The sequence below is a fragment of the Halomonas sp. DP8Y7-3 genome (assembly GCF_019801675.1).
In the GTDB taxonomy this organism is placed as follows: Bacteria; Pseudomonadota; Gammaproteobacteria; order Pseudomonadales; family Halomonadaceae; genus Halomonas; species Halomonas litopenaei_A.
In genome coordinates this window covers 57,245-110,639 of record NZ_JAHVIO010000018.1, presented here as the reverse complement: position 1 = coordinate 110,639, position 53,395 = coordinate 57,245, and the positions used below count along the sequence as shown (strand labels likewise).

Below are 53,395 nucleotides of genomic sequence, written 5' to 3'. Positions count from 1 at the left end.
ACGGCAGCGAAGTCACCTTGTTCGACCCGGACCTGCAGCAAGCTACTATCCAGGCCCTGGACGAACGCGTTACGCACACGCCTGCCTTGCTGTTGTCGGGAAGTGCCAGCGAGCTGACCGACAGCTATAACGTGTCGAGCTCCCAGCAAGGCACCTCGGAGACCTTCACGCTGGAACCCAAGGCAGCCGACACCTTGTTTGAAAGCCTGCGCCTGACCTTCTACAGCGAGGAGTTGGCGGCACTGGAAATGACCGACAGCACCGGCCAACGCACGGCGATTGCCTTTGACAACGCCGAGCAGAATGGCCAGATCGATGACGGGCGCTACCAGTTCGATATTCCCGAGGGTACCGATGTCATTCGCCAGACACCCTGATCCACGGGTCCGGTAGGGTCGTCGCTCTGATGTCTTGGCCTGTCACGGCCGGTCAGGGCGTAACAGAGACCCGCGACCTGATGCCGCCGTCGCCCCTTCGGGCGGCGGCGCTGTCTTTTCTGGCCACTTTTTTTCTCTGACCCCCTTTGCCGCAGCCTCCGTTCTGATCACCGCCTTCATCGCTTCTCGCTTTTCTACTCTCCCTTATCCCTTATTCCTGGGGGCATGCCTCGTCACCTCTGTGTACGGCAGGATGTCTGCCGAGCACTGACAGGGCGTCGCCACGGGGCCTGGCCCTGGGCAGTTGCTGGCCCCATCTCAGTGCGTGCACCTTGCCGGTCTGAGCATGGACCTTGTCGAAGATCACCGTTTTACGGTTTTTCGACCTTGGCCCAATAGTTTGCGTCGACTAGGGAATCTACTATCGCGGGTATCGTTTTCATGAGGTGCCCCCATGTATCCCTACGCCGCTCCTTTGAAAGACATGGCCTTTGTGCTGAGTGAGTTGCTTGAGCACAAATCCCTGGACCTGCCGGTCTTCGGCGAGGTCAGTCCTGATCTGATAGATGCCGTGCTGGAAGAAGCCGGAAAGCTAGCCACCGATGTCTGGGGGCCCCTGAATGCCACAGGGGATCGCCAGGGCTGCCAACGACGCGACGACGGCGGGGTGACGCTGCCGGATGGGTTTGCTGAGGCTTACCAGGCCTACGCGGAAGGCGGCTGGAATGGCATTGGTGTATCCGAGTCGCTGGGCGGACAAGGGTTACCGGAGGTGGTGGCCAGTGCTGTCCAGGAAATGTTGCATGGCGCCAACATGGCGCTGGGCCTGTGCCCTATGCTGACAGCCGGTGCGATCGAAGCACTGGCGCACCATGGCGATGAAGCACTGCGCGAACGCTACCTGGAGCGTCTGGTCGAGGGTAGCTGGACAGGCACCATGAACCTGACCGAGCCCCAGGCAGGCTCTGACCTGTCACGCGTACGCACCCGAGCGGTGCCAGAGGGCGATCATTTCCGCGTGTTCGGTCAGAAGATCTTCATTACCTGGGGGGAGCACGATGCAGCCGACAATATTATCCACCTAGTGTTGGCACGCACCCCTGATGCGCCCGAAGGCAACAAGGGCATCTCGCTGTTTCTGGTACCCAAGTTTCTGGTTAATCAAGACGGTAGTCTGGGCGAGCGCAATGACGTCGTGTGCGCGTCCATAGAGCACAAGATGGGGATTCATGGCAGCCCCACCTGCACCCTTAGCTTTGGTGAAAAGGACGGGGCCATCGGCTATCTGGTCGGTGAACCCGGACGCGGCCTGAATCATATGTTCACCATGATGAACGAGGCACGTCACAAGGTAGGGATTCAGGGCATCGGTGTGGCAGAGCGTGCCTGCCAGCATGCCGTGGCCTACGCCAACGAGCGCTCCCAGGGAAGAACACCGCCAGCCCGAGGTGGCGAGGCCTGTGATATTGCCCAACACCTTGATGTGCGCCGCATGCTGCTGTCGATGCGGACCCGGACGGACGCCTTGCGCGCCCTGGCGTTGCTCTGTGCGCAGCAGCTGGATGTTGCACGGCATCACGATGATGCCAGCGTCAGACAGGCCGCCCAGGCCCGTGTGGATGTGCTGATTCCTGTGGTCAAGGGCTTTTCCACCGATCAGGCCGTGGAGATTGCCTCCATGGGGGTGCAGGTGCATGGCGGGATGGGCTTTATCGAGGAAACCGGTGCTGCCCAGCTGCTGCGAGATGTGCGCATCGCGCCTATCTACGAAGGTACCAATGGTATTCAGGCCCTGGATTTTGCCGGGCGCAAGCTGCAACGTGATGGTGGCGCGGCGATGTCGAGCCTGCTGGATGACGTCGATGGCACCGCCCAGGCGCTGGGGTCTCACCCGTCACTCGAAAAGCTGGGCCATGAGCTGGCGGCGGCGACCCAGGATCTCCGGGCCTGCCTTGCCAGGGTGCTGGAAGAGGGCAGCGACGAACACAGCGGACCGGATGCGGTGCAAGCCTACGCCACTCCCTTGTTGTCATTGGCAGGACACGTTCTGTGTGCATGGCAGATGGGGCGTGCGGCTCTGGTCGCACGAGCCGCTCTGGACGCCGGGCAGGATGACGAGTTCTATCGTCGCAAGCTGGTCTGTGCCGACTTTGCGATTCGTCACTGGCTGCCCGAAGGGCGCGCGCAACGGTCTGTGATCGAAGCCGGTTACCAGGACTGGCTGTCACTGTCACTCGCGTGATCTCGTGGCCGCCGAGCCTTCTCGGCGGCTATCTTTGTTTCAGGCCCATTCCACTTGCCATTTATCCTTCGCCAACGGAAGACGCAGGCCGTCACTGGGTCAACATGCGCCATAAAATAAGGAGTTACTAATGAGTAGTCTTTATGACCAGGGGATGCCACGCAACACAGCCAACCATGTGGCGATCTCTCCGTTGACCTTCATCGAACGTACGGCCAGCGTCTATCCCGATCTGCCTGCCATCGTGCACGGACAGGTGCGCCGCGACTGGGCCACCACCTGGCAGCGTTGCCGTCGCCTGGCCTCGGCGCTGGAGCAGCGCGGGCTTGGCAAGGGGGATACCGTATCGGTGATGTTGCCCAACGTGCCGGCCATGTTCGAGGCCCACTTCGGCGTGCCCCTGGCAGGCTGCGTGCTGAATACCTTGAACATTCGCCTGGATGCGGCGGCCATCGCCTACATGCTGGAGCATGCGGAGACCAAGGCCATCCTGGTAGACCCCGAGTTCGTCGAGGTGGTGGGCGAGGCGGTGAAAGGCCTCGAGCATCCCCCTTTGATCATTGATGTGCTGGACCCTGAGTTCGAGGGGAACGCCGAGCGTCTGGGGCAGCTTGAGTATGAAGCGCTGTTGGCGGAAGGTGACCCTGAGTATCCCTATCGGCTGCCAGAGGACGAGTGGGACGCGATCTCGCTGAACTACACCTCGGGTACGACCGGCAAGCCCAAGGGGGTGGTCTACCATCACCGAGGCGCCTACTTGAATGCGGTCAGCAATATTCTTGAATGGGCCATGCCACACCATCCCGTCTACCTGTGGACGTTGCCCATGTTCCACTGCAATGGCTGGTGTTTTCCCTGGACCATCGCCGCCAACGCCGGGGTCAACGTATGCCTTCGCAAGGTCGACCCCAAGCGCATCATGGAGTTGATCGCAGACGAGAAGGTCAGCCACTTCAGCGGGGCGCCGATCGTACTTAACGGCCTGGTAAACCTTGAGGCGGCAGACCGTCGATCCATCGATCATCCGGTCAAGGCGACGACGGCCGGAGCGGCACCGCCAGCGGCGGTGATCGCGGGCGTTGAAGCGATGGGAATCGACGTGACCCATGTCTATGGTCTGACCGAGGTCTACGGTCCGGTCACCGTGTGTGCCTGGCGCGAAGCCTGGGATGCGTTGCCGCTGCAGGAGCGCGCCCGCCTCAAGGCCCGACAGGGTGTGCGTGGTCACATGCTGGAAGCACTCTGTGTGGCCGATCCGGTGACGCTGGAGCCTGTGCCGAAGGATGGGGAGAGCATTGGCGAGATCATGATGCGCGGCAACAATGTCATGAAGGGGTATCTCAAGAATGAGGCCGCCACCCGAGAGGCGCTGGACGGCGGCTGGTACCACACCGGCGACCTGGCGGTCTGGCATGCCGATGGCTATATCGAGATCAAGGACCGCTCCAAGGACATCATTATTTCCGGGGGCGAGAATATCTCGACGATTGAGCTCGAGGATGTGCTGTATGCGCATCCTGGCGTCGAGGAAGCCGCCGTGGTGGCGCAGCCCGACGAAAAGTGGGGGGAGAGTCCCTGTGCATTTATCAAGCTCAAGGCGGCTCATTCTGAGGTGACCGAACAGGACATCATCGAACACTGTCGCGAGCGCTTGGCGCGGTTCAAGGTGCCCAAGCGCATCGTGTTTGCCGAGCTGCCGAAGACTTCCACAGGCAAGATCCAGAAATTCATGCTGCGTCAGCAAGCCAAGGAAAGCTGACGCTACTCGCCCAGGGTAAGTTACCTGCCGAGGAACGTTGCATGACGCCGCCGGTCATCTCCGGCGGCGTTGCTATATGATCCAGCGTGGTCGTGCACTCACACAGATATGTCGCAGATGTATCACCGATTAACCATTGAATGAAACCTAGAGGGACGATGCCATGAGCGAGACTCTGATCGGAGTCGTAGGAGGCGGTACCATGGGGCAGGGGATAGCCCAGGTGCTGATTCAGAGTGGTTTCCAGGTCACGCTGTGTGATGTCGCTGAGGAAGCCCTTGAGCGCGCGCAGACAGGAATCGCCAAGGGACTTGGCAGGCTGGTGGAGAAAGGTCGCCTCAGCGAGCAGGATCAGCAGGCTGCCAGTGCCCGCCTGGCGACGTCCACGTCGCTTGATGCACTGGCAGATCGGCAGGTGATTATTGAAGCCGCCCCTGAAGCCGCAGAGCTCAAGGAACGGTTGTTCAAGGAGCTGGACGCGCTCAATCACCAGGCCATTCTGGCCTCGAATACCTCCTCGCTGTCGCTCACTCGACTGGCCGGCGTGTGCCAACGTCCCGAACGGGTGGTGGGTATGCACTTCTTTAATCCGGTGCCGGTGCTCAAGCTGGTCGAGATCATTCGCGCTGAACAGACCAGTGACGCCACGGTGGCTCGTGTCGAGGCGCTGGCGGAGGCCATGGGCAAGACGTCTGTGGCGATTTCAGACTCGCCGGGCTTTGCGGTGAACCGACTGCTGGTGCCGATGATCAACGAGGCAGCGTTCCTGGTGCAGGAAGGCGTCGCCAGCGTAAACGATATCGATACGTCCATGCAGCTCGGCGCTGCCCACCCCATGGGGCCCTTGGCCTTGGCCGACCTTATCGGCCTGGATGTCTGCCTGGCGATCATGAATGTGCTGGCGGAAGGCTTCGGGGATCCGAAGTACCGTCCTTGCCCCTTGCTGAAGCGAATGGTCGATGCAGGTTATCTGGGCCGCAAGAGCGGGCGAGGATTCCACGACTACAGTGGTTGATGCGGCGTATATGCGCCAAAAGAATGGCTTGTGAGCCTACCAAGCGTTCGCTAGGGTGATGCGAACGCCTGGTCTTGAACCCCCGGTCTTGAAAGCCCGGTCTTGAGAGCCAGGCCTAACTATCACGGTTTCGAGCACAGCGTTGTGAAGCACGCGCTAGATCCCATGCTTGTTCGAGGCGTCTGGCCGTCACCCGTCCCGGGCGAGTGGCGGAGGGCGGCTGAAGCCTTCACAGCGGTGTCTGTCCCTTTACGTACAGGAGTCCCTGCATGAGTGAGCAACTGGTCGAGATGACCGATACAGGCGGCGTTGTTCGTCTGACCATCAACCGCCCCAAGGCGCTGAACGCTCTCAACAGTGGCGTCATCCAGGCGTTGGAAGACGTACTGGACCAGCTGGAAGGCCGCGAAGGGCTGCGTGCGGTGTTGATGACCGGCGCTGGCGAAAAGTCGTTCGTGGCAGGGGCCGACATCACCGAGATGCGTGAGATGTCACCTCAGCAGGCGCGCGACTTCGCGGCCCAGGCGTTGAAGACCGTCAAGCGACTTGAGACGCTGCCAGTGCCCGTGGTGGCCCTGGTCAACGGCTTTTGCCTCGGAGGCGGCTGCGAGCTGGCTTTGGCCTGTGACTGGGCGGTGGCCAGCGACAACGCCGTGTTTGGTCAGCCGGAGGTTCTGTTGGGCGTGATTCCTGGCTTCGGCGGCTCACAGCGCCTGCCGCGCCGGGTGGGGCCGGCCATGGCGCTGGACCTGTGCACCACCGGACGCAAGATTGATGCCGCCGAGGCGCTGCGTATCGGGCTGGTCAATCAGGTGATGTCCCAGGCGGAGCTGGAAGACTATGCCCAGACCTTGACCAAGCAGCTCGCTGGCAATGGTCCGGGAGCCGTGCGCAGTGCCAAGCAGGTCATCCACGATGGCTTGGATCAGGATCTGGACAGTGCGTTGGCGCTGGAGACCAGCCTGTTCGCGCTGTGCTTCGCATCCGACGAGCAGCGTGAAGGCATGAGCGCCTTCGTCGAGAAACGCAAACCCAACTTCTGACGGCGCGGGTTTGTCATAGCCTCGACAACACGGCCCTGGTGTTTACCAGGGCCGTGTTGTTGTAGGAAAGGTATGGGAAGGGGCATGGGGCATGGACGGCGATAGGGTGACGCTCGAGGGATGCGCAGAGGCAGACGCGGCAGAAACGCTAGTGCGTCATCAGATGGCAGATGACTACCTTCGCCACGGGCTGACCTGGGACAGTGAACGGTTTCACCAGCGTTTCCCCGAGAGGTGCTGGCGCTGGGCGGTCTGTGACCGTGGGCGAGTGGGGTTGCTGGCATGGGAGCAGAGTGCTGATGTTGTCGTGCTGCGGGAGCTGCATGTGGTGCCGGATGAACGCGGCAAGGGAATCGGTACGCAGTTGCTCGCACTGTGGGAAGACATGGCGCGCTTGTCAGGTGCTCAATGCCTTCGCCTGCGTGTGCTGTCGGGGAGTCGCGCCGTGTCATGGTATCAGCGACAGGGGTATCAGCAGGTGCGAGGCTGCCCGACTCCCCATGGCCAGGTGCTGGGCCTGGAGAAAGCGGTTGTTCATGATCGCGCAGCCCACTCAGGAGCAGCCAAGGGTTGAGCTGATGGATACTGTTCCTCTCAGCGGGTCCCTGTATGCTGTGGGTTAGACGATACTGACGTCAGGGATGATTCCGGGAGGGCGGGCATGAAGACCATCGGTTTGTTGGGTGGAATGAGCTGGGAATCCACGGTGAGCTACTACCAGTACCTAAATCGTGGTGTCAACGAGACCCTTGGGGGACACCACTCGGCCAAGATCGTCCTGGTCAGCGTCGATTTTGCCGAAGTCGAGGCATTCCAGCGGCAGGGGCGCTGGGAAGACGCTGCCGCCTTGCTGGCAGGCGCTGCCTGGCAGGTGCAGGAAGCCGGCGCCGACATGCTCGTATTGTGCACCAACACCATGCACAAGGTAGCACGTCAGATCGAGAAGGCCGTGGATATTCCCTTGCTCCACATCGCCGACGCCACTGCGGATGCACTGGTCATGGACGGGATCAAGCGTGTTGGGCTACTGGGTACGCGTTTCACCATGGAGCAGGGATTCTACAAGGATCGGCTCGAGGCCTTCGGAATTGACGTCAGGGTCCCTGACAAGCCCCAGCGCGAGCAAGTGCATCGCATCATTTACGATGAACTGTGCCATGGCCAGATCGTGCCAACGTCTCGCGATGAGATGCTGGCCATCATGGAGGAGCTTGTCGCTGATGGGGCCCAGGCCGTGATTCTGGGGTGCACCGAGATTGCGCTGCTGGTCAATCAGCAGGATACCGCGGTGGCGCTGTACGACACCACGGCGATCCACGCGAAAAGGGCGGTAGAACTGGCCATTGGCTGAGCTCAGCCAGCTTAACTGACACCTACCACATCGGCGTCATGGATCCTGTGGGCGCTGTCATGCTGGGGTGACACGATAGGGCGACACGAAAGCGTGTCACGATAGGGCGACACGATAGGGTGTCACGAAAGCGTGTCACGACAGCTCGCTGTGATAGATCGTCACGACAGTCTGTTACGACAGCGTGTCGGCATTGTCGGGTAAGATCGCATGGCTACCGCTCACCGCCACGTCGAGCGCACCCACCACTGACAAGGAACGTTGATGAAGCTGTCCTCTCTCGCCTGCTATCCGGTGAAGTCCCTGCAGGGAATCACCCTGTCCCATGCGGAACTTACCGAGCGCGGCCTGGCCCATGATCGTCGCTGGATGCTGGTCAATCCCACGGGCAAATTCGTCACCCAGCGCGAGCTACCAGCGCTGGCGACCATCGGTGTCGTCCTGACCGAAACAGCGCTACAACTGCGTCATGCGGATATGCCGCCCTTGGTGGTGCCATTGGCGGATACCAGTGGGGCCATGCTGGATGTGAGGGTCTGGGCAAGTGACTGCCAGGCGGAGGATGAGGGCCCTGAGGCGTCACAGTGGCTCGCCGCTGCGCTGGGCGCTCCTCAAGGATCCTTGCGCCTGGTGCGACTCCCCGATTCCGCCAGAAGGCTGGTCGAAACTGATTACCTGTCCCCCCAGGAACAGGGCGTGGTTCATACTGGCTTTGCCGACGGCTATCCACTGCTGATTGCGTGCGAGGCGTCTCTGGCGGCGCTCAACGAGCGACTGCTGGCCAAGGGAGAAGACCCCGTCCCGATGGAGCGCTTCCGTCCCAACCTGGTGGTGTCGGGCGCTGACGCCTTTGCTGAGCGTGACTGGAGCAGCCTGGCGGGCCCAGGCTATCGACTGGGGCTACGCAAGCCCTGCAAGCGTTGCAAGATCATTACCCTTGATCAGCGCAGTGGCGCTGCGCCTTCCCCCAAGGAGCCGCTCAAGACGCTGGTCGAAATGGACACACAGCCTGGCTGGAAAGGCGCCTACTTCGGTCAGAATGCCATCATCGAAGACGGTGTCGGTGCCGTGCTCAGGGTCGGCGACCACCTGGAAGCAAGCCAGCGTCCTGTCACCCTCTGAGGCGCTTCTCCTGGTGGTACCGGCGATGCAGTTCGCGAATCGTATCGCCGAACGCTGCGACTGGCCCGTCGACCTGAAGGCCCGGAACAATGGATCCAATCGGTAGCGGTGCCACCGGTGCCGGGGCGACCTCCCACTGCGCCAGCCATTGACCCAGTTGTTCAGACGAGCTGGCGTAGACAATCCTGCCAAGGCCGACCCAACCGTGGGCGGCGGCGCACATCGGGCAGTGTTCTCCCGATGTGTATACCGTGGCTGCCCTGCGCTCCTCTGCTGACAGGTGGGTGGCGGCCCAACGGGCGATGGCGAACTCTGGATGCTGAGTCGCGTCACCCGCCGCGACATGATTGTGGTCCTCAAAGCGTATCGTGCCGTGGCCATCGACCAGCAGCGAACCAAAGGGTTCGTCGCCCTTGTCCAGGGCCTGCTGTGCCAACTCGATGCAACGGCGCAGGTGATGGAGGTCGGTCTCATTCATCAGCATGTCCTCATAAGTGGCAGCACTGACAGCGTCGTCTGCTAGGCCTGGGATGCCTCGGAGGAGGGATGCCAGGGTGTTCCCATGGACTCTAGCATGCGGGTTGACCCCACGCTGCGCTCGGTGACGCCAGTCTTTTCTTTGCCGAAACAAGCCTGCTTTGTCGATGTTTTCCTACGGAGCGGTCGGAGAATCGACTATTGATGCAGACCATTAACCCTAGGAGTCTGTGATTAAGCGTGGCAGATCAGCGGATACGAGGTGCTCGGGATGACGATACGCAAAGGAGTGTTGGCCCAGCAGATGATCACGCTGCTGCAACAGGACCGGACGTTGCTGGAGGAACTCAGCGCTTCCGGGGAACTTCCCTCGATGGATTATCACCCGCGGGTTCGGGCGTTGTATCAGGACAATGCCGAGCGGCTGTCGGGGATCATCGATCGTCAGGGCTGGCCGGGCCGCGATGCCGCAGGTGAGGATGGTTGCGAGGCGGCGTGGCATATCGCCATGCATGCGGTGTTTGACGTCGACTTCATGCAGCGCTGCTGTGTTGCCCTGAAGCAGGCCGTTGGCGACGGTCAGGCTCCCGGGTGGCAGCTGGCCTACCTGGAGGATCGTATGCGCGTGCTGATGGGACAGCCACAGCGTTACGGCACCCAGTTCGAGATTGGTGAGGATGGCTGGCCGGTCCCTGGTGAGATCGAGAACCCTGCCGACGTGGACCGACGCCGACAGGCGCTGGGGCTGGAGCCGCTCTCTCAGCGCCTGGCCCGGTTGCGGGGTTCACCTCAGGGGCCTTCCTGGCATCAGGAGCGAAGCGCCGGCCCGGATCGATGGCGTGATTCGGCCTGAGGCGAGAAGGTGTGCGAGGTGGCGATACTTGCCAGGCGAGTGCGCGATGTTAGTGAGTGGCCGGAAGCGCATCGACCAGCTCCAGCGCAACGGCCATTCGAATCAGTTCAGCCAGATTGGCGGCACCCAGCGTCTTCATGATGCGCTGACGGTAAACCTCAATGGTCTTGGCGCTGAGGGATAGCTGTTCAGCGATTTCACGGCTGGTCAGACCCCGCGCCACCTCCCGCAGGATGGCTTGCTCATTGGCTCTCAGCGTGTCGTAGCGACGCTTCAGCTCCTGCTGTCGCGACCAGTGGTTCATCTGGCAGTGATGGAGATCCAGCGCCTGTTGAATCGTGTCGATCAGCTGCTGCTGGTTGAAGGGCTTTTCGATGAAATCGAAGGCGCCTGCCTTCAAGGCTGCCACCGCCATGGGGACATCACCGTGTCCCGTCATCATGATCAACGGCAGGTGCTGGTCGCGCTGGGCTAGCCGCTGCTGGACCTGAAGCCCACTGAGTCCGGGCATGCGCACATCCAGCAATAGCACCTGATGCGAATGGGTCGAGGCAAGAAAGTCATCACCGCTGGAGTAGCCTCTAGCGCCGAGTCCTACCGACTGCAGCAGCCAGGCCAGCGACTCCCTCAGATCTTCGTCATCATCGACGATGGCGACGGTGGCAGGCGGAACATCATGGGACATGGCAGTTACCGAGGTGGTCTGGCGAGCCTGGACATGTGGTGAGCACATGCTGACCGCCGATAACAGAAAACAAGCAACGTCGTTATCCTATCCGATTGGGGCCCTGCCGGGGACTGTTCATCGCGCTGGTGCTGGTGCCTAGACGCGCGCGAGGCTGATGCGAAAGCGTGCACCGGTAAAGGGGGAAGACACCTGGAAGCGCTGAGAATTCTCTGGCACTGGAGCTCGGTACGTTGCGCCGTCACGACCAGTGTCCTCAAGCGTCAGCCCTCCGCCCATGGCCTCCAGCAATGACAGACTGATCGATAGCCCCATGCCAAGGCCCTCCGGGCGACTACTGACAAAAGGCGTGAAGAGCTGTGGACGCTGATCTTCAGGGACGCCTGGCCCGTCATCCAAAATGTCGATGCATACCGTATCTGCGCCGGTGGGATAGGCATCGACGAGGATACGGGGAGGCGAGGTAGTGGCCACCGTGTCGCGGCAGGCGTCTAGCGCGTTACGAATTAGGTTTACCAGTACCTGCTCCAGCCCCTCGGCGTCGGCAGTAACGTACAGGCCAGGAGGCGTCATGCACCAGATGAGCTGAACCCCTTCGTGGCGGCACTGTGGCTCCCACAGGTCGACCGCCGCAGAGATGATGGCGGAGAGGTCCTGGGGGGCAAGGTGCAGGCTGCCACGGCGAACAAACCGGCGAATATGCTTGAGACGGTCCGATAGCCGCTGAATCTGATGGCTGATTCGGGTGAGTGGAACGGTGAGCTCACTGGCAGGCTGTTGGGGATTGCGTTCAAGCTGCATCAGCGCGCCACTGGCATAGTTGCTGAGGGTCGCCAATGGCTGGTTGCACTCGTGGGCAATCGTGGTGGCCAACTCGCCGAGGGAGGCCAGCCGATTGGCATGAGTAATCTGTTCCTGGTGGCGCCGCGCTTGCGCTTCTGCTTCCAGACGCAGGCTGAGGTCTCGATTGACCAGGGATAGCTGGGCATGGCCTGCCTGTTCACGGTGTTGCTGGACCACACTGAGCACCGGAATGTCACCGCCAGGGCTGGCCAGGGCCAACTCTCCGCTCCAGCGTCCATGCTGGTGAATGGCTGGCAGTACCTGCTGGCACCAGGTCTGGGTGGCCTGGGTGGTCAGCAGCTGGCGAATGGCCAGCGAGGGGCTGTCCTTGGCAAGGCCCAGCAGCTCGCGAGCCGCCTGGTTCGAGTAGACCAGCGTCTCGTCTTCATCACAGAACAGCACGTAGTCCGTGGTCGATTCGACCACCCGTGCCAGGCGTTGACGTCTCGCTTCTTCCTCGACCCGCCGGCTGACATCGCGGGATACGCAGAGTATGTCGATCAAGTCGCCGGTGGCGGGGTCTCGGCGAGTTCGGCTCGTGGTCTCGAACCAGATGTAGTGGCCTTCACGGGTGCGGAAACGGTAGGTCTGCTCGTAGAAGCCTTCGTGGTAGTAAATGCTGGGTGACTTGCTCAGCAGGGCGGCCAGGTCGTCGGGGTGAAACATGTCATAGGCGCAGATGCCCACCAGCTCTTCCGGCGCAAAGCCGAGCAGCGACTGCGAGGCCTGGGACGCATAGAGAAAGACGCCGTCCTGGTCGTGCCGCGAGATTAGATCGGTGGTGCTTTCCGCCAGCCACTGATAGTGACGTTTTTCTTCTTCCAGCCGCGCGATGGTTTGCTCGAGCTCACGCAGCCGGGTGTCGGTAGTGGTGGACATGGGCACACTCGATAGCGATATGGCTTGTCTGGCAAGCGCAGGTCACACAGGGCGGCTGACTCAGCGCGCGGGGTCGATCATGCCCCCGAGTGAGGCGTTGCGTCGGAACCAGCCCGCGATGCTGGCCCGGGGGTGTCGCGTTGGCAACACTTCATGGGGTACTTGCTCTGACAGGAAGCACACCAGGGTCCCAGCCTGTGGCGCCACACGCGCCACTTCCCGATCCTGGTCATCGCTTGCGTAGATCACCATCTCACCGCCGCCGTCCTCAGGCCAGTCCGGATTGAGGTAGCCGACCGTGGAGACCACACGGTTGGCGCGGCCGCGAAAGCTGTCGAGGTGGCGACGATAGAAGGCGCCGCTGGGGTAGCGTGCCAGGTGCGCTTCATACTCGAAGAGGCCGAGAAACAGGCTGGCATTGAGGGCCTGCTGCAATTCCCCCATGGTGTCCAGGTAGCGACGCTGGGCCAGGGTTTCCCGGTCGAGCCAATGGATGGCATCTCCGCGAATGTCATCGCGGGTTTCGTGCTCGTTGCCGCGTCCTATACCTGCCCTGGTCAGGGCCTCTAGACGAGCGCGGTCCTCGATTTCGCTGTGCAGGGCCTGGCAAAGCGCAGGATCCAGCAGTTCCTTGCCGATATAAAAGCCTTGCTCCACCAGCGCCTCGATCAACTCGTCGAGGCGGCCAGGGGGTAGAGGGCAAGCGTCTGGATAGCTCATGGTGCCGAAGTCGTCTCTTGCCAGGTGATGTCATGTGCCCTTGCGAGCCAGTGGTGGCTGTCTGCGTCAGGCATGTGGGGCCCGTCGCGGAGGCAGGTGGCGCAGTGTACCCTCAGGGCGGCGCGAGAGGCTCATTTCCTGGCCGAATCCCTCCGCCAGAAGCTCCACCAGCATCATCGCCGATAGCCCCCAGATCACGTAGTCCTCGCCTTGGTCGGCAGGGATCAGGTAGCTGGGCACGTAGAGGTTATTGCCGTCGACCGGGATGACATCGGTATGGGTGCGATGATCGTCAAGGAAGTGAGCCAGCGGCACCTCGAAGATGGCGTCCAGCTCGCCCTGATCCGGCGCCAGCGGGAGCCCCGGCGGTATGATGCCGACAAAGGGCGTGACCTTGAGCCCGTGCAGGGAAAGCACATCGGACAGCTGACCGATCACCTCGACGTGATGGGCCTGCAGGCCGATTTCTTCTTCCGACTCACGCAAGGCCGTGGCCAGCAGGTGGTCATCTTGATCCTCGCGCTTGCCGCCAGGGAAGGCCACTTGGCCGCTGTGGGTCGACAGATGGCTGGCGCGACGCGTGAACAACAGGCCCGGCTCTGGTCGGTCGATCACTGGGATCAGCACCGCTGCCTCTGGCAGCTTGACCTTTAGCTGCCGCGGGGAATGCGCTTGCAGGCGTTTGCGTAGTTTCTCTAACATGGGGTGTCCGCTGGGTTTCGTTCGTTGTACCCAGCCCTACGTAGCGGCGTCAAGCCTGTCTCCCACTCCCTGCCAGGGAACGACAAGAACGATTGCAGCCCATGAATTTTTGCAGCCACTGTGGTGAGCCGGTCAGCTTTGCCATCCCTGAGGGGGATGACCGCCCGCGTTTCCTGTGCCATGCCTGCGGCACGATTCACTACCAGAATCCCAGGATCGTGGCGGGGACCTTGCCGGTGTGCGGCTCTCGCGTATTGCTGTGTCGGCGGGCCATAGCTCCCCGAGAAGGGTACTGGACGCTGCCGGCAGGTTTTATGGAGAACGGAGAGACGACACCGGATGCGGCCCGGCGGGAGACCCGCGAGGAAGCCTGCGCCGATGTGGCGCTGGCGGGGCTGTACACCATGATCAATCTGCCCCACATCGACCAGGTCTTCATGATCTTTCTGGCGGAGCTGAACGGCAGCTATGCGGCGGGGCCGGAGAGCCTGGACGTGCAACTCTTTGAAGAACACGAGATACCCTGGGATGAGCTTGCCTTTCCCACCATCGAGCGCACCTTGCGGCACTTTTTCGAAGACCGGGGCACTGATCACTTCCCGTTGCACGTCAGTGACATCACCCCAGAGCAGCGCTCCGCCTTCTTCGGCAGTGCCTGAGCAGGGCCCATTCAATGCTGCTCGCCGTGGGCCTGTGATGGCGAGGCCGATCTGAGCGTGAGCCGAGCGTGAGCCGAAGCTTGAGCCGAGCTGGAGCAGGAGGTCGCCGCTCGGCCAGGCGCAAGACGTCACAGTTCGGCCAGGCGCCAGACGTCATAGGCCACTTCTTCATAAGGGTGTGCCAGTTTCAGTGCCGACACTGCCGCTTCAATCAACTCATCTGCACACACCATTTCGACCTTGAACTCCTGTACTCGCTCGAGCTCACCGACTCGGCCGATATGCGGATCCGCGCCGTTCAAGGGCCTGAACTGACCTTCCCCGGCGGTCTGAAAGCAGCAGGCTTCATAGTCGCCGATACGGCCAGCACCGGTGGCGAAGACCGCTTCCTTGACCGCCTCCGCATGGTCGTGTGGTACGAAAAAGGCGAGCTTGTACATAACGTCTCCCTGGAGCAACAGTGCATGAGGGCCTGCGACTGCCTGCCCACCGGGCAGGCTAGACCCGTCAAGAGCTGCCCAGTGTAGCCGGGGTGTGTCAGTGCCCGATACCCAGCCAGCGCTTCCACCATGGCAAGGCGTTGGCGTCCACGGCCTCCTGCTGGGCGCTGGTGGTGGATTCCAGAAAGGCCTTGATGGGGTCGACTTGCTGGGGGCGATCGAGCATGGGAGCGTGTCCACAGCCAGGTACGCTCAATGTCTCGAGTGTTGGCTGTGCTTCGCCCATGCGCTGGACAATGTCTTCGCTGATCAGCGTGGAATCTTCGCCACGAATGACCATCAAAGGGCAACGTATGGCCCTCCAGTCGGACCAGGTATCCCGCGGCGTGTCATGGACAAATTGCTCGCCTATCCGGGGGTCGTAGTGATAGGTCCAGCTGCCGTCCGGCAGGCGCCGAGCGCTCTCCAGTGTCAGCTGGCGCCAACCGTCCTCGGTGTCGATGCCAAAGCCGGCGTAGTGGCGACGTAGCTCTGCTTCAAGCTGCCCCAGCCGCGTGAATCGATGGGGGACCGTAAAGTAGCTGGCAAGCTCGGTCAGCCCCGAGGGGTCGAGCTCGGGGCCGACATCGTTAAGCACCAGGCGTTCGATGCGGGATGCGCTGGCAGGATCTGCCGCCAGCAACATGCCGAGCAGGCCTCCCATGGAGGTACCAATCCAGGGGACGCTGTCCAACGAAAAGTGGTCGAGTACAGCTAACGCGACTGTCATGTAATGGGCGTATACATAGTCATTGGCCGGATACATGGACCAGCTGGAGAGCCCTCGCCCGGGGGTGTCAGGAGCAAGAACGCGCCATTCTGGACCCAGCTCTCTTGCCAGGGCTGCGAAGTCGCCACCATGGCGCGCCAGCCCATGCCAGGCCACTACCGTTTTCGGTGCTTCGGGGTGGAAAACGCGCACGGCGATCTCCAGTTCGCGATGTGTGACCAGGCTCAGATGATCCATGGCAGCTCCTGACGGGTGGTCTGACGGCGAGGATGCAAATGCTGCATTGCATCATTCTAGTCGAGCTAGAGGGTGCGTGCGAAATTGCGAAATTTTCACCATCCTTGCACGAAGGGCGGTAGAATAGTCCATCAAACATGCGACAATGTATGTATATCGATTGCTACTATTGGCGTATGCTGCAAGTGAAAGATCGTTGACCCGATGCAAGATCGAATCTCGCGGATGGCGCGGGAGTCGACCACGCTGTGTCAATGACGCGCCCCGCTGCTGTACCGGTCCTGATTGCCTGGAAGGAGCCCTCCGGGCCGGTGTGATGGGACTTGTGGACAACGCCAAGCAACATACCGAGGATGCTTTTAATGACGCCTTCCCATCCAGTTTCTGATTCCCGGAGTACGCCGGTACGCGTGCGCCGCCACCTGCTGTGTGCCGTTGTAGCTGCCTTGATGGTGGGACAGGCCCAGGGTGCTGACCTGCTGACCATTACCCGCGACGCCCTGGAAAACAATTCCGAGCTGGCATCGGCACGCGCTGCAACCAGTGGCGTGGAAGAGGGCATCAACGTCGAGCAGGCGGACCTCAATCCGCAGGTATCCGCTTCAGGTGAAGCGGCCTATAACCACATCTTCGAGACGCAATCCCAGTCCGGTTTCAGCGGCACCGGTATGGATGATGACTACATCAGCTACGGAATCAACTTGCAGGCCACTCAGAAGCTGTACGACGCGCTGAACAGCCGTGAGGTCGACGTGGCCAAGGCGCAGCTCGAGCAGCAGACCTTCAGCCTGGCCGCGACCGAGCAGCAGGTGCTGATCGACACATCCTCGGCGTATTTCGACATTCTCCGTGCGTATGAAATTCTGGAAGCACGCCGTGCCCAGGAGCGTGCTATCGGGCGTCAGCTCGAGCAAGCCCAGGAGCAGTTCGATGTGGGCCTGATCGCCATCACTGATGTGGAAGAAGCTCGTGCCAGCTTCGACCAGTCTCGGGCGGACCGCATTACCGCTGAAAGCAACCTGCAGGTCGCCTTCGAGGCCCTCGAGCGACTGACCGGCAAGCGTTACGACAGCATCGAGATGCTCCAGGACGACCTGCCCATTGCGCTGCCTGAGCCGGCCAGCCGCGATGCCTGGATCGAGCTGGCGATTGAGCGCAATCCCGAACTGCTGGCGCAGCAGGCCGGTGTCGATGTGGCTCGCGAGCAGATCGATGTGGCTCGCGCGGCGGATCTACCGGTCTTCGAGGCCTTTGCCAACTACGCCTACAGCGATGATGAGCGGGACGGCTACGAGGACTACAACTCGAACAGCCAGGTGGGCGTGAGTGCGAGCATGCCGCTTTACACCGGCGGACGCACCAGTGCCTCCGTGCGCCAGACGACCTACCAGCTGGAGTCGAGTCAGTACGACTTCGAGTCCCAGCGCCGCGAGACCGTGCTGCAGATTCGCTCGCTGTACACCCAGGTCAGCAATGACGTGTCCACCGTGGCGGCGCGCAAGCAGGCCATCGTCTCCAACCAGAGCGCTCTGGACGCCACTCGTGCGGGCTATGAGGTCGGCACACGTAACATTGTTGACGTGCTCAATGCCGAACAGAGCCTGTATAACGCCATCGCCGACTACGCCGATGCTCGATACAACTACGTGGTCGACCTGCTGAGCCTGCATCGCCAGGCCGGCGTGCTCGACGCTGACGATATCGCTGAACTGAACGCCTTCCTGGTAGAAGAAGGGCAGGTCAACTTTACGCTTCCCGAGCAGAGCGAAGCCGACGGCTACGACGCAGTGCTGGACATTGGCGCGCCTCCGCGTCAGGACTCGTAGTTCCCGCCAGCGCCGGTCCGGCCACCACCGCGGTGGCCGGATGTCTTTCAGCCTTACGACATCACGAACCCCAAGGAATGACGGGATGAAAACCACCATGACGCGCGGTCGCCCCTGGGCCGCACTGGCGGCGGCGTTGCTGCTGGCTGGCTGTAGCCAGGATGAAGGACAGTCTGACGCCCAGGCGGGCGGCCAGCCGCCGGCAAAGCCTATTGAAGTGGCAGAGCTGGCCTATCAGGACATTCCGCTGGATAAGTCGTACCCCTCCAAGTTGATGAGCGAGCAGGAGGTCACGCTCGTGGCGCGCGTCACTGGTGTGCTGGAAGAGCGCAAGTTCGAGCCCGGCGATCAGGTGGAGAAGGGCGATAGCCTGTATACGATCGAGCCTGACCTGTATGAGGCAACGGTAGCGCAGCGTGAGGCAGATCTGGCCAGCGCCCAGGCCGAGGTGGCTCGGGCGGACCGTGATGCCAACCGTTTCCAGCAGCTGGCCGCGCAGAACTCTGTCAGCCGCCAGCAGGTGGATCAGGCATTGGCGGACGCGCGGGTAGCACGTGCCAGCGTGGCCCAGGCCGAAGCGGCCCTGAAGAGTGCCCAGCTTGATCTGAACTATGCGGATGTCAGAGCCCCGGTGTCCGGCGTGATTGGCTTGAGCGAAGTCAACGTCGGCAACCTGGTGTCGCCGAATACCGAGCTGGCCACCATTACCCCTCTGGACCCGCTCGAGGTGCGCTTCCAGATGCCCCAGAACGATGCCTTCGAGCTGCGTCGTCAGCTTGAAGACATGAGCATCGAAGACATTGTTGCCTCGTTGGAAGCGTACTCTTCTCGCGGGGAGGCACCCACTGTATTGAGCGGTCACCTGGACTTTCTCGGTTCCCGCGTCGACCCCGACACCAGCACCGTCCAGGCCGAGGCCACCTTCGCCAATCCTGACGGCGCGGTGCTGCCCGGGCAATACGTGCGCGTGAAGATCGAGGGACTTGCGCGCTTCGGTGTGCTGGCGGTTCCCGAGCTGGCGTTGACTCAGGGGCTGATGGGACCGCAGGTATACGTGCTGGATGACGACAACGTCGCCCGCGCGCGCCCGGTGCAGCTGGGTGAACTGGCCGGTCCGTGGCAGATCATCCTGGATGGCGTCGAGCCTGGCGAGCGTGTGGTAGTCGGCGATCCGGGCAGCTTGAAGCCAGGCACCCCGATTGACCCGCAACCCTTTGACGGTGATGCCGAGGCGCTGATGCAGGCGGCCCAGTACGACGAGCAGCAGGCACAGCAAGGTGGCCAGGGTGGCGCAGGACAGGCTCCCGGCGAGCAGGCTGAGGCCGCTGCGGGAGAGGGCGCCGACCAGGCGTCAATGGAGGCACCGCAGGGCAACCAGGAGGCCGAGGAGGCTGAAGGAGAGGGCAACGAATGAATTTCGCCAACTTCTTCATCAAACGGCCGATCTTTGCCTCGGTCCTGGCGATCATCCTGACCATCATCGGTGCGATGAGCATGCGGGTACTGCCGATCGAGCAGTATCCCAGCGTGGTGCCTCCGACGGTGTCGGTGAGCGCGACCTTCCCCGGGGCTGACGCCGAGACCGTGGCGCAAACCGTCGCGGCTCCCCTGGCGGAAGCCATCAACGGCGTCGAGAACATGCTCTACATGAACTCGACCAGCTCCGATAACGGCTCCATGAGCCTGAGTGTCGCCTTCGACATCGGCACTGACGGTGATATCAATACCATCAACGTCAACAACCGGGTGCAAGGGGCGCTGTCCCAGTTGCCCGAAGCGGTGCAGGAGCAAGGGGTTCAGGTCGAGTTGCGTTCTAGCTCGATCCTGATGCTGGTGTCGTTGATCTCTCCCCAGGGAGACTACGACAACATCTACATGCAGAACTACGCCACCCTCAACATTCTCGATGAGCTGCGCCAGATTCCCGGCGTCGGTGAGGCCGAGGTGCTGGGCGGCGGCGAGTTTGCCATGCGCATCTGGATGGACCCGAACAAGCTGGCCGAGTACGACCTGACGCCGACTGAAGTGGCGGCGGCGATCCGCGCCCAGAACACGGAAGTGCCTGCGGGCAGCCTGGCGTCGACACCCATCGACAGCCCGCGAGCCTTTACCTACACCATCACCGCCGGCGGACGTCTGTCCAGTGCCGACGACTTCCGCAACATCCTGCTGCGTACCAACGAAGACGGGTCTGCACTGCGTCTGGATGATGTGGCTCGCATCGAGCTGGGCGCCTCCTTCTATGGTGTCGAAGCGCGTCTTAACGGCGCCATCATGACGCCGATCATGATTCAGCAGCAGCCTGGCGCCAATGCGCTGCATACCGCGGATCTGGTGAAGGAGAAAATGACGGAGCTGGAAGGGCGCTTCCCGCCGGGGCTGGAATTCGTGGTGCCCTATGACACCACGCTGTTCATCGATGCGTCGGTGGAAACCGTCTTCCACACCTTTATCGAAGCCTTCCTGATTGTTGGCGTCATTCTGTTCATCTTCCTGCAGAACTGGCGTTTCACCGTGATCGCCATGTCGGTGGTGCCGGTGTCTGTGCTGGCGACCTTTGCAGGCTTCTATGCGTTCGGCTTCTCGATCAACCTGCTGACCCTGTTTGCCCTGGTGCTGTCGATAGGCATCGTGGTGGATGACGCCATCCTGGTGGTAGAGAACGTCGAGCGAGTGCTCTCCGAAGATGAAGACATCAGCGTTCGTCAGGCGACGGTTCAGGCCATGAAGGAAGTGGGCGGTCCGGTCATTGCGACGTCATTGATCATGGCGGCGGTGTTCGTACCGGTGGCGTTCCTTGGTGGCTTCACCGGGCAGATCTATCAGCAGTTCGCGTTGACCATCGCCATATCGGTGGCCTTCTCGGCGCTGATGGCGTTGACCTTCACTCCGGCCCTGTCCGCGATCTTCATCAAGCATGACCTGCACAAGAAAGAATCCGGTTTCATGCGTGCGGTGCGCACCCCGCTGAGGCTGTTCGATCGCTTCTTCGACGGGGTCACCAAGCTGTTCATGCTGGCGGTGAAGGGGCTGGTCAAGGCCTGGATACTGACCCTGGCGCTGGTGGCCCTGGTGGGCGTTGGTTCGTTCTGGCTGTACGAGAACACGCCGTCGACTCTGGTGCCCGAGACCGATCAGGGCATTGCCTTGGCGGCCGTCAGTCTGCCGGACTCGGCGTCGCTGAGTCGTACCAAGGCCTACATGGCGGAAGTCAGCAAGCGTATCGAGGAGGTGCCCGGTGTGAGGTACTCATCGGCCATCGCTGGCTACGACATGCTGACCAGCTCGGTCAATACGGCCCGCGGCATCATCTTCATCAACATGGATAACTGGGACGAGCGGGAGACCACCGTTGATGACTTGATCGGACGGATCTTCCAGATCGGTGCCGAGGTGGATGGCGGCACGGTCATGGCCTTCAATATGCCGCCGATCATTGGTCTCTCCACCACTGGCGGGTTCACCGGTTATCTGCAGTCGTTCTCCGGTGCCACACCCGAGGAGATCTACCAGGCCTCGCTCAAGGTCATGCAGGCAGCCAATCAGGATCCTGCGCTGAATCAGGTGTTCTCGACGTTCAGTGTCAACGTGCCGTCATTCCGGGCTGATATCGACCAGCAGAAGGCGCTGAGCTACGGCGTGTCGCTGACCGACCTGAACGCGACCTTGTCGAATACCTTCGGTAACGGCTTCGTCAACTTCTTCAGCTACCAGAACCGTAACTTCCAGGTGTACCTGCAGAACGAGGCGGAGTACCGCGACACCCCGGACGACATCAACAATGTCTACGTGCGTGGTGGCAATGGCGAGCGGATTCCGCTGTCCGAGTTCGTGACTCTCGAGCGCAAGGCGGCGCCTGCCGTGGTGACCCGCTTTGGGGTTTACTCGGCGGCGCAGTTCCAGGGCGGTCCTGCTGAGGGCTATTCCTCCACCCAGGCGATCCAGGCCATGGAGAGGATTGTCGAGGACACCCTGGGCAGTGACTGGGGGATGGGCTGGACCGGTACTGCCTATCAGGAAAGCGAGGCAGGCAACGCCGGTACCATCGCCATTATCTTCGGCATGGTTATGGTATTCCTGATTCTGGCGGCCCAGTACGAAAGCTGGTCCTTGCCGCTGGCGGTGCTGACGGCAACGCCCTTTGCCTTCCTGGGTGGCATCGCGGGTATTGCCATGCGTGGACTGGACACCAGCGTGTACGTCCAGATCGGGGTACTGGTGGTGATCGGCCTTGCGGCCAAGAACGCTATCCTGATCGTCGAGTTTGCCGAGCTGCAACGCAAGGAAATGGGCAAGAGCATACGTGAGGCGGCCATCACCGCGGCTGAACTGCGTTTCCGCCCCATCGTCATGACCTCCATGGCCTTCATCTTCGGCACCTTACCGCTGGCCATGGCAACCGGTGCCAGTGACACCAGTAGTCACCACATCGGTACCACGGTGGCTATGGGCATGGCGTCGGTGGCGGTACTGGGCAGCTGCTTCGTGCCATCCTTCTACGCCATGATCGCCACGCTGTCGCACAAGCTATTCGGCAGCAACTCGTCCCACGACGAGAGCGAAGATATAAGCGGCGACAGGGGTGATGACAGGGGGGATGACAGAGGTGATCAAGAGCAACGTCCGACGACCCCCTGATAGCGTCACTCGCTTTATCTGCACGTGGTGCTGACCAAGGCGCCGTCCCATTGGGACGGCGCCTTTTTTCTTCCCGCTGGGCCGTCTTTCGGGGCAGGCCGACGCACGCAGAGAGCGGATATCCAGGCCTTGGTGCATCGCTTGCTGCAGCGCAACACGTTGTCCGGTAACGAAAAAATCCACACCGCCCGGTCGAGGTTTGACGTAGAGAGCGCTATGCTTTTATCAGACACTAAACGAGTGGCATCGGCTGCTGGGCAGGTGGAAGGCCCACCCTTCGCCACGGGAGAGACGTATGAATATCGCGATCATCCAGGAAACGGCATTCAGCTTTCCGCTTATTCTGTTCACGCTGCTACTGCCCGTGGTCCTGATCTACTGGTTGCTGGTCGCCGTCAGGGTGGCACCGTTGCAGCTGTTTGAGCGCGATAGCCTGAGAGACGACCACCTGGCCAGCACCATGGTGTCGCTTGGGTTTGCTGGCGTGCCCGTCACCATGGCGCTTTCTGTGTTGTTCGTGTACGCGGCGATCATCACGCTGGTTGCCGAGCTACTGGTGTTGCGCTGGTTTAATCTGGCGCTGGTGATCGTGCCTTTGGGTATTGCGGTATTGTGGGGAGCCTTTGCTCTTGCGTCACCACTTGCGGCCAAGAGTTGCCGCGCGTTGTTGCGTCATTACCGTGACCGGCCTTCTTTCAACCAGCGGTGCCTGCTAGGTGAGCGAGTGCAAGTGGTGGGCTTTGTCGATCAGCAGGGATGTTGTCGAGCGGTGCTGTGTTCCGATGGCACGCGGGAGGTTTGCCTCAGGGGCAAGCCCGGCTCAATGCCCAAGGAAGGAGAGGTGCGGGTGCTGGTCAAGTACCTGGATGAACAAGATGGATTTCGTTCAGTCGCCGAGCGCGAGTTTCTCGATGCGCGCACGCGCCTGGTGCGACTCAAGCTGATCGAGCGCCATGAGCCGGTGCCACCCCAGGACAATGCCGAGAGCAGGCAACATCGTCATTACCACGGACATCACCAGCACTGACCGGTGCTGCGCTGCTATGACGTCTCACTGCTGCCGATCAGGGTGATAAGGTCATCCACCAGCGCCGGGCCGCGCTGGCTGAGCGAGAACGCATCGGGTACTCGCAGCCATTCCCAGAACAGCCCGCTGAGGGCGTAGTGGAACAAGTCAGTGGCGCGCTCCGGGCTCAGCCCTGGACGCAGCTGATGGCGCTCTTCTGCCTGTTGAAACTGCCTAAGCAAGGCCTGACAGGTTTCTCTGGCTATCTCTGCCTTTGCCTGCAGCGGGTCGAAGTCATCGGTACGTTCGCAATGGTGCAGCAAGATGCCGTGCACGCGTCGGTGTCTCGGGGTATCGCACTGCTTCAGGCCGGTGTGGCAGCCCAAGCGCACCGCTTCCAGTGGCCGATGGCCCACCTCTGCGTGATCAAGGTTGTTCAGTAGGTCCTCAAAGGGAAGGTGAACACGCTCCAGCATGGCGCGGAACAGATCGCCCTTGTTGCGGAAATGCCAATACAGCGCGCCGCGGGTCACTCCCGCCCGTCGGGAAATCTGGTCCAACGAGGCACGTGCCACGCCGCGTTCGAGAAACACCTCCTCGGCGGCATCGAGCAGGGCGGCTCGGGTAGCGGCAGCTTCTTCCTTGGTACGGCGGGCCATGTGGGCGGGCAACTCCAGCGGTATCGTCAAGTAACGTATTCTACCGGACTCACCGAATGAGTTCAGTGACGTCGATGAGTGATGCGAGGTAAATTGGACTCGTTTTGGAGACGGCGTGGGCGTATAAGAACGAACATGCCGTCCGCCTGTAGACGGACCGATAAGGTGACCAAGGAGCCTGTATGGCGAGAGCCCCTTTTGAACTGGCCGGAGTCACGGTCAAGCCCGGCAGTCGCGCACAGATCGATGTGCCCGTGGCCAAGCTTTATACCCACGCCCCTTTGGATATCCCCGTAGAAGTGGTCCACGGACGGCAGGCAGGTCCTACCCTGTTGGTATGTGGCGCCATTCACGGCGATGAGATCAACGGCGTTGAAATTGTCCGTCGGCTGCTGCGCTCCCGCCAGATCAATCGCTTGAGGGGCACCCTGATCGCGGTGCCTATCGTCAATATTTTTGGCTTCGTGCAACACAGCCGGTACCTGCCTGACCGACGCGATCTTAATCGCTGTTTTCCCGGGAGTGAGTCGGGGTCTTTGGGCGGGCGTATTGCGGCGCTGTTTCGTGAACAGATTGTCGATCACGCGACTCACATCATCGATCTGCACACGGGCGCGATTCATCGCACTAACCTGCCACAGATTCGCGCGCAGCTTGGCGATGCCGGCGAAGAAACGCGACGCATGGCGGATGCCTTCGGGGCTCCGGTCATCCTCAATGCGGAACTGCGCGAGGGAAGCCTTCGCCACTATGCCCAGAGTCGCGGTACGCCGGTGTTGACCTATGAAGCGGGTGAAGCACTGCGCTTTGACGAATGGGCGATCACCGCAGGGGTTCGCGGCGTTCAACGGGTCATGCGCAGGCTTGGAATGCTCACCGGCGAGCAGCGCCGTCGCGCACCGCCTGCCGCTGAAGTCGCCAATGGATCGAGCTGGGCGAGGGCGCCTATAGACGGCATTCTGCGTCCCAAGGTGCGACTTGGCGCACGGGTAGCCAAGGGCCAGGTACTGGGGAAGGTAGCAGACCCCTTCGGCGAGACCGAAGGCGAGGTCTTGGCCATGGCTGACGGTATCGTGATCGGCATGAGTCGACTGCCTCTGGCCAACGAGGGGGAGGCGCTATTTCACGTCGCTCGGTTTGATGCCATCGAAGAGGCCGAGAGTGCCATCGAGACGTTTCAGTCCAGCCTGGAACCACCGCCGGACGCCCTGTATTGACGTTCCTGGGGAACCTGATGCCAGCCAGCGGCCGAGCCTCGTACTCGGCCGCTGGCGTTTAATGCCTTCAATACGGCAGCAAGGCTCAGGACTCGACGGTGTCGGGTACCAGTCCCAGCGCATCATCGAACACGGCTAGACCGGCACCTTCCTTGTGGGCGTTTTCGGAGAGGTGACGACGGAACTTCCGGCCGCCAGGGCAACCCTGGAAGAGGCCCAGCAGGTGGCGTGTCATATGGTTGAGCTTGGCTCCTTCCTCCAGGCGACGCTGGATGTAGGGGCGAAGCGTCATCGCTGCCGCATGGCGGCTCTGAGCCGGTCCAGGCACCCCGTAGAGGGCCTCATCGACCTGGGCCAAGAGCCACGGATTTTGATATGCCTCGCGTCCCACCATGACGCTGTCGACGTGCTCAAGCTGCGCTGCGCACTCCGTCAGGCTTTTGATGCCGCCGTTGATCCCGATATGCAGGTCGGGCCGGTTCGCCTTAAGGCGATGGACACGTGGATAGTTGAGCGGCGGCACATCGCGGTTTTCCTTGGGCGACAGCCCCTGCAGCCACGCCTTGCGCGCATGCACGATGAACACTTCACAGCCCGCGTCGGCGACCTTGGTGATGAAGTGCTCCAGGTCTGCGTCCTCGTCCTGATCGTCGATACCAATACGACACTTCACCGTCACCGGGATCGACACCGCCTCACGCATGGCGGCCACAGCTACCGCCACCTTGTCGGGATGGCCCATCAGGCAGGCGCCGATCAGGTTATTCTGCACGCGGTCACTCGGGCAGCCGACGTTCAGGTTGACCTCATCGTAGCCCCACTCTTGAGCGATGGCCGCGCACTCCGCGAGCTCGCCCGGATCGCTGCCCCCCAGCTGCAACGCCAGAGGGTGTTCCACCTTGTCATAGCCAAGAAACCGTTCACGAGGGCGACCATGCAAGATGGCACCGGTAGTCACCATCTCGGTGTACAGCAGCGCCTGGCGCGTCAGCGCACGCGCGAACACCCTGTAGTCGCGGGTAGTCCAATCCATCATCGGTGCAACTGAAAACCGACGGGCCTGTGAAATTGGGGTCTGTTTCGTCATATCAACCACTTAGTAGCGGCAGCATACTGTATAAATATACTGTTTGGTACCGTTGATTCCTTGCCGCAACCGGGCTTACTGTACCATCGTTGCACCAGATTTCGGGCGTAACCCTTTATCGGCGGAATGGTGGTACACCATGGCGACATTTCAGAAGAGAGGGACTCGATGGCGGGCCATTGTACGCAAGAAAGGCCACCCGGCCCAGAGTAGGACATTCAGTACGAAGGCGCGCGCGCAGGCGTGGGCCCGGCAGGTCGAGGATGACATCGAGGCGGGGCTGGTTGGTCAGGGCCCGGTGCCTACCGTCGGCGACCTCGTCGATGGGCACCTGGTACACCTGGAACAGACGTCTGGGCGTGGGCGAAAGAACCTGACCTCGGCCAGAAACCTGAAAGCGGGCCTTGGGGCTGAGCTACTTGCCTCGGAGCTGTCCTTTCAGAAGCTGCAGGAGTTCTGCCAGACGCGTATCGCTGTGGATGGTGTGAAGCCGGCCACGACCAAGCACGACATCATGTTTCTTTCCGGCTCGTTGACCACGGCGACGGTGAGCAGCCTGCTACCCGCCGGGTATCGAGACAAGATGGCGAGTTGGCGGGTGGGGTTGCAGCGCGCGGGCTTGATCGGCGCCCCTCAGAGCCGCGACAGGCGGCCGACGGCTGAAGAGCTCGAGGCACTGCTGGTACACACGAAGCATAATCGGGCGTTGCGGCGTATCCGCTATCACGATTTGATCCGCTTCGCCGTCGAGTCCTCCATGCGTCTCGATGAGATCTGCAGTTTGAGGTGGGAGGATGTCGACCTCGAGTCGGGCACGGTGATCATCCGGCTGCGCAAGCACCCGACACAGAAGCGCGACCAGGAGGTGCCTTTGATGGGGGAGAGCCAGAGCATCATCGAGGCGCAGCCGCGAGTCGATGATCGCGTGTTCCCCTATGGCTCCGAGTCGGTGGGGAACGGGTTCAGGCGAATCTGCCGTCATCTCGAGATCGAGGACCTGCACTTTCACGACTTGAGGCACGAAGGTATCAGCCGGCTCTTCGAGCGAGGCTACCAGATCCAGGAGGTGGCCATGGTGTCTGGCCATCGTGACTGGGGTAGCCTACGCCGGTACGTGAACCTGAAAGCCGGCGATCTCGCCAGGCGTGATCGAGAGCGCTAGGCCGCGCCCTCTCGCTGCTGGTCGATGTACTTGGCGGCATCGGTGATGTGCACCATCGGTTGCCGGCCTGTGCGGGTCAGCGGTACCGGGAAGGTACCGGCGGCGATTCGGTTGCGCGCCGTCTGGAGCTCGACGCCCATGATGTCCTTGGCAAAGACCTCCAAGGGAATCAGCACCTTCTCGTACTGAGCCATCAGCAGAAATTCAGTCTTCATGGGCCTTCGTTCCCTGTTCTCTGGTGGGTGACGCGGTCCCTGGTTCGCCAGTGGCTGAACCTGGAGCGAATCTGACGGAAGGTGCGCTCTGCCTCGGGGCTGTGATCCAGCTCGGCGCGGCTGTTGACGCCGCAGGCGGCACATAGCCAGTCACGAGCGTCCTGTTCGTTGTGGGTGCCATCGGGTAGCTGCTTGGCGGTCAGGCCAAACTTGTGGCGCCGGCGCCGGTCCAGGTAGAGCCGAAAGCCTCTGTCCTTGCAAAGCAGGGCGGCAGCCCTGGCCAGGGCGCCTCCTTTTCGTTTGTTCATGGCTCGTCCTCGTCTCCATGGGCATCGTTCCGCTCAGGATCGAACAGGTCTAAGGTCTCGCGGCTGAGTTTCCATGCTTCCCAGGCCAGCAGCAGGGTCATCAGGATGGCCACTGCCGCAATGATGATCAAAATGGTCTCAGCGGACATGGCGCCCCTTCCTTTCGTAGATCTGCTGGCACTCGATGCAGGTGGTGGCCCAGGGCGCGGCCTGGCGGCGTGCCGCTGGGATCTCGTCGCCGCATTCTTCGCACTCGGCGCTTCCGGCCCAGTCGATGCCGATCCAGGAGGGGCGGTTGGCCAGGGCGCCCTCGAGGTGGCGCTCCTGGATCTCGGCGGCGATATCGGCGTTATCAGCCATGGCTCAGCCCTCCCCGCCGGTTTCGATGAGCCAGAAGCGCTGCATCAGGCGGTCTCCATCGTCCAGGTACTCGTGCAGCTCCCGGCCGGTATAGGTGGCCCACTCGATGACGACCAGGGCGGCGTCCTGGAGGTCGCGGTCGATCACTCGCAGCCGGGTGAGCTCGAGGGGCCATTCGGGGCCGTTGTAGATGGCGAGCAGGATCCGGCGGCAGTGGTGGCTCTGACCGCTGTCGCCCTGGGCGACGGCGACGAGCCGCAGCAATGCCGCTGGGCCGCGCTTCTCGACCCTGGCCAAGCGCTGCTCGGCGTCGGCCTCGGCGGCGTGCATGGCTTCCAGAGCCTGGCGGTTTCGCTCGCTCAGCCGTTCGGTAAGCTTGGGCATGCGGGTTTCGTGATTCATGAGACGCTCCTTGCGTGGTGCGGTTGTTGTGCTGCCCGGTGGGCGGGATGCGCCGGCAGGTGATCGATGGCGATGCCGAGCCTGTCCGCCACGTGGTCGAGTCCGGCGTCGGTGAATTCGGTGCGGCCGTAGTGGGTCCAGCCGCAGATGGGGTGCCAGTAGGTGCCGGTGGCCACCAGCACCAGGCGAGTGTTGCCGCGGTAGCGTCCGGCGGGCAGGTTGTCGGCGCCCAGCACGCCGGCCTCGCGTAGGCGACGGGCCAGGGTATTGCGGCCGATGTTCAGCAGGCCGGCGGCCTGGTCGAGTGAGTAGGTACGCTGCATATGGGCCTCCTTTCTCTACCTGCTATGCCTGGAACACCCAGCACTTCACGCTCGCGCCGTTGAGGCGGATGCGGGAGCGCACGGTGCGGTTGGCGTCGACGAACTTGCGGGTCTTGCTGGCCTTGAGGTAACGCTTGAGCTCGCGCAGTTCGGGTACCCGGAGCTTGTATTCACCGCAGGCCCGCTCGAAGTCCTTGAGGTTGATGGCGATCAGATCGCCCTCGCCGCCGTAGTGATCGAGCATTGGCTCGGCCCTGAGTCCCTCGAGGTAGTCGACGGCTTCCCAGAACTCCGCCACGAGCGGGTGATCGGCGTTGATCGCTTGCTGGCGTTCCCGGGCCATCTGCCAGACATGGCCGGCGGCCACATCGATCGTCTGGGTGTTGAACAGGCCCAGGCCATCGGGGCCCAGGCACTCGACCAGGGCGGCGAGCTGGCCGTGGCACTTGGCGATGCGCAGCACCTTGACGTCCGGGTCCTCGGCGAGGCGCTCGGCGTAGTTTCTGGCGCGCTCGTTGATCAGCGTGAGCAGCTCGGCCTCGCGTTGTGCCACGTCCAGGGCGAACTGGCTGACGTGCTCGAGCTCGGCCTTCTCCAGGGCCTCGGCGAGCTCCTTTGTCTGGCGGTTCTGCCCCTCGCGAGTGAAATGCAGGTGGCAGATGCGGGTCTGGATCGCCTCGCCGGCCTGCACGGCGGCGTTTTGGCTGATCACGATCGAGGCACGAAAGGGGGGCTCGTAGGTGTCGTTGCCGCTGTTCTTTACGCCCCGGGCGCGGATCGAGCGGCCGTTGAAGGCGGTCTTGAGCTCGTCCCAGTCGAACTGCTTCTGCTTGGCGCCGCCCTCTTGCTCGCGGTCCGACTCGATCAGCACCACCGGCAGGTTCGAGACCTGGGCGAAGTTCCGGCTGCGTGCCGGCATGGTCGCCTTGGACGGGTCGAAGCCCTCGTAGTCCCGGCGACCGACCAGCTTCCATAGGAACTCGATCAGCGTGGACTTGCCGGCACCGGCCTCGCCGACGATCTCGAGGAAGGGGAACGAGCCCATCTCGGCGCGTATCTGCTCGGCGAGCAGGCTGCCCAGCCAGTAGGCCAGGGCCACCACGCCCTTGCTGCCGAAGGCGCCGAGCAGCTGGTTCGTCCAGCCGGTCTGATAGGCCTCGCGGTCCGGATTGAGGTGTAAGGTCACCGACTGGCTCAGGGTCTTGAGCTGCTTGCGCGGGCCGAGCTCGAAATAATCCTCGCTGTTGATGCGCACCAGCTTGCCGCCGGCCACGGCCAGGTCACCGAACACGTAGGCGCCGTGCTCCTTGCTGTAGCCGATGTAGTCGATGGTCTCGACGGTCTTGATGTTGCCGATCTGGTCCTGGAGCAGGGTGTCGAGCTGCTGGCTCGTGCCGGTCCACACCGCGCCCGGTGCCACGCCGAGCAGGCGCTTCTTGTACTCGGAGGCACTGGCCAGCTGGCCGCCGCTGAAGGTGTTCTTCACCGGGGCGCGGCCGTCGGGAAACTCGACGCGGTAGTAGTACCAGCTCTCGTCGGTGATGGCGTTGGCCTGGTAATACAGCGCCGTGGGGAAGCAGGTGCAGATGCGCTTGACGTTTCCGGCCTGCTCGAGGGCCGCGTCGCGGATCGCCGGGTTGAGGCTCTGCTGGTCGCCGCCGTCCTCGCCCTCGGCTCGCACCGCGCGATCGAAGGCATCGACGTCGAGCTTCCACCACCACACCTGGCGCTTGTACTCGAACCAGAACTCTCGGCGCTCGGTGCGCTTGTAGATGATCAGCGCTTTGGCCATGGCCGAGGGAGCCAGCAGCAGGGCACCGTGGTAGCGGTAGGTCTCGCGGTGCTGCTCGGTGAGCTCGTCGCGCTGGTGGCAGTCGTTCCAGTCGTGGCGGCCGCCGCCGGGGATCTGTGCGGCGCGGCACTCCCAGCCTGCCGCCCGGGCCCGCTGGACGTGCTTGAGGGTGGCGTTCTGACCAGCACGGTTGCCGTCCAGCGCCCACACCAGGGTGGGGGGCGCGGTACCGGCGGCATGGGCGGCATCGGCTAGGGCCTTGAGTGCAGAATCCGGGTAGTTGGTGCAGCTCATCGCCGAGACCGCGGCGATCCCATGGTGGTAGAGGGCGATGGCGTCGAAGATGCCCTCGACGATCCACACCTCGCCGGCCTCGACCAGGTCGGCGGCCGTCAGGGTCGGCGGCTGCCACCAGTCGCCCTTGTACCGGCCGACGAAGTTGGCCTTCTGCTTGCCGAAGCGCTCGGGATTGTCGAGCAGCCGCTCCCAGTAGGCACCGCCGGGCAGAGTGAAGCGCACCGTGGCGCTACCGCCCACCTTGGGCTTCCAGTAGCTCTCCTGGCTGTACCAGCCTTGGATGCGCTCGAGCTCGAAGCCGCGGCCGTCGCGCAGGTAGCCATCCGCCACCGGGGTGGCGCTGGCCGGCGTCTCGTGGGGCGGTTGATCGGGGCGGGGCGCGTAGCGCTCAGACCAGGAGGCGAAGAACTCGGGAAACAGCTCCTTGACGTGGAGCTGGCTGCCGCAGTTGTTCTCACGCCCGCACTTCAGCATCCACGGCGCCTCGGTGGCGATATAGGCCTCCCGCTTTCCGCAGTCGGGGCATTGCACCTTCTGCAGGTACGGGCCGCGCTCTTCGGCACGGTAGTCGCGCTTCAAACGCGCGAGGATGTCCTGGCGCAGCGATGGATTCACGCTGTGCCTCCTTTATGTCGTGGTGGAGAACGTGGTGAAGGGGCGGCGGGTACCTGGTTCAGTACTCGAGCACCACGGGGCGGCGCCGGTCGCGATCGACGACCACGGCGCGCTCCTCCTCGCGGGCCTGGGCGAGGATGCGCATCAGGTCGGTGACGGTGAACATCACCGGGCGACCACCTTCGGTGCGCAGCACCACCACGTGGGAGGTGCTGGCATCGATGTCGACGCGAGCCAGCTGGTTGGTGGCCTCGAGGTCGGCATAGGCCTGGATGGCCGTAAGCTCGGCGGCCTCCTCGGTCATCTCATGGTCGACGACCAGGTGTTCGATGCAGTTGCCCAGGGCGGTGACGCGGTTCTCCCAGCGGTCTCGGAACAGCCGCGCGGCGGCGAGGTTATGGGCGTCCAGGTGCGAGCGATGCAGAGCGGTAACGGAAGTCATGAGCGGTCTCCTGTAGATCGTGGGTCGACGAGCGGGCGTCAGGCGTTGACGACGGCCGGCTGGGCCAGGGCGAGTTCCCGCAGGCGGGGCACCAGGGGCAGGCGCACCGTGGGGTTCGGAATGTCGCTCGGCGCGATGGTGTGGGTGATCTCGATCGACAGCTTGCCGCGCCAACCACAGTCCTCGTTGCGGCACTCGATGACCGCCTCGCGATAGACCGGCGTGAGGCCCTGGCTCTTGCGGATGCGAGCCGTATTGCCGCAGTGGGGGCACGGAATGCGGTGCTTGTTCTGATGTTGGATGCTCATGGTTATCGTCTCCCTGCGAGGTAGAGGGCGCGCCCGCGCCCGGTCAGTCCCTGGGTTCCCTTGCGCAAGCGGCGGCGCACCAGCCATTCAGCGGTTTCTTCCAGGGTTGCCAGGTGTTGCTGGACTCGAACCTGTTCCAGCACGGCTTCGAGCTCGTCATCCATCGGAAGGCGCAGTTCGTCATGGAGTGAGGCGTCAGCCATAAATCCAGTGCTCCTTGAGGTCCTTAAAAAGGCCTGCCTTCACAACGCCCGCGGTTGCAAAGTGCGGGTATCGAGGTCGGCAACGCCCAGCGTCTCCAGCGCTTCTTTCAACACCAGCTGACGGAGCAGGGCGGCCTTGTCGAGGCCGGTGTAGTCCACCAGGGCGTCGATAAGACGGGCTTCGTACTGGTCGAGGTTGATAGCTCCATAGCGGGAGCGAACGCGTTTTGGGTCCTGGTACATGGCGGATGTCCTTATGCAGCAGGTCAGGAATGGAATGGGTTACTCACTAGGGGCCGAGGGCGGGAAGTCTTCGACGTCGTCGATGACGCCGTCCTTGATGCCGAGGAGAACGGCGGCACGGTGGGCTTCGCCCCGCAGGCCTTTCTTTCGGCCGTTCAGCAAGTCGCTGACCAAATTGGGGTTGAGGTCATGTGAGCGGCTGAACTCGGCGATGCTGATGCCGCGTCGGTTCAGCTCTGCTCGTGCTTGCTCACGAGTAAGCGGGGCGGGCATAGTGGTGTCCTGTGTTTGTGCGTGTTGTGCTAATGATGGAATCAAACGATTCCATTGTCAAAGGGAAGAATGAATCTTATGGATTCCATTGGAATGCGTTTGCGTGAAGAGCGAAGCCGATTGCAGCTCTCGCAGACCGAGCTTGGTGACCTGGCGGGCATCACGAAGAACACGCAAATGCTCTATGAGAACGATAAGCGCAGCCCAAAGGCTGACTACCTCTCGGCCGTCGCCTCCGCAGGCGTGGATGTCAGGTATGTGATTGAAGGCATCCGTTCGGATTCTTTTTCCGTAGCGTCAACTGACGCCTTGCACGTTGCTAGCGGCGCTCAGATTGAAGCGGCTGCAGCACCTGCTCCCGGGCTCGCCGAGGTCAAGCTCTATGATGTCGAGGGCGCTGCTGGCGACGGCCGCTCACTCGAAGAAGAGCGTGTCGAAGGGGCCCTGTACTTTCCCGAGGCCCAGCTATCAGCGTTGGGGCTCTGTGCCGCCCAGGTGGCGGGGGTCAAGGTGCGCGGCGATTCGATGGAGGGCACGCTCTCGGACGGCGACTGGGTGCTGGTGGACCGCGCCAACCAGGACGTGCGCCAGGAAGGGGTATTCCTGCTGCTGGTCAGCGGTGAGCGTCGCATCAAGCGGGTTCAGCGCCTGGCCGGCGGGGCCCTCTACCTGATCAGCGACAACACCCACTACCAGCCGGAAATGATCCGACCCGAACAACTCCGCGACGTGGAAATTCTGGGGCGGTGTGAGATCCGCATCGGCAGGATCGCGTAGGCGTCAATTCACATTGGCGCCGAGTAGCTTCGGCGCATGCGCGCAAAAACGGGCCCCGTGAAGAGGGCGAATACGCAGGGAGAACAAGGATGAAGCGTGTACTACAAGCCACAGTGCTAGCGGGTTGCCTACCCATGGCAGCCCTCGCTGACGAGATCCCTCGCTTCGATGTCGAGACACAGTGCGAGATGGTTGCCAGCATCGGCGGCGAGTTCAGCAACGTCACCTACAACGGCTGCATCCAGATGGAGCAAGCCGCCTACAACCGCCTCAAGACTGAGTGGGCTTCGATCCCCGGCGGGGTCCGGCGTCAGTGTGAAGAAGTCGCAACCATAACCGGTTCCGGCAGCTACAGCACTCTGGGCGGGTGTATCGATATGGAGACCCAGGCCGCAGACAACCGCCAGTCGTTCAGCTTCGATTGAGGTTGCCATGCGAGTGCACTACCTAGGCCCGGCCCTGCCGGAGTTCCTGCCGCAATCCATCGAGCTCGATGCCAACTTGCTCTCGCCTATGCGCTACCTCGTCGAGGTGCATGATGAAGCCGGCGTGGAGGGTGATGTCATCGAGGGCGATCTTCTAGTCGTAGACGAGTCTCGTCCCATACAGCACGACGACCTGGTCATCGTTCAGTCCGAGGATGCGCTCCGTGTGTTCCGGTGTCATCGCATGGGTGGACGACTGCTGCTGATTCCGACCGTGCGACCCAGTGAGTCGGTGTTTGCTTATCGCTCGGATTGCCGTGGGGTGGTGATTCACAGGGCTAGGGTTGGCGCAGTATCGCCGGCGGGTTAGGTAAATAAAATGGCTAAGGAAATAGTGGCCGATTTTCATACTTTGATTAGTGTCAGAGTGTTTTAGCTTGGAGGCAATGTGACTATAAAAAGGCTTTTTATCCGCTTGCGGGGGTGGGACCATGAGTTCTATTAGGAGAAGATTTAGAGATGTTTGGAGATGGATGTGCTCAGCCTTTGCTGAGTTTTCTATTATCTCAGTCTATGCTCTGTCGTCAATTGCGATAGGGATACTCCTTCTTCGCTACACTGCGGACAACACATGGTTTGATGCAGTTTCACTCAATGCTATGCAGGGTGAGCTAATGATTGCCTCAATTGCTATGATGGGACCACTTGCATACTCAGTCGTGGCAGAGCCGCCAATAAAGTATAGGCGGTTTTTTCAATTTTTTGTGGCTGTCTATACACTGATGGCAGTTACAGCATATGTTGCTAACAAGCTTGTGAATGACATGGATGAGAGTTTTATGGTTAACTCATCTGTTGTGGCTTTATTTGTTTCGTTGTTGATTAATTATTTTGCGACATATATTAATCATAGTGTTAAAAGGCCCGATGACAAAATGCGTGACTCCACGATTAGCAAAGCACAAGCATATGCAGCGCATGCTAGAGGGAGGGGATGAGTATGAGTGCTCAAGCAGAGATTTTTCATCGGTATAGCGACAAAAATAGCTTTGATGTTTCATGTGTTCCCGTGAAGCAAAAAATTGGTACGTTTTTCATGGGAGTTATTGATTATCGCGATTTGATTGATATCACACATACAGATGTGAGAAGAATAGACGGCGAGAGAGGCTTTGAGTCTTATCTCGGAATTCAGCGTCCTTTGAGCAAGAAGCGTGTTGCTGAGATTGCAGAATACGTGAATAGCTTTGATGCTTGTTTTCCTACAGCGGTAATTCTTTCTGTAGATGGCAAATGTGCAGAATATGACGAGCAGTCTGGAACTTTAAGCTTAGCGCCGTACGTAAGGGAAAGCGATGATGAGGATGATGAAGATATTCCTCTAGAGAAAATCGCTAAAGTTATAGACGGTCAGCACAGGATAGAAGGCCTGAAAGGCTATAATGGAGACGAAGATTTCCAAGTAAATGTGTCTATATTTGTTGATATAGACGTGGCATCTGAGGCATATATATTTTCGACTGTGAATATTGCACAGACTAAGATAAATAAAAGCCTCCTTTATGATTTATACGATCTGGCGGAGTCAAGAAGTCCGCAAAAGTTATGTCATGATATAGCGGTCTCGCTTAATGAGACTGAAGGAAGCCCGCTGTATAAAAGAATAAAACGCCTTGGCGTTGCCAGCCCTCATAGCCTGCCAGGGGCGATAACTCAAGCTGCCTTTGTTCAGTCTCTAATGAAATACTTGAGCAGGAAGCCTCAACAAGATAGAGACCTTTATATAAGGAAGAAAAAAATACCTAGGGCTGATGAAAAGGATAAAAGCAAGCTTATATTTAGAGATTTCATGATAGACGAAAAAGATTTTGAGCTTACTGATATTCTTTGGTTCTATTTTTCCGCCATATCTAAAAAGTGGCCGATAGCGTGGAACTCCGAAGATAAGGGGGTCATGTTACGTCGGACAAATGGGTTCATGGCGTTAATGAGGTACTTGAAACATTGTTATCTGTATATCGGGAAATTTGTTCCATCTGAAGAGGATTTCTTGGAGATTTTTGAAGCCATCGACTTAGATGACAACCATTTCACAACTGATAACTACAAGCCAGGGTCGAGTGGTGAGTCTGGCTTGTACAAAAAGTTAGTAGAGGTTTCGCCATTTGAAATTTGATGGTTGCTAAATCCAGCACTTAATAGTGAGTTCCGAGAATTCTCCTCGGAACTCACTCTTTCCAGATAGCACACTGTTTCTGGACAGCGTGTTTCGGCTGATATAGTTATCATACAAGCTAAGTATGGATTCATGGTCTGCATTTGTTAGGAGAACTTTCGCGCCCCGGGCAGTAGCTCGGTCGATGGCTAGCTTTAATCTTACTTGGTCATCCCAAGAGAAAAGCTTTTCATTGTATTTAACAAATCCATTAAGGTTGTGTTTTACCGTGTAAGGGGGGTCCACAAAAACAAAGTCATTTTCTTGTGCTGAATCAATAATTTTTTCAAAATCTGAGTGGACGATTTTCGAGCGGCGCAACAGCCTAGCCGTTTCTTTGAAATTGTCGGTGTCAAGTATAACGTTTTTCTTTGTGCCCTTGGGCACATTGAACCTTCCCGATAAGTTGACTCTGTACAAACCATTCCAGCAGGTCCTATTCAGATAAATCATGCGTGCTGCAATCTCTTCCTGTTTCTTAGGCTCTTGGCCACGCATAAAGTAGTAAAACTCTTCAGAATGGCACGCATGATATCTTTTCAGTAATGACTCTACTTTCCTGTTTCTATTGCGCAATGCTTGATAGGTAATGATGAGCTCTTTATTTGCATCGGAAAGAAGAGCTTTTTTGGGTTGCATGTGAAAAAACACCGAACCGCTTCCTAAGAAGGGCTCAATGTAAGTGTTGAAGTCCGCCGGAAAAATGTCAGGATGGTCTCGAACCAACCACCGTTTTCCTCCGGCCCACTTCAGAAAGGGCAGTACGATCTGCTCTGACATCTCATCATCCTGACACGAAAATCTGGGCACAATGATACTTGGCAAGCAGATCCGGCGCCATGGCTAGCTGGCTGAGACACAAGGTAATTTTGACAGCGACTTTAAGCCGACGGAGTGGGCGCCGTACGCGAAAAGTAGCACTCTCGACGGGGTCAACCCCCGTCGTTTTCGTTTTGGGGCGCCTGATTCCCCGCCCGTTCCAGGGCAGCGCCACTCACCTCGCAGCGAATCCGCGTCCCGAAGCCGCTATCGCCGAGTGTGTGCTCCACCTCAGTGACCAACCAGGGCGTCGCGTCGATCTCCGGCTTGAACCCGTGCACCGCCAGCGGTGACTCGGGTAGCACGTCCGCTCTCCCTTGGGCCAGCGTCAGCTCGAACTCGGCCAGCCCGCGCTGTAGGCGCCGCCACTCGGCCCGGGCGGCGGTCAGCGCATCGGCCTTGCTTGCATAGGTCGGGCGTAGCTGCTTGGCATTGTCATCGCTTCCCACCATAACGATCTGGCGTTCGGCGCCCTGGGTGTCGTTCCAATAGGCCTTCACGCCGCTGTAGCTGTCGCGATCGGTGATGCTGTAGCGGTGCTGGTCGCCGTCGCTCCGGGTCAGGCTGATCGCCGGCATTGTCAGTCCGCTGGCGGTGAGTGCCTCACCGGCGAGGGTGAACAGCATGCGCCCGGCCTTCACCGCGGCGATGGCGTCAAAGCGCTCACCGAGGCGCGTCAGGAAGTTGAGGTCGGACTCCTCGGTCTGGTCGATGTGCTCCAGGCGAATGCCGCCCAGGGTCTGGCCGACCACCGGATCCAGGCCATGGCGCTTGGCGATGGTCTCGACGATCTCTTCCAGCGTCAGGTCGTGCCAGCTGAAGGTTCGCTTGCCGGGCAGGTCGCCACGCATGTCGGCTGACCGCGCGCGCAGGGTGAGCTGATCGGGCGAACCACTGTGCTGAACCTCGTCCACCGCGAACAGGCCCTTGTCGATCAGCCCTTCGTCCTGCCAGCCGAAGGCCAGGCGCAGCGTGGCGCCACGCCGGGGCAGCGCCAGGGCGCCATCGTGGTCGGCCAGGGTGATGTCCAGCTGGTCCGCCTCGAGGCCGCGTTGCTCGCGCAGGCGCAGATCGATCAGGCGGCCATTCAGGCGCGGGGTGATGTCTTCGCCGGCGAGGGTGAGGCGATAGCTCGGGCGCCGGTAGCGGTAGGGCGTGGCGTTGTCGCGAGATGCTCTCATACGAAGGCCCCCGCGAATCGGGCGATGCCGTAGGTGGTGAGGTTGCCGATCAGGTCGGTGCGCTGGTCGTCGACGTGCTCGAGGGTGATGGTGAACTCGATCTTCTGGGCCGCGCCATCGCGGAAGAAGGTGCTTGAGGTCTCGTTGACGCCGGTGATGACCCACAGGCCATACTGCCGGCCGGTTCCCTCGACCAGAGGCCATGCCTTGCCCTCGTCGGCCATGTCGCGGATCTCGTCCAGGTCGAGCCGGCCGCCGGTGAATTCCGGAAGCAGGGTGCCGGACAGGGTGATGGTGTCGGCCCCGGGCCCCACGAACTGGTAGGCCGGGCGATCGCCGACCCGCGACTGACTGGCGTGGCGCCACTGAGTCGCGCGTTGCAGTTGCTGGTAGGGCACGGAGCGCGTCTGGAAGACGAACATGCCAAGGGCCATCAGCATCGGGTGTGCTCCTGGTGGTGGAATCAGTCGATATCGCGCAGCGACGAGCGACGGCGCGCGGCTTTCTCGCGGTCGCGTTGCTCGAGGATCCGGTGGACTTCTTGGGCCAGAGTCGTGGCGTCCTGTCCCGGGGCGCCGTGCACGTGGATGGTGATGCTGTCACCGGCCGCCTGAGCGCTGGGTGCCGGGGCGGCCAGTGCAGGGCGACGGTCGATGGGAATATCCGCCGCGGCGGGCATCGCCAGGCTGCCGATGGCCAGGCCGGCTCCGGCCCGGGCGACCCGCTGGGCGATGTCGCGTACCCGCTTGGCGGGCTCGTCGCGTCGCCGATCGAGGCCCACGTTCAGGCCGTCGACGGTGTGCACGCCCAGCTCGGCGAACACCCGCGAGGGTGAGTTGATCCCGAGCTTGTCCTTGAACCAGCCGACCACCGCATCGGCGGTATTGCCGATGGCGTCCTTGAGCGTCTGCCAGCTGGCATCGATGCCGTTGACCAAGCCCTCGAGGAGGTTGGAGCCGAAGCCAGCAAACACCCGTGAGGGCGAGTTGATGCCCAGGGCGTCCTTGAACCAGTTCTTGATGCTCTCGCCCATCCCCATGATGGCGTCGCCGAGCCGGCTGAGGCCGCCGGTGATGCCGCCTACCAGGCCGTCGATGATGGCGCCGCCCAGGCTGGTGAACTTGGCCGGCACCTCGATGCCCATCGCCTCGAGGCCGGCGGTGACGCCGCGGTAGATCAGGCCGATCGGTGACCAGTTAGCGAGCAGCCGCATGATCTCGCTGATGCCGCCGGAGAACGCCGCCTTCACGTCGTCCCAGCGCTGGCCGAACCAGGCGCTGATCTTGTCCCAGTTCCGGTAGACCAGGTAGGCACCGGCGGCGAGGGCGGCCGCCGCGGCGACGATGCCCATGATGGTCAGTGCCGCCGGATTGAGGGAGAGCAGGGTAAGGGCGTAGCGCACGGCTGCAATGGGCCCGAGGATGGAGCCGAGCACCACCATCAGCGTCCCGCCCACGGCCACCAGCGCCGCGACGGCAGCGGCGGCCTTGGCGAGGGTGCTGGCCAGCTCGGGATTTTCCTCGATCCAGCCGGTCACGGCGTCGCTCACCGCGATGATCTCGTCCTGCGCGTCGCTCAGTACCCCCATGAAGGCGCCCGACAAGGCGCGCTGGATGCGCTTGAGGGCATCGCCGGCGTTGTTGTCCAGGGTCTCGCCCATCTCGCGGGTCGCGCCGACGACTCGGCCCAGCCGGTCCTCGGTGCCGGAAAGTGCCTGCAGGAACTGCGGGATCTGATCGACGGAGAGATCCTCGATCGGTGTGCCGAACAGCGCGATGGCGGTATTGGCACGCCTGGCGGGATCCTCGATGTCGAGCAGGCTGCGAGCCGTGGTCAGCAGGGCCTGGTGGGCTCGGTCGCCGCCGCTGGCGATGGCGTTGGCCATTTGCTCGGCGTTCAGCCCGATCGTCTCATAGGCCTCAAGGGTAGAGTCGCTCATGTCCGAGCCGCGGATGGTGAACTCCTTGAGGGCGTCGCCGGTCTTGTCGAGGGCGAACTTGCCCTGGTCGGCGGCGGCCACCAGCAGGTTCATGGCCTGCTGGCCGTCGAGCCCCAGGGCGCGGAAGTTGGTCGAGTACTCGTGGAGGATCTCTGGCAGCTCGTCACGCATGCCGACCGAGACTTCCTGGAAGCCTCGCGTGATCAGGTCGAAGGCGGCGGTGGCGTCCTTGGCCAGGCCGTTCTGGACCATGATGCCGGCCGTCTGCGCGGCCTCGGTCACGTCGATACCGAAGGCGTCCGAGAGCGTTAGGGCGCGCTCGGTGATCGCCTGTAGCTGGGCACTGGATTGGGTCTCCAATGACCCGAAGGCCGCGCCCAGGGCGCCCACGGCATTGGTCACCTCCTCCAGTCCGCCGCCGCGACCGGTGCGGTACACGCCGGTGATCACCTCGCGATAGCGCTCGGCGGCCTCGATGCCCTCGCCGAATTGCGCGGCCAGGCGCGCGCCGCCTCGTTGGTTGCTGAGTGCCTGAGCGCTCATGGCGGTCAGCGCAACGCCGCCGGTGGCCGCGCCGGCGGCCCCGGCCCCGGCGATGCTGCCGCTGCGGGCCGTGGCCCGCTGGTAGCGCTTGGCGGCATCGGCCGCCTGGCGTTGGCGGCGCGCCGTCTCGCTGAGCTCATGCTGCTGTTGTCCGAGCTGCTGGTTGGCCTGTTGAATGCGGCGAGTCAGTTCGCGCTGCTGATCGCTGTAGCTGCCGGTGACACCCTCCACGCGATGTATGGAGGTACGCAGCTGCTGCAGCTGCCGTTGTTCGCCTTCGTAGCGCTCCTTCAGCTTGCGGGCCTGTCGGATGGCGGCGTCCCGCTTGCGAGACAGGGCCTGGGTGCTGCCCTCGGCATGTTCCATCTGCCGAGAGAGCTCGCGGATCTCGCGTTGCTGGTCCTCGAGCGCTGTGCTGGTCTGCTGTGATTGCTGCTTGAGCTGGCGAAAGCCCCTGAGGTCCTTCTGGGCACGCTCCAGGGTGCGCAGCTCATCCCGGCTGGCTTTCAGCGCCTGGGCGGTCTTGCCGCTGCCTTCGGTGATCTTGCGGAGCGGGCCGGTGGCCTTGTCGATCGCTCCCAGCAGCACTTCGAGTTTGAGCGGTTTGGCCACCAGCGGCTCCTGTCAGTCGTCGTCGCCCTGGGTGCGGCGACGGGCGCGGTCGCGCCATTGCATCAGTTCGGTGAGGGAGAAGCCGGCGCAGTCTGCCGGCGTCCAGTGGAAGGTGACGGCGAGATCAGCCATCGCCTCCTCGACGTGCTCAGGCAGACCTACTCGGTCTCGCCCTTGGCCCGCTTCGTCAGCAAAAAACCGGCGATGACTCCGCCGATCTGCACCAGGTCGGCAGGGTCGAGGTGGCGCATCTCGGGCTCGGTCAGTGCCGGGCTGGACAGTCGCGGGGTGATCTTCACCAGGGCGTCGACCTGGAGCTGGAGCACGTCGGACAGGGCCACGCCACGTAGCTCGCCGGAGGTCGGCTTGCGCACCATGATTTCGTCAATGGTGGTCTCGCCGCGCGCGATCGGCGTTTCGAGGGTGATGGTCTCGCTGATGGCCTGGGCGGTCTGTGCCTTGGTCATGGTGTCTTCCTATGCGATGGGGGAGTGATGGGCGGCACGCCCGCCCTGGCCGGCGTGCTCGTGTGGGTTGGGGGTTAGAGACATGCCTTTACAGACCAAGCGCCTTGCGACGCTCGGCGTAACGATCCTCGCCGTTGACCTTGAACACCAGGCCCGGCACATCGATCTCGATGATGGTGGCGCCGTCGATCTCGAGCTTGTAGTAGCTGCAGGTGGTGGTGACCTGGTGGGCGGTGTTGTCGCCGGCCTTGGCGTCGCCCATGGCGATCTGCTGGTGGCGGCCGCGCACCACCACGGTGACGGCGGAAGTCTGGCCCACGTCGTCGCGCTCGTAGAAGCCCTCGAAGCGCAGCAGATCGGCGTCGAGTCGGTTGGTGCCGAAGTTGTCGAAGATCGCTGGCACCAGGCCGCCGATGGTCCATTCGAAGGTGAGCTTCTCCATGCCCAGGTCGATATCGACCGGGGCATCCATGCCGCCGCCACGCCATTCCTCCATCTTGCGCGCCAGGGCGGGCAGGGTCAGGGTATCGACCAGGCCTTGCCAGTTGTCGCCATTGCCGAACAGGTTCAGGTCCTTGAGTTTCTTGGGCAGTGCCATCGTTGGCGCCTCCTATGGGTTCCCGGTGCTGAACCGGTGGTTAGCCGTTGATCCGTGCGGCGAAGTCGACCAGGTACTGGTCGGTGATCCGCTGCTGGAACATGAGGTTTTCGAGAGGCGGCACGGGGGTGTAGTCGTAGTCGATGTACAACTTGCCGGCCTTGAGGGTGGTCTCGCTGTTGGCCTGCTCGTTGAACCAGGCGTTGCCGTCGATGATGTAGCCCAGCGCCTTCCACTCGCGGAACTTGGCGTTGATGCCCTCAATGATGTCCTTGACCAGCGAGGCGTGCATCGGCTTGTCGACGGCCCACAGGTGAGCCTCGGCCATGGTGTCGGCCACTACCTGGGCGGTGCGGGTGTAGTTCTCGAAGGGGAAAAGGCCATCGGTGTCGCAGGTGCGCGAGCCCCAGAACCGGAAGCCGCCCTGGTTGATCAGGGTGGTGACGTCGGCGGCGTTGAGCACCCCGGCATCGGTCGCCGGGTTCTGCAGGTCCCAGTAGACTTCCTTCGACAGGCCGCTGACGCCGTTTACCGGCACGTTCGACAGCGTCTTGTGCCAGCCCACGGTTTCGTCCAACTGGGCGCGCAGGCCGAGGGCCCGGGCCACGGCGGAGAGCTCGACGGTCTCGCCGGCGGTGGTATCGAAGCCGGTGAACTCGGGCCAGATGACCATGCATTCCCGGGCGCCGAAGTTCTCGCGGTACATCACCACCTCGTCGACGGTGGCGCAGCCGAAGGCGCTGACGTAGGCGAAGGCGCGCAGCTGCTGGGCCACGCCGATCAGCTCGGCGGCCACGTCGGCGTCGTCGAGTTCGGGCACGCCGAGGATGCGCGGCTTGATGCCGAATGACTGCTGGGCCGAGAGCAAGGCCTTCATGCCGGTCTTCTTGCCGGTGGTCGCATCGACACCGCCGATGACGTTGGTCTTGGTCTCAGCCTCGTCGAGGCCCTCGGCTACGCGCACCACCACGATCAGCGGTTTGGCCTGGTCGGCGATGGCATCGAGGGAGCGGGCCAGGGTGCCGGTAGTGCCGGCCTTGCCGAGCGCCTCGTAGACGTCGGTGACCAGCACCGGGGTGTCCAAGGGGAAGAAGGTGGCGTCGGCATCGTCGGCGGTCGCGACGAGGCCGATCACCGCCGTGCTGACGGTACGGATCGGTCGCGTGCCTTCGTTGATCTCGATGACGCGCACACCATGGTGATAGTCGGTTGCCATGTGGGCTCCTGCGCAGGGCTTGGTACGGTTCAGCGGAAACGTGAAATCACGCTGGTATCGTGCGGCGCAGGGAGTGCGGGGGTAAGCAGAGGCGGGTGTAAGTGGCGGGATTCACACCGCTGGGCTGGTGTAGAGAGCCTGCGAGATGGCTGGAGCTGGTATCGGTGGTATGAAAGAATTCATGCCATTGTGCGACTGACTAAGGGAGTGTGGGGAATGGAGCGAGTCACGGAGGATCGGTATCGGTGGATGGATCTGCTACGAGGTACCGCCATACTTCTTGTGGTGTATTTACATGGGGCTGCCTCGCTATCTGCTAAGTATCCGAATACCTGGTCAGGCTTCGGCAACTTAGCCGAGATACTGACCCCGTTTCGCATGCCGGTACTGATGTTTCTATCGGGGTTGCTGGTAATCCATTCTATCAACAAAGGAGCGCGCCACTATTTCAAAGGCAAGGCGCAACATATCCTGTATCCCTATGTGGTGTGGACGCTGGTAATGTTCGGGCTCTATGAGCTGCGCGAGGCCATGCTAGGCAAGGAAGGGCGCGAGCTCTTTGCCTCGTTGTTCTATCAGCCGATCGACTACCTCTGGTTTCTCTATTACTTGATGGTCTACTACGTTCTGGCCTTCGTTGCCTTATCGCGTGGCGCCACCCTCGGGCTCGTCGCTACGCTGGCGATCTACGCGGCGGGGTACCTGAGCGATTTCTCGAACATGAAGCTGGCATTCTATCTGGTCATCTTCATGGTCGGTGGCTGGTGGGGCGTCCACCTGCCGAGATTGGTCGATGTGATTCAGCGTATGCCCTGGATTCTAGCCGTGGTATTGCTGGCATTCGGCGCTGTCGTCTTCGGCTATTACATTGACCCTTTCAATCCCCAGGTGTCCCATGCCCCCTTGTCCTTGGCCGCTTCCCTGGCGGTGATACCCAGCTTGCTCAAGATCGCCATGTGGTGGCCATGGCGCAGCATTGCTGCCCCTTTGGAGTGGATTGGGCGCCATTCGTTGCCCATCTTCCTGGTGCATGTCCCGGTGACATTGGCCGTCCCCGTCGCCCTGGTCAAGCTGTACGACGGAGATCCTGACCTACTGATGCCATTCTATCTGGTCGGGGTGCTGGCCATCTCTATGCTGGTTGCCTGGGTTGACTCACGTAGCCGTTGGGCCTCTCTGCTGTTCTCCGCCAAGCTGAGGCGTGGCCGTGAGGAACGGCGTCAGGCAGGAGCTACCAACTGATCGACTCCAGAGTGTCGCGGGCGCCGTCGGCAAGTGCCTGAGCGATGGCGTCCTTGCGGTCCCAGCTCTGGGCCTTGAGAGCCTTGTAGTGGGCAAGGGCCGCGTCGGTCAGGGCGATGGTCTCGTCGGGCGTCATTGGATAGCGGGTGTTCGAGAGGCCGCGGAACTCCTGGACGGCGCCGGTCTCGCCGGCGGCCTTGAGGTCGCGGGCCTCGATCGCAAGGCCGAGCAGGTTCTGCCGGTCCTCTGCCAGCATCTGCACCGTTTCGTCCGTGCCATCGGGCATGGTGTAGGGCATGCCGGCGGCGAGGGCCTCGGCCAGGGCGGTGGCGATCGCGGCGCGCTGGCGGGTGGCGAGGGTTTCGAGGGGCTCGGGATCGGCATCAACCCAGCATGGTTTGCCATCGGTTCCGGCGGCCAACCGCTTGCCACTCGGGGGCTGGCCCTGATAGGGCTCGGCATCGTCTGGCGAGAGCTCGATGCCGTCGCTGGGCCAGGTGCCAGCCGCCAGGTAGTGTTCGCGCCATTCCGGGGCGAAGAAACGTTCAGCGCTAGGGGAAAAGATCATCTCAGTCTCCAATTGCCCACCAATGAGCTTCCCAGGTGTTACCCGGGGCGCGAGCCCAGAACCCGGACGCCTGCTGCTGGTTTGTGCCGTAGCTGTAGCGGGAGCCGCCCGTGTCCATCATGAAGACCCGGCGAGCTGAATTCGGGAAGTTGACGTTGAACGGCACCCACTTGTCGCCGTTTCCCGATGCCTGGCCCCATTGCAGCATCAGCCCGCCCGGCATCATGGCACGGCCGCTCCATCCTTTGCTGTTGAGCTGGTTGGCCTTGTCGTTCGCTCGACCCCATACCCAGTCCCGAATGGCGCTGCCTGTGCCGAGGTGCTCGGCATAGACGCTTTCCGATTGAAATGCGCTTGAAGGAATACAGCCATTGGAGAAGTGGCGGGCGATCAGGGCGGCATCAGAGATGGCCCGGGATTCGATGGCGTTCGCGCTTATCTTCTCGTTGGTGATCATCCAGTTCTGAAGCATTCCCAGAGAGATGCCACCATTGGGGATGAACAAGGTACGGTTGGTGGAGAGGTTGCCACCACCCGAGAGTCCGGCACCCGTTGATAGGGTGCGGTTGGCGTCGACGAGGGCGACTCCATCCACTGCCCAGCCGCTGCCATCTCCTTTCAGCTCCGGGGCATCATGGGACACCGTCAGACGTGCCGTACCGCCGGAGCTTTGTAACTGCAGGATGAAGGCACCGTTGTTGTCACCGGTGCGAATAATCAGGCCTCCATCGCCATTTCGCAGGATCTCCAGAGCGTCCAGCAGCTGCTGAACATAGCGGTTGTCGTGATCCCCGCTGGTGCGGTGATCGTTCATGGCCTTGGCCTGGAGCAGGTCCATCGTGCTGGACGACGTGCGACTCGCTGTGCTGCCCTGAGTTGCGGCGGCCCCCAGTCCCAGGTTTGCCCTGGCAGTGGCGGTGCTTCCCAGGTCTGCCAGGTTGGCACTTTTTTCCAAGCGCTCGCTGGCCGCGTCAAAGGCCTTCTTGGCCGCCAGAGGAGTTGCCGCCATATTTTCAGAAGTATTGGTGACGGAGCTGCTCAAACGCACCACACCAGCCACCGTCTTGCTGGCTGGCGGATTGCTGAAGGTGATGTCGCCGAATGTGAGGCTAGAGGCGTCGAGGTTCTGGAGGATGACATCGATTGTCAGCAGAAGGGTGGAGGGGCTGGCTTTTTCGATGATGGGGTCGGCTTGAGAGTAGATGGCGAACAGGGTGCCATGCTCTGTGATCAAGCCGAACTCTCGCACCGTGTAGATGGCACTGCCTTCGTCCTTGGCAGTTACGCTGATGGTATCGGCCGCCACCACCTCGCCCGCTATGCTGGAAACGCGCGCTACTTCATTCTGCAGGGCCGACTGGGTCGGATCCGGCGTGTATCCCCCATCGCCCAAGGCAACATGGGTGATCTCGACCGGTGCCGTACCGGTGTTCTGAGCGTTGATCAGTTCGGCCCGTCCAGCGTCAGTGATCGTAATCGTTAGCGGCATGTCATTCCTCGAATCTCATTCCTGAGTCTGGATACGGCGGTAAATGGTCGGGCGAGCGGCGCCATAGAGGCCGAGACCTCCCTCGGCCGTGATGCCCGTGACCAAAGTGAAGTGGCTGCGCACCGGCTTGACGCGGTTGACCTCGTGGACGATGTCCTCCTGAAGCTGGGCGGCGTTGTTGTCGGCGCGCACTGTCATAAACAGCTCGAAGGTATGGGGCTGCCCGGGAGGATCTATTTCCCACCACTCACGCATGGCGACACCCGCACCGAAAGACTCGACGACCCGTTGTACGCTGCGACGTGTACCGCGCCGCCGGTGAATCTCTGCGGCCTGTCGGATTCGTTCACGCTTTATCTGCTCGGACCAGTAGGGTTTCCAGGCTTGCAAGCCCATGGTCCAGGCCAACCAGGGAAGGAGTTCGGTGGGGCAGGTGTCAGGGTTCCACAGTGTTAGCAGGGGCGTGGGGACTCCCGTGATGCGGCTGGCCACGGAGGCAAGCGCACGCTCAAGGGGGCGAGCATTGGGGGGCAGCAGATCCTGATTACTCATCGACCCCCCCATCGGTGAGCGTGATGCCGGTGCAATAGCTGGCTTGATCAGGTGCTATCGTGATGGTGGCCGTGGGGTTGGCTAGTTCGACCCGCTGTACCCCGGGACGGTGCAGCGCGGCATACACGCCGGACAGCGTGACATCGAGGCCCAGGCGATGCTGCTGCTCGGCGTATGCTTCGGCGGCGGCTTGGGCCTCGGCGAGCACGACTTGGCTGTCGGGGCCTGGCTGGAAGTAGAGCGTGGCGGCGATGGCGTAGGTGACGACCTGGGCCGACTGAACGATGACGTGGTCCGTGAGCGGACGAACGTCATCGGCGCTGACGGCAGCATCGACGGCATCGAGCAGCGCAGCGGGTGGTGTGCCGTCGCCCTCTCTTGCCAGCACTGTGACCACCACATCACCGGGTGCCGGGCTTGTCGCACTGGCATCGAGCACCCCGCCTTCGGCCGACAGGGCGTGGTAAATGTAGGCTCCTTCGGGTCCGGCGGTGCTGAGGCCTTGAAGTGACAGCAGGATACGGCGCCGAAATTCGGCATCGCTCTCGTAACTCGGCTGTATCGGCGGGATGGCACCGGGGTTGCCCGGGTCAGTCTGCAAGCGCTCGACATTGAAAAGAGCGCCGAGGTTGTCGAGGTCTTCGTCCAGCGCATAGGCCAACATCACGGCACGGGCGGCTTCGTTGACGCGCTGTCGGACGAGTAGCTCGCGATAGGCCGTGACTTCGAGAATCTTGTGGGCCGGGTCGGACTCGGCAGGTACGTCGAAGCCAGGAAAGCGCGCAGACAAATCTGCCAGCTGTTCGCTGAGAATGGCTTCGTAGTCCACCTCCTCGATGATGTTGGGAACGGGGAGCCGAGACAGATCGATGGCGGTGGTCATGCTTGGCCTCCGGCGGCGCTGTTCAGGGGCACATTGATGTCGATGGCCTCACCGCTGTCAGTGCGCCGCGCGGTCATCTCAAGCACCAGGGTGCCGGGGCGGTCCGCGGGCGCCAGGCGGGTGATGCGCTGCACGCGGATCCGCGGCTCCCACTTCATCAGGGCGACGACGGTGGCCGAGTAGGCGCGCAGGGCGGTGGCTCCGTGCAGAGGCTGGTCGATCAGTTCGGGCAGCAGCGAGCCATAGTCGCGGCGCATGACTCGCGAGCCAAGCGGCGTGGTCAGGATGTCGCGCACCGACTGCTGGATGTGGGCGATGCCCTCGATGGCACGGCCGCTGCTGGCGTTCATTCCAGGCATCACACGGGCTCCTTGGTGTTGCTGTTACCGGCGACGACGCCCTTGTGGGCGTGGTCGTGGCCGACGTTCTTGCCGTTGTGAGTCAGGCTGCCGCCCTGCTGGTCGTAGGCTCCCTCGCGAGTCATGGCGCCCTGGTGGTTGATGTCGCCGACCCAGGCGGTGCCGCCGGGGGCGCTGATCTCGATGGAACCGGGCAGGTTGATGCGCAGTCGGCTGGCCGCGTGGTCGTACTCGAACAGGGCCTGGTCGGGAAACAGTCGTCGCCACAGGTCGGCACTGTCCGCCGGCGCCGGATGGGCGTCGGAGAACAGCCCGCTGATCACGAAACCGGCGGCGGGGTCGCCGCCAGGGGAGAACACTACGACCTGCTCGCCTTGGGTGGGCGGGTCCCAGTCGCGGGTGGTACCGGCGCGTGCCTCGATCCAGGGCAGCCAGTGGGTCAGCAGCTCGCCGGACTGGACGCGCACCCGGGCACGGGCATGATCCACCTCGGCGATGGAGCCCAGGCGGATCAGGTTATGGATGAGGCGCAGCAGTTCGACGAGGTTCATGCCCGCTATCGTGCGGGCCGGCGCGGAGTGCGCGAAGCGGCGGCGGGTGTGACTGTGGGGACTTACACCGAGGCGAGGTGCTCGATCAGGGCGTCACGGATCCGCGTCCGATCCGCCTCGGTGAAGCCGAGCAGCTCGCGTTGCGGGTACTCGATGGTGGGGCCGTTGCGGTCGACCCGGTCGCGAAGGCCATACTGGTGAGTCTTGGCGATGCGCGCCACGTTGCCGAAGAAGCCCACCACCGCGGTATCGCTCTGGGCGGTGGCCTTGAGCCACTTGGCGGTGGCCAGCTTGCCGAACATCGCCCGGCGGCGGATGCCGCCCTGGCGGGCGCGCCACTTCTGGGGCTGGCGGGGCGCGAATTCGCTACCGTCGGGATTGCGCTGGGCCTTGATGCGCTCGCGCTGGCCGCGGCGCAGCTCGCGCGCCAGGGATCGGGCCAGGGCCCGCCGCTCCTTTGCGTCGAGCCGGGCTAATAAGGGCCCGGCCCAGTCGGCCAGCTGCTGCAGGTCGTCAGCCATTAGCAGCCTCCCAGGCGCTGGCCAGCGCCCAGTCATCCTCGCCGGGCTCGCGGGTATAAAGCTGCCATTGGGCGGCGGGGCAGGTATCGCGCTCGAAGCGCAGGGTGACGTGCTCGGCCTCGATGCGACCGCTATCGCAATCCACCCGGGCTATCACCCGCTCGCTGAGGCGTAGGCGCAGGGCGAGGTCGACGGCGTCGTTACTAAGGATCTCGGCCTCGAAGGTGAGCGCCTCCCCGGGGTCGACGTCCGGTTGGTACTCGGCGAGCCACTGCAGTAGCGGCAGCATGACGGTATCCAGATCCTCGGCGAAGTCGGTCAGGACCAGCTGGGCGGCGAAGGCGTACTCGTGGGAGAGGTTGGGGCCGCGGTGGAACTCGATGCTGCCCTCCTCGACGAAGGTGAGAAGGCGGTCGGGATCCCGGGCGAGGGCCGGAACGGCGGCGATCAGGTGCTTGCGCAGCAGGTGCAGCTTCTTCATGGGCGAGCGTCTCGTTGGCGGTGGTCCAGGGCCTCGATCAGGCCGTTATGACGCGTGGCGCAGCCGTGGTACTGGCTGGCCCAGTCGCGCAGTGTCAACGCTACGTCTCGGGCGGTGCCGTCAGTCAGCGCTGGCAGCGTCGTTGGGCAGGGCGTCAGCAACGTCTGCTGAAGCGGGGGCGCGGCCGGCGGCGGCGTCGTTGAGCAGCCGGACAAGCCGAGGCTCAAGGCAAACGCGCCGATAAATGGGCTTCTCGATTTCACGGATGATCCCTCGGTCGATGATGCGCTCATTGGCCTCGAGCTCGGCCAGCCTAGTCTCGACGGCACCGGCGATCTCGGACTCGCGAGCCATGGCGGCGGCGATGGCCTGTTCGATGGCGCGCTCGGCGGTGAGGCGCTGGCTGTCCTCGAGCCAGCCCCGGGCCAGCCAGCCGCCGGTGGCGGTGGTGGTCAGTACCAGGGCGGCGGCGAGTAGGCGGAGCCGGGTCATGCAGCGATCTCCAGGTCCCGGAAGTGGCGCCGGTAGGCGGCGGCGAGCTTGGTGTCGTAATCGTTCTTCGCGAAGGCCGGCCCGTTGTAGCGCCGGGCGAAGTCGCGCCAGTCGCGGCGACGCAGGGCGGCATGGAGCCCTCGGTCGGCGGCGATGAAACGCACGAAGGCGTCGAGCTGGGCGGCCTCGTCGCGCTGCATCGCGATGACGAAGACTTCGGCACTCTCGTATCCCAGCGTCTGCCAGTGAAAACCCATGATCTGAAAGGCACCCCAGGATGCGGACTCCCAGGCGCTGGCCGGATGGATGGCGTGGGCGCGGTCCAGGCGCCGGTGCTCGCGGATCCCGCCGACGTAGCCGCCGGGCTTGTCGTTGACGATGTCGGGCTGACGGCGCTGCCAGGGCACCGGGTCGATGCCGTGGTGGATCAGCCGGCGGCGCATGATGTGGCGCTCGAAGAGGATCACCGGCTCGCCGCTGGGGTGAAAGCCACGCCCCCGCGACTCGACCTCGTTGACGGCCATGATCGCCGCGAGCTCGACACCCAGATACTCGGCGGCCAGCACCAGGTCGATCTGGCGCAGGGCGAGGGGATCCGGTTTGCCGCGGTGCAGGGCCTCGCGGGTCTTGGGGCCGGCGAGGCCATCGATGACCAGATCATGCTGACGCTGGACCGCACGCACCGCGGCTTCGGTCTCGTCGCCGTACCAGCCATCGATGGCGAGGCTGTGACCGGCGTGCACTAGGTCGCGTTGCAGGGATTCGACCCGGTAGCCGGTGTCTCCATGGCGTAGCAGCATCACAGCCTCCTGAGCTTGATGACGTGAGCGACGTTGCCCCGGGCGCGCACTATCAGCCAGGCCAGTACCGCCATGACCATGGCGATGCCCCAGCCGACGGGATAGCCGCTCTGGGTGATGATGCGGATGGCCACGGTGCCGGTGCCGGCGATCAGCAGCCAGGCGGTGCAGGAATAGCCCAGCCGGTAGCGGGCCCCGCGGCGGCGAAAGGTCAGCAGCCGAACGCAGATGAGCAGGGCACAGAGCAGGGTGACGAGGGTGGGGGTGGTCACTTGCGGCCTCCCAGTAGCGACTTGATGTCGAGTGTCTTGACCCCTTCGATGGCGCGCAGTCCCGCGGTCACCGCGGTGGCGCTGGCGATGAACGCCGACACCGCGCTGTGCGGAACCCACTGGCCCAGCACCGGTGGGCCTCCCAGGTAGCCGATCAGCAGGCTGATCAGCAGGTAGATCAGGCGCACGACGATCGGCAGGTCCTTGGCGCTGATCACGAACAGCGTGGCGCCGCAGAAGGCGCCGATGACGGCATTGGCGTCGACGCCGGGCAACCAGCCGACCAGCGCGGCGAGTCCGGTGGCGGTGGCGACGGCGGTGGCGGTGCTGGGCTCTGCCATAGGTTCCTCTGCGTACTTCGCGCGTCTTGTGGCGCTGGTTATCGCGCTGGTTTGGCGTTAGCCGGGCGCGTTTATAGGTTCAGTCCCACAGCTGCACGGTGGGGGAGCGCTGCGGCTGTGGCGTGGCCTCGGGAAGCTGCACCGGCGTGCCCTGGGGCAGGGTTGGGCCGAGGTCGGCAACGCCGGGGTTGAGCTCAAGCACCTGCTCGGTGACGCCTGCCGTGCGGCCGAAGGCGCGATGGCAGATGGCGTCGAGGGTGTCGTGCTGCTGGGCATAGACCGTGCGAGGCATCAAATCAGCTCGATGGTGCTGTGGGGCCGGCCTTCGATCTCGGCGATCGCCCAGACGGCATCGCGACGGTAGCTGTCCGCCGGGTCCATCAGGCTCTCGGCACGCTCGCGGCCGCTGTTGGTGGTGTCGTAGTCGGCGTAGCGTTCGATCAGGCTGGCGTGCGCCATGGAGTAGACAGCCCGTTGATAGAGTCCCTGATAGACGCCTGGGG

65 protein-coding genes (2 of these 65 cut by a window edge) are annotated in these 53,395 nt (G+C 62.3%); 22 read left to right on the top strand and 43 right to left on the bottom strand.

Annotation, left to right across the window (positions count from 1 at the left end):
* From lolA to KUV86_RS17135, 8 genes are all read left to right on the top strand, one after another.
* Window positions 1-377, top strand: the 3' portion of a protein-coding gene (gene lolA / locus KUV86_RS17170; RefSeq protein WP_206944357.1) for an outer membrane lipoprotein chaperone LolA. Its footprint begins 262 nt before the window's first position; 377 of the gene's 639 nt are visible here — the last part of the coding sequence; its start codon lies beyond the left edge, outside the window; it ends in the stop codon at window positions 375-377.
* A gap of 454 nt (window positions 378-831) precedes the next feature.
* Complete coding sequence (locus KUV86_RS17165; protein ID WP_222483662.1) at window positions 832-2,619, top strand: acyl-CoA dehydrogenase; 1,788 nt, start codon at window positions 832-834, stop codon at window positions 2,617-2,619.
* 130 nt (window positions 2,620-2,749) lie between these two features.
* Entirely contained in the window at window positions 2,750-4,378 is a 1,629-nt protein-coding gene (locus KUV86_RS17160) for an acyl-CoA synthetase (protein WP_222485885.1), read from the top strand.
* A gap of 163 nt (window positions 4,379-4,541) precedes the next feature.
* Entirely contained in the window at window positions 4,542-5,393 is an 852-nt protein-coding gene (locus KUV86_RS17155; RefSeq protein ID WP_206944354.1) for a 3-hydroxybutyryl-CoA dehydrogenase, read from the top strand.
* Window positions 5,394-5,662: 269 nt separating this feature from the next.
* Window positions 5,663-6,436: an enoyl-CoA hydratase-related protein gene (locus KUV86_RS17150; RefSeq protein WP_222164226.1), complete on the top strand. Its 774-nt coding sequence runs from the start codon at window positions 5,663-5,665 to the stop codon at window positions 6,434-6,436.
* A 91-nt stretch (window positions 6,437-6,527) separates the two neighbouring features.
* A complete protein-coding gene (locus KUV86_RS17145; protein ID WP_222485883.1) occupies window positions 6,528-7,010 on the top strand; it encodes a GNAT family N-acetyltransferase in 483 nt (160 codons plus the stop codon).
* An 87-nt stretch (window positions 7,011-7,097) separates the two neighbouring features.
* On the top strand, window positions 7,098-7,787 hold the full coding sequence (locus KUV86_RS17140) for an aspartate/glutamate racemase family protein (protein ID WP_222485881.1): 690 nt from the start codon (window positions 7,098-7,100) through the stop codon (window positions 7,785-7,787).
* Window positions 7,788-8,051: 264 nt separating this feature from the next.
* Entirely contained in the window at window positions 8,052-8,909 is an 858-nt protein-coding gene (locus KUV86_RS17135) for an MOSC domain-containing protein (protein WP_222485879.1), read from the top strand.
* On the opposite strand, the gene KUV86_RS17130 is transcribed toward KUV86_RS17135, so the two are convergent.
* The gene (locus tag KUV86_RS17130; protein WP_315901000.1) at window positions 8,899-9,387 is read right to left on the bottom strand and encodes a nucleoside deaminase; all 489 of its coding nucleotides are present in this window, start codon (window positions 9,385-9,387) and stop codon (window positions 8,899-8,901) included. The two genes, KUV86_RS17135 and KUV86_RS17130, sit on opposite strands and share 11 nt — an antisense overlap.
* A 270-nt stretch (window positions 9,388-9,657) precedes the next feature.
* On the opposite strand from KUV86_RS17130, the gene KUV86_RS17125 reads away from it, so the two are divergent.
* Complete coding sequence (locus KUV86_RS17125; RefSeq protein ID WP_222164222.1) at window positions 9,658-10,239, top strand: DUF6624 domain-containing protein; 582 nt, start codon at window positions 9,658-9,660, stop codon at window positions 10,237-10,239.
* 49 nt (window positions 10,240-10,288) lie between these two features.
* On the opposite strand, the gene KUV86_RS17120 is transcribed toward KUV86_RS17125, so the two are convergent.
* From KUV86_RS17120 to KUV86_RS17105, 4 genes are all read right to left on the bottom strand, one after another.
* Window positions 10,289-10,924 (bottom strand): response regulator transcription factor, encoded by a 636-nt coding sequence (locus KUV86_RS17120; protein ID WP_206944345.1) that lies wholly within the window; start codon window positions 10,922-10,924, stop codon window positions 10,289-10,291.
* A 138-nt stretch (window positions 10,925-11,062) separates the two neighbouring features.
* Window positions 11,063-12,646, bottom strand: a complete 1,584-nt coding sequence (locus KUV86_RS17115) for a PAS domain S-box protein (RefSeq protein ID WP_222485877.1) — start codon at window positions 12,644-12,646, stop codon at window positions 11,063-11,065.
* Window positions 12,647-12,706: 60 nt separating this feature from the next.
* A complete protein-coding gene (locus KUV86_RS17110; RefSeq protein WP_206944342.1) occupies window positions 12,707-13,366 on the bottom strand; it encodes a 2OG-Fe(II) oxygenase in 660 nt (219 codons plus the stop codon).
* Window positions 13,367-13,432: 66 nt separating this feature from the next.
* Window positions 13,433-14,068 (bottom strand): CoA pyrophosphatase, encoded by a 636-nt coding sequence (locus tag KUV86_RS17105; RefSeq protein WP_222164219.1) that lies wholly within the window; start codon window positions 14,066-14,068, stop codon window positions 13,433-13,435.
* 101 nt (window positions 14,069-14,169) lie between these two features.
* Here KUV86_RS17105 and KUV86_RS17100 point away from each other — a divergent pair, with 101 nt between their 5' ends.
* Window positions 14,170-14,727 carry an NUDIX hydrolase gene (locus KUV86_RS17100; protein ID WP_206944340.1) on the top strand — a complete coding sequence of 186 codons (558 nt, stop codon included), beginning with the start codon at window positions 14,170-14,172 and terminating at the stop codon, window positions 14,725-14,727.
* A gap of 128 nt (window positions 14,728-14,855) precedes the next feature.
* Here the strand turns inward: KUV86_RS17100 and KUV86_RS17095 are convergent, their stop codons facing one another.
* Both KUV86_RS17095 and KUV86_RS17090 read right to left on the bottom strand, forming a co-directional pair.
* Window positions 14,856-15,167, bottom strand: coding sequence for a YqfO family protein (locus tag KUV86_RS17095; protein ID WP_206944339.1), 312 nt, complete (start codon window positions 15,165-15,167; stop codon window positions 14,856-14,858).
* A 97-nt stretch (window positions 15,168-15,264) separates the two neighbouring features.
* A complete protein-coding gene (locus KUV86_RS17090) occupies window positions 15,265-16,173 on the bottom strand; it encodes an alpha/beta fold hydrolase (protein ID WP_222485874.1) in 909 nt (302 codons plus the stop codon).
* A gap of 362 nt (window positions 16,174-16,535) precedes the next feature.
* Between KUV86_RS17090 and KUV86_RS17085 the strand changes: the two genes are divergently transcribed.
* The 4 genes from KUV86_RS17085 to KUV86_RS17070 all read left to right on the top strand — a co-directional run bounded on the left by KUV86_RS17085 (window position 16,536) and on the right by KUV86_RS17070 (window position 23,664).
* Window positions 16,536-17,999 carry a TolC family outer membrane protein gene (locus tag KUV86_RS17085; RefSeq protein WP_206944337.1) on the top strand — a complete coding sequence of 488 codons (1,464 nt, stop codon included), beginning with the start codon at window positions 16,536-16,538 and terminating at the stop codon, window positions 17,997-17,999.
* Between the two features lie 85 nt (window positions 18,000-18,084).
* Window positions 18,085-19,413 (top strand): efflux RND transporter periplasmic adaptor subunit, encoded by a 1,329-nt coding sequence (locus KUV86_RS17080; RefSeq protein ID WP_222485872.1) that lies wholly within the window; start codon window positions 18,085-18,087, stop codon window positions 19,411-19,413.
* Window positions 19,410-22,637, top strand: coding sequence for an efflux RND transporter permease subunit (locus KUV86_RS17075; protein WP_222485870.1), 3,228 nt, complete (start codon window positions 19,410-19,412; stop codon window positions 22,635-22,637). The genes KUV86_RS17080 and KUV86_RS17075 overlap by 4 nt, the downstream gene beginning before the upstream one ends.
* Window positions 22,638-22,932: 295 nt before the next feature.
* Window positions 22,933-23,664, top strand: coding sequence for a hypothetical protein (locus KUV86_RS17070; protein WP_261397698.1), 732 nt, complete (start codon window positions 22,933-22,935; stop codon window positions 23,662-23,664).
* Between the two features lie 14 nt (window positions 23,665-23,678).
* Here the strand turns inward: KUV86_RS17070 and KUV86_RS17065 are convergent, their stop codons facing one another.
* Window positions 23,679-24,302, bottom strand: coding sequence for a TetR family transcriptional regulator (locus KUV86_RS17065; protein WP_222485868.1), 624 nt, complete (start codon window positions 24,300-24,302; stop codon window positions 23,679-23,681).
* 182 nt (window positions 24,303-24,484) lie between these two features.
* On the opposite strand from KUV86_RS17065, the gene KUV86_RS17060 reads away from it, so the two are divergent.
* A complete protein-coding gene (locus KUV86_RS17060; protein WP_206944329.1) occupies window positions 24,485-25,519 on the top strand; it encodes a succinylglutamate desuccinylase/aspartoacylase family protein in 1,035 nt (344 codons plus the stop codon).
* A gap of 85 nt (window positions 25,520-25,604) precedes the next feature.
* On the opposite strand, the gene dusA is transcribed toward KUV86_RS17060, so the two are convergent.
* Window positions 25,605-26,606, bottom strand: a complete 1,002-nt coding sequence (gene dusA / locus KUV86_RS17055; protein WP_222485866.1) for a tRNA dihydrouridine(20/20a) synthase DusA — start codon at window positions 26,604-26,606, stop codon at window positions 25,605-25,607.
* A gap of 139 nt (window positions 26,607-26,745) precedes the next feature.
* Here dusA and KUV86_RS17050 point away from each other — a divergent pair, with 139 nt between their 5' ends.
* Complete coding sequence (locus KUV86_RS17050; protein WP_222485864.1) at window positions 26,746-27,768, top strand: site-specific integrase; 1,023 nt, start codon at window positions 26,746-26,748, stop codon at window positions 27,766-27,768.
* Here the strand turns inward: KUV86_RS17050 and KUV86_RS17045 are convergent.
* Genes KUV86_RS17045 through KUV86_RS16990 form a run of 12 tightly spaced genes read right to left on the bottom strand, consistent with a single transcriptional unit; the run spans window position 27,765 to window position 33,549 of the window.
* Complete coding sequence (locus tag KUV86_RS17045) at window positions 27,765-27,983, bottom strand: pyocin activator PrtN family protein (RefSeq protein ID WP_222485862.1); 219 nt, start codon at window positions 27,981-27,983, stop codon at window positions 27,765-27,767. The two genes, KUV86_RS17050 and KUV86_RS17045, sit on opposite strands and share 4 nt — an antisense overlap.
* A complete protein-coding gene (locus tag KUV86_RS17040; protein WP_222485860.1) occupies window positions 27,980-28,291 on the bottom strand; it encodes a hypothetical protein in 312 nt (103 codons plus the stop codon). The genes KUV86_RS17045 and KUV86_RS17040 overlap by 4 nt, the downstream gene beginning before the upstream one ends.
* Window positions 28,288-28,440 carry a hypothetical protein gene (locus tag KUV86_RS17035; protein WP_222485858.1) on the bottom strand — a complete coding sequence of 51 codons (153 nt, stop codon included), beginning with the start codon at window positions 28,438-28,440 and terminating at the stop codon, window positions 28,288-28,290. The genes KUV86_RS17040 and KUV86_RS17035 overlap by 4 nt, the downstream gene beginning before the upstream one ends.
* Window positions 28,430-28,651, bottom strand: coding sequence for a TraR/DksA C4-type zinc finger protein (locus KUV86_RS17030; protein WP_222485856.1), 222 nt, complete (start codon window positions 28,649-28,651; stop codon window positions 28,430-28,432). Before KUV86_RS17030 ends, KUV86_RS17035 begins: the two co-directional genes overlap by 11 nt.
* A gap of 3 nt (window positions 28,652-28,654) precedes the next feature.
* A complete protein-coding gene (locus KUV86_RS17025; RefSeq protein WP_222485854.1) occupies window positions 28,655-29,053 on the bottom strand; it encodes a hypothetical protein in 399 nt (132 codons plus the stop codon).
* Window positions 29,050-29,376: a phage antirepressor KilAC domain-containing protein gene (locus KUV86_RS17020; protein ID WP_222485852.1), complete on the bottom strand. Its 327-nt coding sequence runs from the start codon at window positions 29,374-29,376 to the stop codon at window positions 29,050-29,052. The genes KUV86_RS17025 and KUV86_RS17020 overlap by 4 nt, the downstream gene beginning before the upstream one ends.
* Window positions 29,377-29,398: 22 nt before the next feature.
* A complete protein-coding gene (locus KUV86_RS17015; RefSeq protein WP_222485850.1) occupies window positions 29,399-32,080 on the bottom strand; it encodes a toprim domain-containing protein in 2,682 nt (893 codons plus the stop codon).
* Window positions 32,081-32,138: 58 nt separating this feature from the next.
* A complete protein-coding gene (locus tag KUV86_RS17010; protein ID WP_222485848.1) occupies window positions 32,139-32,522 on the bottom strand; it encodes a hypothetical protein in 384 nt (127 codons plus the stop codon).
* 38 nt (window positions 32,523-32,560) lie between these two features.
* Entirely contained in the window at window positions 32,561-32,830 is a 270-nt protein-coding gene (locus KUV86_RS17005; protein WP_222485846.1) for an ogr/Delta-like zinc finger family protein, read from the bottom strand.
* Between the two features lie 2 nt (window positions 32,831-32,832).
* Complete coding sequence (locus tag KUV86_RS17000) at window positions 32,833-33,033, bottom strand: hypothetical protein (protein WP_222485844.1); 201 nt, start codon at window positions 33,031-33,033, stop codon at window positions 32,833-32,835.
* A gap of 39 nt (window positions 33,034-33,072) precedes the next feature.
* Window positions 33,073-33,276: a hypothetical protein gene (locus KUV86_RS16995; protein ID WP_222485842.1), complete on the bottom strand. Its 204-nt coding sequence runs from the start codon at window positions 33,274-33,276 to the stop codon at window positions 33,073-33,075.
* Window positions 33,277-33,315: 39 nt separating this feature from the next.
* The gene (locus KUV86_RS16990) at window positions 33,316-33,549 is read right to left on the bottom strand and encodes a DNA-binding protein (RefSeq protein WP_222485840.1); all 234 of its coding nucleotides are present in this window, start codon (window positions 33,547-33,549) and stop codon (window positions 33,316-33,318) included.
* A 93-nt stretch (window positions 33,550-33,642) separates the two neighbouring features.
* Between KUV86_RS16990 and KUV86_RS16985 the strand changes: the two genes are divergently transcribed.
* From KUV86_RS16985 to KUV86_RS16965, 5 genes are all read left to right on the top strand, one after another.
* The gene (locus KUV86_RS16985; RefSeq protein ID WP_222485838.1) at window positions 33,643-34,326 is read left to right on the top strand and encodes an XRE family transcriptional regulator; all 684 of its coding nucleotides are present in this window, start codon (window positions 33,643-33,645) and stop codon (window positions 34,324-34,326) included.
* Window positions 34,327-34,415: 89 nt separating this feature from the next.
* Entirely contained in the window at window positions 34,416-34,751 is a 336-nt protein-coding gene (locus KUV86_RS16980; protein WP_222485836.1) for a hypothetical protein, read from the top strand.
* Window positions 34,752-34,758: 7 nt separating this feature from the next.
* On the top strand, window positions 34,759-35,121 hold the full coding sequence (locus KUV86_RS16975; RefSeq protein WP_222485834.1) for a S24 family peptidase: 363 nt from the start codon (window positions 34,759-34,761) through the stop codon (window positions 35,119-35,121).
* 121 nt (window positions 35,122-35,242) lie between these two features.
* Window positions 35,243-35,749: a hypothetical protein gene (locus tag KUV86_RS16970; protein ID WP_222485832.1), complete on the top strand. Its 507-nt coding sequence runs from the start codon at window positions 35,243-35,245 to the stop codon at window positions 35,747-35,749.
* Window positions 35,750-35,751: 2 nt separating this feature from the next.
* A complete protein-coding gene (locus KUV86_RS16965) occupies window positions 35,752-36,927 on the top strand; it encodes a DGQHR domain-containing protein (RefSeq protein WP_222485830.1) in 1,176 nt (391 codons plus the stop codon).
* 6 nt (window positions 36,928-36,933) lie between these two features.
* Here the strand turns inward: KUV86_RS16965 and KUV86_RS16960 are convergent, their stop codons facing one another.
* From KUV86_RS16960 to KUV86_RS16925, 8 genes are all read right to left on the bottom strand, one after another.
* Window positions 36,934-37,746, bottom strand: coding sequence for a DNA adenine methylase (locus tag KUV86_RS16960; protein ID WP_222485828.1), 813 nt, complete (start codon window positions 37,744-37,746; stop codon window positions 36,934-36,936).
* Between the two features lie 152 nt (window positions 37,747-37,898).
* Complete coding sequence (locus tag KUV86_RS16955; RefSeq protein ID WP_222485826.1) at window positions 37,899-38,966, bottom strand: phage late control D family protein; 1,068 nt, start codon at window positions 38,964-38,966, stop codon at window positions 37,899-37,901.
* Entirely contained in the window at window positions 38,963-39,406 is a 444-nt protein-coding gene (locus tag KUV86_RS16950) for a phage tail protein (RefSeq protein ID WP_222485824.1), read from the bottom strand. Before KUV86_RS16950 ends, KUV86_RS16955 begins: the two co-directional genes overlap by 4 nt.
* Window positions 39,407-39,429: 23 nt before the next feature.
* Window positions 39,430-42,060, bottom strand: a complete 2,631-nt coding sequence (locus KUV86_RS16945; RefSeq protein ID WP_222485822.1) for a phage tail tape measure protein — start codon at window positions 42,058-42,060, stop codon at window positions 39,430-39,432.
* A 12-nt stretch (window positions 42,061-42,072) separates the two neighbouring features.
* Window positions 42,073-42,192 (bottom strand): GpE family phage tail protein, encoded by a 120-nt coding sequence (locus KUV86_RS16940; RefSeq protein ID WP_124804057.1) that lies wholly within the window; start codon window positions 42,190-42,192, stop codon window positions 42,073-42,075.
* Window positions 42,193-42,218: 26 nt separating this feature from the next.
* Window positions 42,219-42,527, bottom strand: a complete 309-nt coding sequence (locus KUV86_RS16935) for a phage tail assembly protein (protein ID WP_222485820.1) — start codon at window positions 42,525-42,527, stop codon at window positions 42,219-42,221.
* Between the two features lie 88 nt (window positions 42,528-42,615).
* The gene (locus KUV86_RS16930) at window positions 42,616-43,125 is read right to left on the bottom strand and encodes a phage major tail tube protein (protein ID WP_222485818.1); all 510 of its coding nucleotides are present in this window, start codon (window positions 43,123-43,125) and stop codon (window positions 42,616-42,618) included.
* Window positions 43,126-43,165: 40 nt separating this feature from the next.
* On the bottom strand, window positions 43,166-44,341 hold the full coding sequence (locus KUV86_RS16925) for a phage tail sheath protein (RefSeq protein ID WP_222485816.1): 1,176 nt from the start codon (window positions 44,339-44,341) through the stop codon (window positions 43,166-43,168).
* 249 nt (window positions 44,342-44,590) lie between these two features.
* Here KUV86_RS16925 and KUV86_RS16920 point away from each other — a divergent pair, with 249 nt between their 5' ends.
* On the top strand, window positions 44,591-45,583 hold the full coding sequence (locus KUV86_RS16920; RefSeq protein ID WP_222485814.1) for an acyltransferase family protein: 993 nt from the start codon (window positions 44,591-44,593) through the stop codon (window positions 45,581-45,583).
* Here KUV86_RS16920 and KUV86_RS16915 read toward each other — a convergent pair.
* From KUV86_RS16915 to KUV86_RS16850, 14 genes are all read right to left on the bottom strand, one after another.
* A complete protein-coding gene (locus tag KUV86_RS16915; RefSeq protein ID WP_222485812.1) occupies window positions 45,573-46,151 on the bottom strand; it encodes a DUF4376 domain-containing protein in 579 nt (192 codons plus the stop codon). The genes KUV86_RS16920 and KUV86_RS16915 overlap by 11 nt on opposite strands.
* 1 nt (window position 46,152) lies before the next feature.
* On the bottom strand, window positions 46,153-47,640 hold the full coding sequence (locus KUV86_RS16910; protein ID WP_222485810.1) for a phage tail protein: 1,488 nt from the start codon (window positions 47,638-47,640) through the stop codon (window positions 46,153-46,155).
* Between the two features lie 15 nt (window positions 47,641-47,655).
* Window positions 47,656-48,192: a phage tail protein I gene (locus KUV86_RS16905; protein WP_222485808.1), complete on the bottom strand. Its 537-nt coding sequence runs from the start codon at window positions 48,190-48,192 to the stop codon at window positions 47,656-47,658.
* Window positions 48,185-49,075: a baseplate J/gp47 family protein gene (locus KUV86_RS16900; protein WP_222485805.1), complete on the bottom strand. Its 891-nt coding sequence runs from the start codon at window positions 49,073-49,075 to the stop codon at window positions 48,185-48,187. Before KUV86_RS16900 ends, KUV86_RS16905 begins: the two co-directional genes overlap by 8 nt.
* Complete coding sequence (locus tag KUV86_RS16895; RefSeq protein ID WP_222485792.1) at window positions 49,072-49,434, bottom strand: GPW/gp25 family protein; 363 nt, start codon at window positions 49,432-49,434, stop codon at window positions 49,072-49,074. Before KUV86_RS16895 ends, KUV86_RS16900 begins: the two co-directional genes overlap by 4 nt.
* Window positions 49,434-49,985 (bottom strand): phage baseplate assembly protein V, encoded by a 552-nt coding sequence (locus KUV86_RS16890; protein ID WP_222485790.1) that lies wholly within the window; start codon window positions 49,983-49,985, stop codon window positions 49,434-49,436. The genes KUV86_RS16895 and KUV86_RS16890 overlap by 1 nt, the downstream gene beginning before the upstream one ends.
* A 62-nt stretch (window positions 49,986-50,047) precedes the next feature.
* Window positions 50,048-50,506, bottom strand: a complete 459-nt coding sequence (locus KUV86_RS16885; RefSeq protein ID WP_222485789.1) for a phage virion morphogenesis protein — start codon at window positions 50,504-50,506, stop codon at window positions 50,048-50,050.
* The gene (locus KUV86_RS16880) at window positions 50,499-50,987 is read right to left on the bottom strand and encodes a phage tail protein (RefSeq protein ID WP_222485786.1); all 489 of its coding nucleotides are present in this window, start codon (window positions 50,985-50,987) and stop codon (window positions 50,499-50,501) included. The genes KUV86_RS16885 and KUV86_RS16880 overlap by 8 nt, the downstream gene beginning before the upstream one ends.
* Before the next feature lie 120 nt (window positions 50,988-51,107).
* Entirely contained in the window at window positions 51,108-51,479 is a 372-nt protein-coding gene (locus tag KUV86_RS16875; RefSeq protein WP_222485785.1) for a hypothetical protein, read from the bottom strand.
* A complete protein-coding gene (locus KUV86_RS16870) occupies window positions 51,476-52,279 on the bottom strand; it encodes an N-acetylmuramidase domain-containing protein (RefSeq protein WP_222485784.1) in 804 nt (267 codons plus the stop codon). Before KUV86_RS16870 ends, KUV86_RS16875 begins: the two co-directional genes overlap by 4 nt.
* A complete protein-coding gene (locus KUV86_RS16865; protein ID WP_222485783.1) occupies window positions 52,279-52,551 on the bottom strand; it encodes a phage holin family protein in 273 nt (90 codons plus the stop codon). The genes KUV86_RS16870 and KUV86_RS16865 overlap by 1 nt, the downstream gene beginning before the upstream one ends.
* Window positions 52,548-52,892, bottom strand: a complete 345-nt coding sequence (locus tag KUV86_RS16860) for a putative holin (protein WP_124804023.1) — start codon at window positions 52,890-52,892, stop codon at window positions 52,548-52,550. The genes KUV86_RS16865 and KUV86_RS16860 overlap by 4 nt, the downstream gene beginning before the upstream one ends.
* 79 nt (window positions 52,893-52,971) lie before the next feature.
* Window positions 52,972-53,184: a tail protein X gene (locus tag KUV86_RS16855; RefSeq protein ID WP_222485782.1), complete on the bottom strand. Its 213-nt coding sequence runs from the start codon at window positions 53,182-53,184 to the stop codon at window positions 52,972-52,974.
* Window positions 53,184-53,395: the final stretch of a head completion/stabilization protein gene (locus KUV86_RS16850; RefSeq protein ID WP_222485781.1), read on the bottom strand. Its footprint extends 259 nt past the window's final position; only the last 212 of its 471 coding nucleotides appear in the window; its start codon lies beyond the right edge, outside the window; its stop codon occupies window positions 53,184-53,186. The genes KUV86_RS16855 and KUV86_RS16850 overlap by 1 nt, the downstream gene beginning before the upstream one ends.

Coding starts and splice junctions, on each gene's coding strand:
- KUV86_RS16990 (WP_222485840.1), bottom strand. CDS start 33,549: ATGCCCGCCCCGCTTACTCGTGAGCAAGCACGAGCAGAGCTGAACCGA.
- KUV86_RS17145 (WP_222485883.1), top strand. CDS start 6,528: ATGGACGGCGATAGGGTGACGCTCGAGGGATGCGCAGAGGCAGACGCG.
- KUV86_RS17030 (WP_222485856.1), bottom strand. CDS start 28,651: ATGGCTGATAACGCCGATATCGCCGCCGAGATCCAGGAGCGCCACCTC.
- KUV86_RS17060 (WP_206944329.1), top strand. CDS start 24,485: ATGGCGAGAGCCCCTTTTGAACTGGCCGGAGTCACGGTCAAGCCCGGC.
- KUV86_RS17140 (WP_222485881.1), top strand. CDS start 7,098: ATGAAGACCATCGGTTTGTTGGGTGGAATGAGCTGGGAATCCACGGTG.
- KUV86_RS16870 (WP_222485784.1), bottom strand. CDS start 52,279: ATGCTGCTACGCCATGGAGACACCGGCTACCGGGTCGAATCCCTGCAA.
- KUV86_RS17155 (WP_206944354.1), top strand. CDS start 4,542: ATGAGCGAGACTCTGATCGGAGTCGTAGGAGGCGGTACCATGGGGCAG.
- KUV86_RS16920 (WP_222485814.1), top strand. CDS start 44,591: ATGGATCTGCTACGAGGTACCGCCATACTTCTTGTGGTGTATTTACAT.
- KUV86_RS17025 (WP_222485854.1), bottom strand. CDS start 29,053: ATGAATCACGAAACCCGCATGCCCAAGCTTACCGAACGGCTGAGCGAG.
- KUV86_RS16975 (WP_222485834.1), top strand. CDS start 34,759: ATGCGAGTGCACTACCTAGGCCCGGCCCTGCCGGAGTTCCTGCCGCAA.
- KUV86_RS17120 (WP_206944345.1), bottom strand. CDS start 10,924: ATGTCCCATGATGTTCCGCCTGCCACCGTCGCCATCGTCGATGATGAC.
- KUV86_RS17065 (WP_222485868.1), bottom strand. CDS start 24,302: ATGGCCCGCCGTACCAAGGAAGAAGCTGCCGCTACCCGAGCCGCCCTG.
- KUV86_RS17075 (WP_222485870.1), top strand. CDS start 19,410: ATGAATTTCGCCAACTTCTTCATCAAACGGCCGATCTTTGCCTCGGTC.
- KUV86_RS17035 (WP_222485858.1), bottom strand. CDS start 28,440: ATGTCCGCTGAGACCATTTTGATCATCATTGCGGCAGTGGCCATCCTG.
- KUV86_RS16980 (WP_222485836.1), top strand. CDS start 34,416: ATGAAGCGTGTACTACAAGCCACAGTGCTAGCGGGTTGCCTACCCATG.
- KUV86_RS16880 (WP_222485786.1), bottom strand. CDS start 50,987: ATGAAGAAGCTGCACCTGCTGCGCAAGCACCTGATCGCCGCCGTTCCG.
- KUV86_RS16875 (WP_222485785.1), bottom strand. CDS start 51,479: ATGACCCGGCTCCGCCTACTCGCCGCCGCCCTGGTACTGACCACCACC.
- KUV86_RS16860 (WP_124804023.1), bottom strand. CDS start 52,892: ATGGCAGAGCCCAGCACCGCCACCGCCGTCGCCACCGCCACCGGACTC.
- KUV86_RS17095 (WP_206944339.1), bottom strand. CDS start 15,167: ATGTACAAGCTCGCCTTTTTCGTACCACACGACCATGCGGAGGCGGTC.
- KUV86_RS16995 (WP_222485842.1), bottom strand. CDS start 33,276: ATGTACCAGGACCCAAAACGCGTTCGCTCCCGCTATGGAGCTATCAAC.
- KUV86_RS16960 (WP_222485828.1), bottom strand. CDS start 37,746: ATGTCAGAGCAGATCGTACTGCCCTTTCTGAAGTGGGCCGGAGGAAAA.
- KUV86_RS17125 (WP_222164222.1), top strand. CDS start 9,658: ATGACGATACGCAAAGGAGTGTTGGCCCAGCAGATGATCACGCTGCTG.
- KUV86_RS17085 (WP_206944337.1), top strand. CDS start 16,536: ATGACGCCTTCCCATCCAGTTTCTGATTCCCGGAGTACGCCGGTACGC.
- KUV86_RS17135 (WP_222485879.1), top strand. CDS start 8,052: ATGAAGCTGTCCTCTCTCGCCTGCTATCCGGTGAAGTCCCTGCAGGGA.
- KUV86_RS17150 (WP_222164226.1), top strand. CDS start 5,663: ATGAGTGAGCAACTGGTCGAGATGACCGATACAGGCGGCGTTGTTCGT.
- KUV86_RS17000 (WP_222485844.1), bottom strand. CDS start 33,033: ATGGCTGACGCCTCACTCCATGACGAACTGCGCCTTCCGATGGATGAC.
- KUV86_RS17050 (WP_222485864.1), top strand. CDS start 26,746: ATGGCGACATTTCAGAAGAGAGGGACTCGATGGCGGGCCATTGTACGC.
- KUV86_RS17105 (WP_222164219.1), bottom strand. CDS start 14,068: ATGTTAGAGAAACTACGCAAACGCCTGCAAGCGCATTCCCCGCGGCAG.
- KUV86_RS17045 (WP_222485862.1), bottom strand. CDS start 27,983: ATGAAGACTGAATTTCTGCTGATGGCTCAGTACGAGAAGGTGCTGATT.
- KUV86_RS17130 (WP_315901000.1), bottom strand. CDS start 9,387: ATGAATGAGACCGACCTCCATCACCTGCGCCGTTGCATCGAGTTGGCA.
- KUV86_RS17100 (WP_206944340.1), top strand. CDS start 14,170: ATGAATTTTTGCAGCCACTGTGGTGAGCCGGTCAGCTTTGCCATCCCT.
- KUV86_RS17005 (WP_222485846.1), bottom strand. CDS start 32,830: ATGAGCATCCAACATCAGAACAAGCACCGCATTCCGTGCCCCCACTGC.
- KUV86_RS16970 (WP_222485832.1), top strand. CDS start 35,243: ATGAGTTCTATTAGGAGAAGATTTAGAGATGTTTGGAGATGGATGTGC.
- KUV86_RS16955 (WP_222485826.1), bottom strand. CDS start 38,966: ATGAGAGCATCTCGCGACAACGCCACGCCCTACCGCTACCGGCGCCCG.
- KUV86_RS16910 (WP_222485810.1), bottom strand. CDS start 47,640: ATGCCGCTAACGATTACGATCACTGACGCTGGACGGGCCGAACTGATC.
- KUV86_RS17010 (WP_222485848.1), bottom strand. CDS start 32,522: ATGACTTCCGTTACCGCTCTGCATCGCTCGCACCTGGACGCCCATAAC.
- KUV86_RS16895 (WP_222485792.1), bottom strand. CDS start 49,434: ATGCCTGGAATGAACGCCAGCAGCGGCCGTGCCATCGAGGGCATCGCC.
- KUV86_RS16890 (WP_222485790.1), bottom strand. CDS start 49,985: ATGAACCTCGTCGAACTGCTGCGCCTCATCCATAACCTGATCCGCCTG.
- KUV86_RS17110 (WP_206944342.1), bottom strand. CDS start 13,366: ATGAGCTATCCAGACGCTTGCCCTCTACCCCCTGGCCGCCTCGACGAG.
- KUV86_RS16950 (WP_222485824.1), bottom strand. CDS start 39,406: ATGCTGATGGCCCTTGGCATGTTCGTCTTCCAGACGCGCTCCGTGCCC.
- KUV86_RS16915 (WP_222485812.1), bottom strand. CDS start 46,151: ATGATCTTTTCCCCTAGCGCTGAACGTTTCTTCGCCCCGGAATGGCGC.
- KUV86_RS16985 (WP_222485838.1), top strand. CDS start 33,643: ATGCGTTTGCGTGAAGAGCGAAGCCGATTGCAGCTCTCGCAGACCGAG.
- KUV86_RS17040 (WP_222485860.1), bottom strand. CDS start 28,291: ATGAACAAACGAAAAGGAGGCGCCCTGGCCAGGGCTGCCGCCCTGCTT.
- KUV86_RS16925 (WP_222485816.1), bottom strand. CDS start 44,341: ATGGCAACCGACTATCACCATGGTGTGCGCGTCATCGAGATCAACGAA.
- KUV86_RS16930 (WP_222485818.1), bottom strand. CDS start 43,125: ATGGCACTGCCCAAGAAACTCAAGGACCTGAACCTGTTCGGCAATGGC.
- KUV86_RS17020 (WP_222485852.1), bottom strand. CDS start 29,376: ATGCAGCGTACCTACTCACTCGACCAGGCCGCCGGCCTGCTGAACATC.
- dusA (WP_222485866.1), bottom strand. CDS start 26,606: ATGACGAAACAGACCCCAATTTCACAGGCCCGTCGGTTTTCAGTTGCA.
- KUV86_RS17160 (WP_222485885.1), top strand. CDS start 2,750: ATGAGTAGTCTTTATGACCAGGGGATGCCACGCAACACAGCCAACCAT.
- KUV86_RS17090 (WP_222485874.1), bottom strand. CDS start 16,173: ATGGATCATCTGAGCCTGGTCACACATCGCGAACTGGAGATCGCCGTG.
- KUV86_RS17165 (WP_222483662.1), top strand. CDS start 832: ATGTATCCCTACGCCGCTCCTTTGAAAGACATGGCCTTTGTGCTGAGT.
- KUV86_RS16940 (WP_124804057.1), bottom strand. CDS start 42,192: ATGGCTGATCTCGCCGTCACCTTCCACTGGACGCCGGCAGACTGCGCC.
- KUV86_RS16900 (WP_222485805.1), bottom strand. CDS start 49,075: ATGACCACCGCCATCGATCTGTCTCGGCTCCCCGTTCCCAACATCATC.
- KUV86_RS16885 (WP_222485789.1), bottom strand. CDS start 50,506: ATGGCTGACGACCTGCAGCAGCTGGCCGACTGGGCCGGGCCCTTATTA.
- KUV86_RS17080 (WP_222485872.1), top strand. CDS start 18,085: ATGAAAACCACCATGACGCGCGGTCGCCCCTGGGCCGCACTGGCGGCG.
- KUV86_RS16855 (WP_222485782.1), bottom strand. CDS start 53,184: ATGCCTCGCACGGTCTATGCCCAGCAGCACGACACCCTCGACGCCATC.
- KUV86_RS16905 (WP_222485808.1), bottom strand. CDS start 48,192: ATGAGTAATCAGGATCTGCTGCCCCCCAATGCTCGCCCCCTTGAGCGT.
- KUV86_RS17115 (WP_222485877.1), bottom strand. CDS start 12,646: ATGTCCACCACTACCGACACCCGGCTGCGTGAGCTCGAGCAAACCATC.
- KUV86_RS16965 (WP_222485830.1), top strand. CDS start 35,752: ATGAGTGCTCAAGCAGAGATTTTTCATCGGTATAGCGACAAAAATAGC.
- KUV86_RS17070 (WP_261397698.1), top strand. CDS start 22,933: ATGAATATCGCGATCATCCAGGAAACGGCATTCAGCTTTCCGCTTATT.
- KUV86_RS16935 (WP_222485820.1), bottom strand. CDS start 42,527: ATGACCAAGGCACAGACCGCCCAGGCCATCAGCGAGACCATCACCCTC.